This window comes from Sphaerisporangium rufum, from assembly GCF_016863395.1.
Classification (GTDB): Bacteria; Actinomycetota; Actinomycetes; order Streptosporangiales; family Streptosporangiaceae; genus Sphaerisporangium; species Sphaerisporangium rufum.
Window position 1 is genome coordinate 1 of record NZ_BOOU01000033.1, and the last position, 53,550, is coordinate 53,550.

47 protein-coding genes and 1 riboswitch are annotated in these 53,550 nt (G+C 73.3%); of the genes, 24 read left to right on the forward strand and 23 right to left on the reverse strand.

From position 1 onward, the window contains the following. The 3 genes from Sru01_RS11090 to Sru01_RS11100 all read right to left on the reverse strand — a co-directional run. Window positions 1-509, reverse strand: a 509-nt coding sequence (locus tag Sru01_RS11090; RefSeq protein WP_203984038.1) for a DUF2247 family protein, incomplete at its 3' end; no start/stop codon positions are given. 45 nt (window positions 510-554) lie between these two features. Continuing rightward, complete coding sequence (locus Sru01_RS11095; RefSeq protein ID WP_203984039.1) at window positions 555-1,193, reverse strand: hypothetical protein; 639 nt, start codon at window positions 1,191-1,193, stop codon at window positions 555-557. A gap of 12 nt (window positions 1,194-1,205) precedes the next feature. Then, window positions 1,206-2,396 (reverse strand): ROK family transcriptional regulator, encoded by a 1,191-nt coding sequence (locus Sru01_RS11100; RefSeq protein WP_203984040.1) that lies wholly within the window; start codon window positions 2,394-2,396, stop codon window positions 1,206-1,208. A gap of 198 nt (window positions 2,397-2,594) precedes the next feature. On the opposite strand from Sru01_RS11100, the gene edd reads away from it, so the two are divergent. Genes edd through eda form a run of 3 tightly spaced genes read left to right on the forward strand, consistent with a single transcriptional unit; the run spans window position 2,595 to window position 6,105 of the window. Beyond that, on the forward strand, window positions 2,595-4,445 hold the full coding sequence (gene edd, locus Sru01_RS11105; protein WP_239137276.1) for a phosphogluconate dehydratase: 1,851 nt from the start codon (window positions 2,595-2,597) through the stop codon (window positions 4,443-4,445). Then, a complete protein-coding gene (locus Sru01_RS11110) occupies window positions 4,442-5,494 on the forward strand; it encodes a glucokinase (RefSeq protein WP_203984041.1) in 1,053 nt (350 codons plus the stop codon). The genes edd and Sru01_RS11110 overlap by 4 nt, the downstream gene beginning before the upstream one ends. After that, a complete protein-coding gene (eda, locus tag Sru01_RS11115; RefSeq protein WP_203984043.1) occupies window positions 5,491-6,105 on the forward strand; it encodes a bifunctional 4-hydroxy-2-oxoglutarate aldolase/2-dehydro-3-deoxy-phosphogluconate aldolase in 615 nt (204 codons plus the stop codon). The genes Sru01_RS11110 and eda overlap by 4 nt, the downstream gene beginning before the upstream one ends. 332 nt (window positions 6,106-6,437) lie before the next feature. On the opposite strand, the gene Sru01_RS11120 is transcribed toward eda, so the two are convergent. The 3 genes from Sru01_RS11120 to Sru01_RS11130 all read right to left on the reverse strand — a co-directional run bounded on the left by Sru01_RS11120 (window position 6,438) and on the right by Sru01_RS11130 (window position 10,558). After that, window positions 6,438-7,904 carry an MFS transporter gene (locus Sru01_RS11120; RefSeq protein WP_239137278.1) on the reverse strand — a complete coding sequence of 489 codons (1,467 nt, stop codon included), beginning with the start codon at window positions 7,902-7,904 and terminating at the stop codon, window positions 6,438-6,440. Between the two features lie 189 nt (window positions 7,905-8,093). Next, window positions 8,094-9,542 (reverse strand): MFS transporter, encoded by a 1,449-nt coding sequence (locus tag Sru01_RS11125; protein ID WP_373869513.1) that lies wholly within the window; start codon window positions 9,540-9,542, stop codon window positions 8,094-8,096. Window positions 9,543-9,658: 116 nt separating this feature from the next. After that, window positions 9,659-10,558, reverse strand: coding sequence for a carbohydrate kinase family protein (locus tag Sru01_RS11130; RefSeq protein ID WP_203984045.1), 900 nt, complete (start codon window positions 10,556-10,558; stop codon window positions 9,659-9,661). 207 nt (window positions 10,559-10,765) lie between these two features. On the opposite strand from Sru01_RS11130, the gene Sru01_RS11135 reads away from it, so the two are divergent. Further along, window positions 10,766-11,386, forward strand: a complete 621-nt coding sequence (locus tag Sru01_RS11135; protein WP_239137280.1) for a TetR/AcrR family transcriptional regulator — start codon at window positions 10,766-10,768, stop codon at window positions 11,384-11,386. Window positions 11,387-11,408: 22 nt separating this feature from the next. Here the strand turns inward: Sru01_RS11135 and Sru01_RS11140 are convergent, their stop codons facing one another. Together Sru01_RS11140 and Sru01_RS11145 are read right to left on the reverse strand one after the other, a co-directional pair. After that, a complete protein-coding gene (locus Sru01_RS11140; protein ID WP_203984046.1) occupies window positions 11,409-12,035 on the reverse strand; it encodes an FMN-dependent NADH-azoreductase in 627 nt (208 codons plus the stop codon). Window positions 12,036-12,176: 141 nt separating this feature from the next. Further along, the gene (locus Sru01_RS11145; protein ID WP_203984047.1) at window positions 12,177-13,127 is read right to left on the reverse strand and encodes a helix-turn-helix domain-containing protein; all 951 of its coding nucleotides are present in this window, start codon (window positions 13,125-13,127) and stop codon (window positions 12,177-12,179) included. Window positions 13,128-13,197: 70 nt separating this feature from the next. Between Sru01_RS11145 and Sru01_RS11150 the strand changes: the two genes are divergently transcribed. Then, a complete protein-coding gene (locus tag Sru01_RS11150; protein WP_203984048.1) occupies window positions 13,198-13,533 on the forward strand; it encodes a cupin domain-containing protein in 336 nt (111 codons plus the stop codon). Window positions 13,534-13,611: 78 nt separating this feature from the next. Here the strand turns inward: Sru01_RS11150 and Sru01_RS11155 are convergent, their stop codons facing one another. Then, complete coding sequence (locus Sru01_RS11155) at window positions 13,612-14,829, reverse strand: NAD(P)/FAD-dependent oxidoreductase (protein ID WP_239137282.1); 1,218 nt, start codon at window positions 14,827-14,829, stop codon at window positions 13,612-13,614. Window positions 14,830-14,846: 17 nt separating this feature from the next. Continuing rightward, complete coding sequence (gene folE / locus Sru01_RS11160) at window positions 14,847-15,476, reverse strand: GTP cyclohydrolase I FolE (protein WP_203984049.1); 630 nt, start codon at window positions 15,474-15,476, stop codon at window positions 14,847-14,849. Window positions 15,477-15,604: 128 nt separating this feature from the next. Between folE and Sru01_RS11165 the strand changes: the two genes are divergently transcribed. Beyond that, window positions 15,605-16,321, forward strand: a complete 717-nt coding sequence (locus tag Sru01_RS11165; protein ID WP_203984050.1) for a helix-turn-helix transcriptional regulator — start codon at window positions 15,605-15,607, stop codon at window positions 16,319-16,321. Window positions 16,322-16,459: 138 nt separating this feature from the next. Continuing rightward, window positions 16,460-16,906, forward strand: coding sequence for a DUF6223 family protein (locus tag Sru01_RS11170; RefSeq protein ID WP_203984051.1), 447 nt, complete (start codon window positions 16,460-16,462; stop codon window positions 16,904-16,906). 57 nt (window positions 16,907-16,963) lie between these two features. Here the strand turns inward: Sru01_RS11170 and Sru01_RS11175 are convergent, their stop codons facing one another. Further along, window positions 16,964-17,608 (reverse strand): response regulator transcription factor, encoded by a 645-nt coding sequence (locus tag Sru01_RS11175; RefSeq protein ID WP_203984052.1) that lies wholly within the window; start codon window positions 17,606-17,608, stop codon window positions 16,964-16,966. Continuing rightward, entirely contained in the window at window positions 17,608-18,522 is a 915-nt protein-coding gene (locus tag Sru01_RS11180; RefSeq protein WP_203984054.1) for a sensor histidine kinase, read from the reverse strand. The genes Sru01_RS11175 and Sru01_RS11180 overlap by 1 nt, the downstream gene beginning before the upstream one ends. Before the next feature lie 135 nt (window positions 18,523-18,657). On the opposite strand from Sru01_RS11180, the gene Sru01_RS11185 reads away from it, so the two are divergent. Continuing rightward, window positions 18,658-19,077: a DUF6326 family protein gene (locus tag Sru01_RS11185; protein WP_203984056.1), complete on the forward strand. Its 420-nt coding sequence runs from the start codon at window positions 18,658-18,660 to the stop codon at window positions 19,075-19,077. A 15-nt stretch (window positions 19,078-19,092) separates the two neighbouring features. Here Sru01_RS11185 and Sru01_RS11190 read toward each other — a convergent pair whose 3' ends face one another. From Sru01_RS11190 to Sru01_RS11210, 5 genes are read right to left on the reverse strand one after another with little or no spacing between them, the layout of a single operon-like run. Continuing rightward, a complete protein-coding gene (locus tag Sru01_RS11190; RefSeq protein WP_203984058.1) occupies window positions 19,093-20,136 on the reverse strand; it encodes a LacI family DNA-binding transcriptional regulator in 1,044 nt (347 codons plus the stop codon). Further along, entirely contained in the window at window positions 20,129-21,754 is a 1,626-nt protein-coding gene (locus Sru01_RS11195) for a glycoside hydrolase family 13 protein (protein WP_203984059.1), read from the reverse strand. Before Sru01_RS11195 ends, Sru01_RS11190 begins: the two co-directional genes overlap by 8 nt. 46 nt (window positions 21,755-21,800) lie before the next feature. Continuing rightward, a complete protein-coding gene (locus tag Sru01_RS11200) occupies window positions 21,801-22,694 on the reverse strand; it encodes a sugar ABC transporter permease (protein ID WP_239137286.1) in 894 nt (297 codons plus the stop codon). Beyond that, entirely contained in the window at window positions 22,691-23,689 is a 999-nt protein-coding gene (locus Sru01_RS11205; protein WP_203984061.1) for a carbohydrate ABC transporter permease, read from the reverse strand. The genes Sru01_RS11200 and Sru01_RS11205 overlap by 4 nt, the downstream gene beginning before the upstream one ends. Before the next feature lie 3 nt (window positions 23,690-23,692). Next, the gene (locus tag Sru01_RS11210) at window positions 23,693-24,991 is read right to left on the reverse strand and encodes an extracellular solute-binding protein (protein ID WP_203984062.1); all 1,299 of its coding nucleotides are present in this window, start codon (window positions 24,989-24,991) and stop codon (window positions 23,693-23,695) included. Between the two features lie 397 nt (window positions 24,992-25,388). On the opposite strand from Sru01_RS11210, the gene Sru01_RS11215 reads away from it, so the two are divergent. Then, entirely contained in the window at window positions 25,389-26,702 is a 1,314-nt protein-coding gene (locus Sru01_RS11215; protein WP_203984063.1) for an ABC transporter ATP-binding protein, read from the forward strand. Between the two features lie 72 nt (window positions 26,703-26,774). On the opposite strand, the gene Sru01_RS11220 is transcribed toward Sru01_RS11215, so the two are convergent. After that, window positions 26,775-27,404: an ACT domain-containing protein gene (locus tag Sru01_RS11220; protein WP_203984064.1), complete on the reverse strand. Its 630-nt coding sequence runs from the start codon at window positions 27,402-27,404 to the stop codon at window positions 26,775-26,777. Window positions 27,405-27,510: 106 nt separating this feature from the next. Then, entirely contained in the window at window positions 27,511-28,767 is a 1,257-nt protein-coding gene (locus Sru01_RS11225) for a NosD domain-containing protein (protein ID WP_239137287.1), read from the reverse strand. A gap of 347 nt (window positions 28,768-29,114) precedes the next feature. Here Sru01_RS11225 and Sru01_RS11230 point away from each other — a divergent pair, with 347 nt between their 5' ends. From Sru01_RS11230 to Sru01_RS11245, 4 genes are all read left to right on the forward strand, one after another. After that, complete coding sequence (locus Sru01_RS11230) at window positions 29,115-30,479, forward strand: sensor histidine kinase (RefSeq protein ID WP_203984065.1); 1,365 nt, start codon at window positions 29,115-29,117, stop codon at window positions 30,477-30,479. 163 nt (window positions 30,480-30,642) lie between these two features. After that, complete coding sequence (locus Sru01_RS11235) at window positions 30,643-32,703, forward strand: N-acetylneuraminate synthase family protein (RefSeq protein WP_203984067.1); 2,061 nt, start codon at window positions 30,643-30,645, stop codon at window positions 32,701-32,703. Between the two features lie 19 nt (window positions 32,704-32,722). Then, window positions 32,723-33,685 (forward strand): glycosyltransferase family 2 protein, encoded by a 963-nt coding sequence (locus Sru01_RS11240; protein WP_203984069.1) that lies wholly within the window; start codon window positions 32,723-32,725, stop codon window positions 33,683-33,685. After that, complete coding sequence (locus Sru01_RS11245; protein ID WP_203984071.1) at window positions 33,682-35,013, forward strand: polysialyltransferase family glycosyltransferase; 1,332 nt, start codon at window positions 33,682-33,684, stop codon at window positions 35,011-35,013. Before Sru01_RS11240 ends, Sru01_RS11245 begins: the two co-directional genes overlap by 4 nt. A gap of 4 nt (window positions 35,014-35,017) precedes the next feature. On the opposite strand, the gene Sru01_RS11250 is transcribed toward Sru01_RS11245, so the two are convergent. Continuing rightward, the gene (locus Sru01_RS11250; protein ID WP_203984073.1) at window positions 35,018-36,232 is read right to left on the reverse strand and encodes a DUF6716 putative glycosyltransferase; all 1,215 of its coding nucleotides are present in this window, start codon (window positions 36,230-36,232) and stop codon (window positions 35,018-35,020) included. Next, entirely contained in the window at window positions 36,229-37,209 is a 981-nt protein-coding gene (locus Sru01_RS11255) for a hypothetical protein (RefSeq protein WP_203984075.1), read from the reverse strand. The genes Sru01_RS11250 and Sru01_RS11255 overlap by 4 nt, the downstream gene beginning before the upstream one ends. 880 nt (window positions 37,210-38,089) lie before the next feature. Next, window positions 38,090-38,242: riboswitch (cyclic di-AMP (ydaO/yuaA leader) on the forward strand. Window positions 38,243-38,255: 13 nt separating this feature from the next. On the opposite strand from Sru01_RS11255, the gene Sru01_RS11260 reads away from it, so the two are divergent. The 9 genes from Sru01_RS11260 (at window position 38,256) to Sru01_RS11300 (ending at window position 49,376) form a co-directional block, all read left to right on the forward strand. Further along, window positions 38,256-38,951 carry a CHAP domain-containing protein gene (locus Sru01_RS11260; RefSeq protein ID WP_203984076.1) on the forward strand — a complete coding sequence of 232 codons (696 nt, stop codon included), beginning with the start codon at window positions 38,256-38,258 and terminating at the stop codon, window positions 38,949-38,951. A 495-nt stretch (window positions 38,952-39,446) separates the two neighbouring features. Beyond that, window positions 39,447-40,781: an ABC transporter substrate-binding protein gene (locus Sru01_RS11265; protein WP_239137289.1), complete on the forward strand. Its 1,335-nt coding sequence runs from the start codon at window positions 39,447-39,449 to the stop codon at window positions 40,779-40,781. A 359-nt stretch (window positions 40,782-41,140) separates the two neighbouring features. Continuing rightward, complete coding sequence (locus Sru01_RS11270) at window positions 41,141-42,118, forward strand: carbohydrate ABC transporter permease (protein WP_203984078.1); 978 nt, start codon at window positions 41,141-41,143, stop codon at window positions 42,116-42,118. Next, the gene (locus Sru01_RS11275) at window positions 42,115-42,996 is read left to right on the forward strand and encodes a carbohydrate ABC transporter permease (protein ID WP_239137291.1); all 882 of its coding nucleotides are present in this window, start codon (window positions 42,115-42,117) and stop codon (window positions 42,994-42,996) included. Before Sru01_RS11270 ends, Sru01_RS11275 begins: the two co-directional genes overlap by 4 nt. Then, window positions 42,993-44,426 carry a GH1 family beta-glucosidase gene (locus Sru01_RS11280; RefSeq protein ID WP_203984080.1) on the forward strand — a complete coding sequence of 478 codons (1,434 nt, stop codon included), beginning with the start codon at window positions 42,993-42,995 and terminating at the stop codon, window positions 44,424-44,426. Before Sru01_RS11275 ends, Sru01_RS11280 begins: the two co-directional genes overlap by 4 nt. Before the next feature lie 26 nt (window positions 44,427-44,452). Continuing rightward, window positions 44,453-45,472, forward strand: coding sequence for a LacI family DNA-binding transcriptional regulator (locus Sru01_RS11285; RefSeq protein ID WP_203984081.1), 1,020 nt, complete (start codon window positions 44,453-44,455; stop codon window positions 45,470-45,472). Between the two features lie 80 nt (window positions 45,473-45,552). Beyond that, window positions 45,553-46,872: a GH1 family beta-glucosidase gene (locus Sru01_RS11290; RefSeq protein ID WP_203984083.1), complete on the forward strand. Its 1,320-nt coding sequence runs from the start codon at window positions 45,553-45,555 to the stop codon at window positions 46,870-46,872. Between the two features lie 549 nt (window positions 46,873-47,421). Beyond that, window positions 47,422-48,318: an aldose 1-epimerase family protein gene (locus tag Sru01_RS11295; protein ID WP_203984085.1), complete on the forward strand. Its 897-nt coding sequence runs from the start codon at window positions 47,422-47,424 to the stop codon at window positions 48,316-48,318. A gap of 59 nt (window positions 48,319-48,377) precedes the next feature. Continuing rightward, a complete protein-coding gene (locus Sru01_RS11300) occupies window positions 48,378-49,376 on the forward strand; it encodes a phosphotransferase family protein (RefSeq protein WP_203984086.1) in 999 nt (332 codons plus the stop codon). Window positions 49,377-49,505: 129 nt separating this feature from the next. Here Sru01_RS11300 and Sru01_RS11305 read toward each other — a convergent pair whose 3' ends face one another. Then, a complete protein-coding gene (locus Sru01_RS11305) occupies window positions 49,506-50,051 on the reverse strand; it encodes a hypothetical protein (protein ID WP_203984087.1) in 546 nt (181 codons plus the stop codon). 199 nt (window positions 50,052-50,250) lie between these two features. Here Sru01_RS11305 and Sru01_RS11310 point away from each other — a divergent pair, with 199 nt between their 5' ends. Together Sru01_RS11310 and Sru01_RS11315 are read left to right on the forward strand one after the other, a co-directional pair. Then, complete coding sequence (locus Sru01_RS11310) at window positions 50,251-51,504, forward strand: FAD-dependent oxidoreductase (RefSeq protein WP_203984088.1); 1,254 nt, start codon at window positions 50,251-50,253, stop codon at window positions 51,502-51,504. A 130-nt stretch (window positions 51,505-51,634) separates the two neighbouring features. Beyond that, the gene (locus tag Sru01_RS11315) at window positions 51,635-52,975 is read left to right on the forward strand and encodes a class II 3-deoxy-7-phosphoheptulonate synthase (RefSeq protein WP_203984089.1); all 1,341 of its coding nucleotides are present in this window, start codon (window positions 51,635-51,637) and stop codon (window positions 52,973-52,975) included. 66 nt (window positions 52,976-53,041) lie between these two features. Here the strand turns inward: Sru01_RS11315 and trxA are convergent, their stop codons facing one another. Next, the gene (trxA, locus tag Sru01_RS11320; RefSeq protein ID WP_203984090.1) at window positions 53,042-53,440 is read right to left on the reverse strand and encodes a thioredoxin; all 399 of its coding nucleotides are present in this window, start codon (window positions 53,438-53,440) and stop codon (window positions 53,042-53,044) included. Between the last annotated feature and the right edge of the window lie 110 nt (window positions 53,441-53,550).

Below are 53,550 nucleotides of genomic sequence, written 5' to 3' on the forward strand. Positions count from 1 at the left end.
GACGAGTTGCCACGGGTTCGGTACCGGTCCGCCCGCTCTGACAGGTAGGACGCCAGCCGCCGCAGCATGGCCGTCTCGCCGGACTCCTCACCCGGCAGCGGAGGCAGATGGTAGATGAACGGCTCCATCTCCTCCGGGTAGCCGGCGTCAGACCACATCATCTCGATGACGTCCCAGAAACCGGAGATCGTGTTTCGCCGCTCGTACAGCCAGGCGAGGGCCAGGTACCGCCAGACCCGTTCGGTCTCCGGCTCGGCACAGTCCAGATCGTCACGTGCCTGGACGGCCGCCCGCACCTTGTCCTCGGCCTCACTCGGCAGGAGATATGACATCTCCTCCTCGGTCGGCAGACCGGGCAGCAACTCCGATGGCACGCCCCTGGCGAATTCGGCGAGATCCGCTGACGAGAGCCAGCCCGCCCGATATCCGCACACCAGCTCTCCGGCGGTGAGCGCGACTCGCGACGATATGAAGTCAGCGGGGATCGGAAATCTCACGAGGTCACTCATGGCCGGTTTCTCTTTCCTCGATGATTCAACCACCGGTGTGCTTCCTCAGCGATGGAGAACGTCGCCGACGTGGGCGTCGATCGAGGACACCATCGCGTCGAAGGCCTGAGCGTCCAGCTCGACGGGTGATCCGCCGGTCTGCAGGCTGAAGTTCGCTTCGACGAGGTAGCGACCGTAACGGGCGCGGAACGTCCAGCCGGAACATCCTCTGCGCAGTTCGAGCGGCGACCGGAGGCAGGCGAGCTTGAAGGCATCCGCCCGCAGGGGCGGCCCGGCGTACGGCTCGGGCGTCAACCGGCCCATGTCCGGATCACTATAGGTCCGCCCGTATGGCGCCAGATCGTATTCGCGCGCGGCGGCCGCCACCGTGGAGTATCTCAGCGCGATCTGCCCGAAGGCGGGCACTTTCGGGACGCGTCCCCAGGTGCGGAGGGCGAAGTCGTCGGCCCCGAAGAAGTCCGGTCCGGGCGGCACGGTGACGTCCTTGTTCTGCACCGCCGCGTACCCGGTGGACGTCACCGCGGCCGGCAGGTCGCTCCGCCCGGCGAGGAGCGTGGCGGCAGGCAGGTCCGGCCGGCCGGCCGGTCCCGTGCCGTCCGTCCGTGATCGTGCCACCCCGCAGGCCCCCGGCAGTCCGGCGAGCACGGCCACGACCAGTGCCGTCAGCGTGGCGTTCGGCCTCACCTTGGTTCCTGATCAGTGGTGGGCGGGTTCGCGGGCGGGGGTGGCGTCGATGGTGTCGGGGGCGAGGATGTGGTCGGTGACCATCAGGGCGCAGCCGATGATGCCGGCGTCCTCGCCTAGGCGGCTGCGCTCGATGCGCAGGCTGCGGGTGGACAGCGCGGTGGAGCGCCGGTGCACGACCTCGCGCACCCCGGACACCAGCGGCTGGAAGCGTTCGGCGACGTCGCCGCCGAGCACGACCACCGCCGGGTTGAGCAGGTTGACGGCGCTGGCGACCACCTCGCCGAGCAGCCGGCCGGCCCGGCGGACCACGGCCATCGTCTCGGCGTCGCCGGCCCGGACCAGGGTGACCACGTCGGCGAGGGTGGCGACCTGGCGGCCGGCGGCGCGCAGGTCGCGCAGGATGGCGGTGCCGCTGGCGACGGAGTCGACGCAGTCGACGTTGCCGCACCGGCACAGCACGCCGCCGCCGTCGCGGACCGGGATGTGGCCGATCTCGCCGGCCGCGCCGAGCGCGCCGCGCAGCACCTCGCCGCCGGCGACCACGCCGGCGCCGATCCGGGTGGAGACCTTGACGAAGAGCAGGTCGCGCACCTCGCGGGCGTAGGCGGCGCGATGCTCGCCCATGGCGATGACGTTGACGTCGTTGTCCACGAAGACCGGCACCGGGTAGCGGGCGGCGACCAGCGGCGGGATCGCCACGCCGGTCCAGCTGGCCATGACCCGGGCGCTCTCGGTGCGGCCGGCGGCGAACTCGACGGTGGCGGGCACGCCCAGGCCGGCGCCGCGGACGCCGGCGGCGGGCCGGTCGCCGAGCAGGTCCGCCCAGACGTCCATGATCAGCGGCAGGACCACGCCGGGGCCGCGCTCGACGTCGATCTCCAGGTCGGTGCGGGCGAGCTGGGCGCCGGACAGATCGCAGACGGCGATCTGGGTGCGGCTGGCGCCGAGCGAGGCGACCAGGACGGTGCCGCCGGCGGCGTTGAAGGCGAGCCGGACGGGCGGTCGGCCGCCGGTGGACGGGCCGGCGGTGTCCTCGGCGACCAGGCCGCGGTCCATCAGGTCGGCGACCCGCAGCGCGACGGCGGGGCGGGACAGCCCGGTCAGCCGCCCGATGTCGGCCCGGGTGGCCGCCTCGCCGGTGCGGATGAGGTGCAGCACCTCGCCGGTGGTGGCCGGCGCGGAGCCTGATCGTCGGCTCATCCGCCAAGTGAACCACAGCTCTTTTGTAAATCCAACTACCTAAGTTCCTCATCTCAAATTACAGAACTGTGCTTGTTCGCTGCCTAAGTTCGGGCTACTGTCCGATCTGTCGTTGTTCGGGAGATCTGCCGGGCCGCCCGGCCCGCGTCTCCCCCCGCCCGGCCGCCGCGCCGGGCCCTGGCACGAGGAGAACCAGCCGTGCACCGCACCGTCCAGGAGGTCACCGAGCGGGTGGCCGCGCGCAGCGCGCGCAGCCGCGCCGCCTACCTCGACCGGGTGGGCGCCGCGGCCCGCGAGGCGCGCGAGCGCGGCCCGGCCCGCACCGCGCTCGGCTGCGCCAACCTCGCCCACGGCTTCGCCGCCTGCTCCCCGGCCGACAAGCTCGCGCTGCGCGGCGCCGAGCGGCCCGGGGTGGCGATCGTCTCGGCGTACAACGACATGCTGTCGGCGCACCAGCCGTACGAGACCTACCCGGCGATCCTCAAGGACGCGGTACGCGAGGCCGGCGGCGTGGCGCAGTTCGCCGGCGGGGTGCCGGCGATGTGCGACGGCGTCACCCAGGGCCGTCCCGGCATGGAGCTGTCGCTGTACAGCCGCGAGGTCATCGCGATGGCCACCGCGATCGCGCTGTCGCACGACATGTTCGACGGCTCGCTGCTGCTCGGCGTGTGCGACAAGATCGTCCCGGGGCTGCTGATCGGCGCGCTGCACTTCGGGCACCTGCCGGCGCTGTTCGTGCCGGCCGGGCCGATGCCGTCCGGGCTGCCGAACAAGGTCAAGGCACGTACCCGGCAGCTGTTCGCCGAGGGGAAGATCGGCCGCGGCGCGATGCTGGAGGCGGAGGCGAAGTCCTACCACTCCCCCGGCACCTGCACCTTCTACGGCACCGCGAACTCCAACCAGGTGCTGATGGAGGTCATGGGCCTGCACCTGCCCGGCGCCACCTTCGTCAACCCCGGCACCGAGCTGCGCGACGGGCTGACCCGCGCGGCGGCCCGCCGGGTGGTGGAGATCACCGCGCACGGGGACGAATACACCCCGGTCGCCGAGGTGGTGGACGAGAAGGCGCTGGTCAACGCGGCCGTCGCCCTGCTGGCCACCGGCGGGTCCACCAACCACACCATGCACCTGGTCGCCATCGCGGCCGCCGCCGGGTTCGAGCTGCGCTGGGACGACCTGGCCGAGCTGTCGCGGGCGGTCCCCCTCCTCACCCGGATGTACCCCAACGGGCAGGCGGACGTGAACCACTTCCAGGCGGCCGGCGGCATGCAGGTGCTGATCGGCGACCTGCTGTCCGCCGGGCTGCTGCACGAGGACGTGCTGACGGTCGCCGGCCGCGGCCTGTCGCTGTACCGCAGCACGCCCGAGCTGAAGGAGGGCGAGGTGGTGTGGACCGAGCGCGCCGCCGGCAGCGCCGACCTGGACGTGCTGCGCCCGCCCGCCGAGCCGTTCGCGCCGGACGGCGGCATCCAGATGGTCGGCGGCAACCTCGGCCGCGCGGTCGGCAAGGTGTCGGCGATCCGGCCCGAGCACCGGGTGGTCCGGGCACCGGCCCGGGTGTTCGACGACCAGGCCGGCCTGCTGGCCGCGTTCGAGGCCGGCGAGCTGGACGGGCGGGACTTCATCGCCGTCGTCCGCTACCAGGGGCCGTCGGCCAACGGGATGCCCGAGCTGCACAAGCTGACCCCGCCGCTGGCGGTGCTGCAGGACCGCGGGCAGCGCGTCGCGCTGGTCACCGACGGCCGGATGTCGGGGGCGTCGGGCAAGGTCCCGGCGGCCATCCACCTCTCGCCCGAGGCGGCGGACGGCGGCCCGCTGGCACTGGTCCGCGACGGGGACCCGATCCTGCTCGACCTGACCACCGGCACCCTGGAGCTGCTGGTCCCGGCGGGCGAGCTGGCCGGGCGCGAGCCGGACGGCCGGCCGGCCACCGACCAGGAGTGGGTCGGCACCGGCCGCGAGCTGTTCGCCGCCTTCCGCCGGGCCGCCGCGCCGGCCGATCGGGGGGCCGGCGTCTTCGCGATCAGCGGTGCGGAGGGCCGACCGTGACCGCCGTCCCTGCGCCGTCGCCGGACGCGCCGTGGCTGGTGGCCGACATCGGCGGCACCAACGCCCGGTTCGGCCTGGTCACCCGGCCCGGCGGCCGGCCCGAGTCGGTCGCGGTGCTGCCCGGTGCCCGCTACCCGGGGCTGCCGGACGCGGTCGCCGCCTACCTGGACGCCCACGCCGGCGGGGCGCGCGCGTCCGCGGCCTGCCTGGCGGTCGCCGGGCCGGTGCGCGGCGATCGGTACCTGCTGACCAACACCGGCTGGGCCGGCTCGGCCGGCGACCTCGGCATCCCGCACGTGGAGCTGCTGAACGACTTCGAGGCGCTGGCCCTGGCGCTGCCGCACCTGCCCGCCGACGGCCTGGCCGGCCTGGGCGGCCCGGCGCCGGCGCCCGGCATGGTGAAGGCGGTGCTCGGCCCGGGCACCGGGCTGGGCGTGGCCGGGCTGGTCCCGGTCCGCGGCGGCTGGGTGCCGGTGCCCGGCGAGGGCGGCCACGTCTCGGCGCCGGTGGTCACCGACCTGGAGCTGGAGATCGTCCGGGCGCTGCGCGCCGAGGGCATGCCGTTCGTGGACGCCGAGCACCTGCTGTCCGGCCCCGGGCTGGCCCGGCTGCGGCACGGGCTGGCGCTGGTGGAGGGCATCCGGATCGCACCGCTGCCGGCGAGCGAGATCGTCGCCCGGCTGGACGACTCGCTGTGCGCGCGCACCGTGGACGTCTTCTGCGGGCTGCTCGGCGGGTTCGCGGCGAACGTCGCGCTTACACTGGGGGCGCGCGGCGGCGTCTACCTCGGCGGCGGCATCCTGCCGCGGATCGTGGAACGCGCGCGTGCGAGCGACTTCCGGCGCCGCTTCGAGGCCGACCTCGCCCTGCCGGGTTACCTGGCCGGCATCGCCACCACGGTGATCGTGGCCGCGCAGCCCGCGCTGACCGGCGCGGCGGCCTGGCTCGCCCAGCGCGTGTCGGACCTGGAGTACGACCCGCCCCCCGTCCCGGGACCGGCCGGCGCGCCCGCGCCGGCGTCCCCCGCAGCAAGGAGTACCGCACCGTGAGCATCCTGGACCTGGCCCCGGTCGTGCCGGTCGTGGTGATCGACGACGTCGAGACGGCGGTGCCGATCGCCCGCGCGCTGGTGGCGGGCGGGCTGCCCGCCATCGAGGTGACGCTGCGCACCCCGTGCGCGCTGGAGGCGATCACCCGGATCGCGGCCGAGGTCCCCGGCGCCGTGGTCGGCGCGGGCACGGTGCGCACGCCCGCCGACGTGGCCGCCGCGGTCCGGGCGGGCGCGGGCTTCCTGGTCAGCCCGGGCAGCACGCCCGCGCTGGTCGCGGCGATGCTGGAGTCCGGGGTGCCGTTCCTGCCCGGAGCGGCGACCGCCTCGGAGGTGATGGCCCTGGCCGAGCGCGGCCTGACCGAGCTGAAGTTCTTCCCGGCCGAGCCGGCCGGCGGCGTGGCCTACCTGAAGGCGCTGGGCGGGCCGCTGCCGCAGGTGCGGTTCTGCCCGACCGGCGGCATCCGGCCGCAGACCGCGCCCGCCTACCTGGCGCTGCCCAACGTGGGCTGCGTGGGCGGCACCTGGCTGACCCCGGCGGACGCGGTGGCGGCCGGCGACCACGCCCGCATCGAGAAGCTGGCCGCCGAGGCCGCCGCGCTGCGCGGCTGACCGGCCACCGGCCCGGTCCGGCGGGCCACCTTGAGAGTGTCCCCCGCGTCTTCTCCTCCCTCGGCGCGGGCGACCGGCCCTGGCAACCGCCCCGACCGGCGCGGCGGCCATGGGAGTGCAGGCCCGCGGGCGCCCTACCCGGCGCCCGCGGGCCCGCCGGTCATCCGAGGCGGGCCCGGCCCGCCCGCCGACGTGGCCGGTCGTCGTCCGAGGCACGCGATGATCCGGTGTGCTCGAACCGCCATCCGGCACATGCCCGATCCAGCCCGGCCCGCCGCCGTCCGGTCACCCCGATGGCCGGATGTCCGGCATGCTCGTCCCGCCACCCTGGCTCACCGGCCGGCGGGGCCGTCCGGGCCGGGCAGGCCGCGGGCGGACAGCGGGCGGGTGACGTGTTCGAGCGGCCGCCGCTCGGCGGGCACGGCCAGGGCCAGCGCGACCAGCCCGGCGACCACCATGACCCCGGCGGCCAGCAGGTATCCGTGGAACAGTCCGGCCGGGTCGGGGTTGGCGCGGTCGCCGATCAGCGCGCCGAACAGCGACGGGCCGAGCGCGCCGGCGGTCTGGGCCAGCGCGAAGAACAGCGCGATGGCCAGCGCCCGGATCTCCAGCGGGAACAGCTCGCTCACCGTCAGGTACCCGGCCGACGCCGCGGCGGACGCGAAGAAGAAGATCACCGACCAGAGGAGGGTCTGGGTGACCGCGGTCAGCGCCCCGCCGGCGAACAGCGCGCCGGTCACGCCGAGCAGGACGCCGGATACCAGGTAGGTGCTCGATATCATCACCCGCCGGCCGAGCACGTCGAACAGCGGCCCGAGCAGCAGCGGCCCGGCCAGGTTGCCCAGCGCGAACAGGAACAGGTATTTGGAGGCGTCGCGCGGCGCGACCCCGTAGAAGGCGTCCAGCACCAGCACGTAGGTGAAGAAGATCGCGTTGTAGAGGAAGGACTGGCTGACCAGCAGGGTGCCGCCGAGGACGGAGCGCCGCGGGTGCTCGCGCACCAGGACCCGGGCGACCTCCCGGTAGGAGGGGGTGCCGTGCGGGCGCAGCTCGATGGCCTGGCCGGCGTCCACCGGCGGCACCGGGCGGCCGCTGCGCTCCACCGCCGCCTCGATCGCGGAGACCTCGCCGTCGGCCTCGTCGGCCCGGCCGTGCATGAGCAGCCAGCGGGGGCTCTCCGGCAGGCGCCGGCGCAACCCCCAGACGAGCGCGCCGATCAGCGGCCCGATGAGCAGCCCGAGCCGCCAGCCGAGATCCACCGGCAGCAGGCGCGGGTCGAGCAGCACGTAGGTGCTCGCGGTGCCGAGCATGGCGCCGAGCCAGTACGTGCCGCTCACCGCGAGGTCGACCCGGCCGCGGTGGGTGGCCGGCACCAGCTCGTCGACGGCCGAGTGGATGGCGGCGTACTCGCCGCCGATGCCCGCGCCGGCCAGGAAGCGGAAGAACATCAGGAACGCCAGGTTCGGGGAGAACGCGGTGATCCCGTTGGCCACCAGGTAAAGACCGAGGGTGAGGACGAACAGCCGGCGCCGGCCGAAGCGGTCCGACAGCCGGCCGAACACCAGGGCGCCGGCCACCTCGCCGAGCAGGTAGCCGGTCGCGGTGAGCCCGACCTGGAACGAGGTCAGGCCGAGGGTGCGCTGGTCGCGCAGCACCGAGCCGACCGCGCCGGCGATGGTGATCTCCATGCCGTCCAGCACCCAGGCGACGCCGAGCGCCACCACCATGCGGGTGTGGAACCGCGACCACGGCAGCCGGTCCAGCCGCGCGGGCACCAGGCTGCGGACGACCCTCGACACGATCACCCAGCGTAGCCATCACGACCGGCTCCGGTGGCGTTCGGTGACCAGGTGCCGGGCATGTCGTGCCGGCCGGCCCGGCCAGCACCGAGCGGCCCGGGGCCGCCGGGGCCTCGGCCGGAGTCGTCGGGCGGGCAGAAGGGAGGCCGGCGGGCAGGGCCCGCCGGCCTCGGGGTGGTGCCGGGTGGATCAGGCGGAGGTGCGCTCGGCGGCGCGCATGGACAGGGCCGGGGTGAGTTCCTCCAGCGAGCGGCGCTCGGCCTTGACGCCGAAGACCATGGCGACCACCGCGGCGACCAGCATCAGCGCCGACGCCCCCAGGTAGCCGTAGAAGAGCCCGGTCGGATCGGGGTCGTCCTCGCTGCCGATCAGCGCGCCGAAGATCACCGGGCCGAGGGCGCCGACGCCCTGGGCGATGGAGAAGAACAGCGCGATGGCCAGCGCCCGGATCTCCAGCGGGAACAGCTCGCTCACCGTCAGGTAGCCCGAGCTCGCCGCGGCGGAGGCGAAGAAGAAGATCACGCCCCACAGCAACGTCTGGGTGGTGGCGGTGAGCACTCCCTGCTTGAACAGCCAGGCGGTCACCGCGAGCAGCACGCCGGCGATGGCGTAGGTGCCGGCGATCATGGGTTTGCGGCCGATGGTGTCGAACAGCTTGCCCAGCAGCAGCGGCCCGGCCAGGTTGCCCACCGCGAAGATCAGCAGGAACTTCGAGGAGTCGGAGGCGGACACGTCGAAGAAGGTGTTCAGCACCATAACGTAGGTGAAGAAGATCGCGTTGTACATGAACGACTGGCTCACCATGAGCGTCACGCCGAGGATGGTGCGCTTGGGATACTCCCGGAACACCACCCGCAGGATCTCCCGGTAGGTGGGCGCGCCGTGCGGGCGGACCTCGATGGCCTTGTCCTCGTCCACCGGGGGCAGCTCGCCGCCGTGGCCGTGGGTCGCGGCGGCCTCGACCACCTTGACGGCCTCCTCCGCCTCCTCCTGGCGGCCGTGCATGAGCAGCCAGCGCGGGCTCTCCGGCAGGTGCTTGCGCAGGCCCCAGATGAGCAGGCCGAGCAGCGGGCCGATGATCAGGCCGATCCGCCAGCCCAGGTCCACCGGCAGGATGTCCGGGTTGAGCAGCACGTAGGTGCTGGCGGTGCCGAAGATGGCGCCCAGCCAGTAGGTGCCGCTGACCGCCAGGTCGACCCGTCCCCGGTAGCGCGAGGGGATGAGTTCGTCGATCGCCGAGTGGATCGCGGCGTACTCGCCGCCGATGCCCATGCCGGCGAAGAACCGGAAGACCAGCAGGAAGGCCAGGTTCGGGGAGAACGCGGTGATCCCGTTGGCGATCAGGTACAGCGCCAGGGTGAGGATGAAGAGCTTTCGCCTGCCGAGCTTGTCGGATAGGCGTCCGAACACCAGTGCGCCGACCACCTCGCCCGCGAGGTAGACGGTCGCGGTCAGCCCGACCTCGACGGCCGAAAGGCCGAGGGTCTGCTTGTCCTGCAGGACGGTTCCGACCGCGCTGGCGATCGTGATCTCCATCCCGTCGAGCACCCATGCCACTCCGAGCGCGACCACCAGGCGGGTGTGGAAGCTGGACCACTTGAGCCGGTCGAGCCGCGCGGGAATGAGACTACGTACCACGTCTCCCATAGCCGTGGTGAGTCTCCGGAAATATGCCTGTTAATCCGCTTTTACCAGGGGTAGCGGCGTGCTGTTGGTTGTGCGACCACGCCGATGGATCATGGGGCGCGGAGTGCTCAGCCCGCCGCGTACCGGGCCAGCAGGGTGGGCTCGTCGATGGGATCCTCGTGGGTGCCCTCGGCGGTACAGGCGTGCGCGCCGGCGATGGCGCCGAGCCGGGCGCACTTCTCCGGCGGCAGGCCACGCAGCCGGCCCTGCAGGAACCCCGAGACGAACGCGTCGCCGGCCCCGTTGGCGTCCACCACCGGACCGGGCGGGTCGACCGCCGGGACGTGCCGGAGCCGGTCGCCGTCCTGGTCCAGCACGTAGGACCCGGTGGCGCCGGCCGTGCAGACCACGGTCGAGGCCCGGCCGCGGGCAAGCACCTCCCGCATCACCGGCTCGGGGTCGGCGAGCTTGGCCGCCGACAGGAAGACCAGGTCGGCGCCGGTGGCGAAGTCCAGGTGATAGGGATTCACGCCGTCCCAGTCGTGCAGGTCGGTGGAGACCGGCACGCCGAGCGCGTGCAGCTCGGGCAGCAGGTGCCGGGAGAAGTCGGTGATGGACAGGTGCACGTGCCGGGCCGCGCGCACCGCCGGCAGCCACAGCTCGCGGGGCAGCCGCTGCCCGGGGGCGGCGCGCGGGTCGTACAGCGACATGCGGCGCCCGTCCGGGCCGACCAGCAGCACGCTGCGCCGGGTGCCCTCCGGCACCGGCGCCCAGGCGAGCTCCACGCCGCGCCCGGCCAGGTGCGCGCGGATCAGCGCGCCCTGCGGGTCCTCGCCGAGCAGGTCCACCAGCACGGCGCGCAGCCCGAGGGTGTGGCAGCCGAGCGCGACTCCGGCGCCGGTGTTGCCGATCCGGTCCACCACCGGCGGCACGGCGTGGGTGTCGGCGTACGGCAGCGGCAGCTCCGGCACGTACACCGTGGTGTCCACGCCCGCTCCGCCCACCACGACCACGTCGTACTCCGTCACCGTGCCCCGTCTCCCTGTGCTACCGCGCCGTCCGCCGGCCGCGTCTCCCCGACGCTACCCGGGCGGGCAGGTGTCCGCGGCGGCCGGGCCGGCCCGGAGACCGGGGCCGGTGGCCCCGCACCGCCGAGACCTCCTGCCGTGGCATCACCGCACGGGAACGGACGGGCCCGGCTCGCTTCGCCGGAGTAATCGGACTATAGTCCGGCTGTGCATGGGGACGAGGATGACGGGCGGCGGGCCGGGTCGGCCGTCCCGCTGGAGCTGCTGCGCGCCCGGCCGGCCAGGGAACGTGCCGACGCCGCGCGCAACCGGGCCGCCGTGCTGGAGGCGGCCGCCCGGCTGTTCGCCGAGCACGGCGTGGCGGCGGTCTCGATGGACCAGATCGCCGCGGCCGCCGGCGTCGGCAAGGGCACGCTGTTCCGCCGGTTCGGCGACAAGTCCGGCCTGGCCGCCGCGCTGCTGGACGCGCGCGAGCGGGTGCTGCAGGAGTCCATCCTGCACGGGCCGCCGCCGCTCGGCCCCGGGGCGCCGGCGGCCGAACGGCTCGCCGCGTTCATGGACGCCTACCTCGACTACCTGCTGGAGCATCTGGACCTGGTGCGGATGTCGGAGACCGCGACGCCCGGCGCCCGCTACCGGATCGGCGCCTACCGCTTCTGGCACCGGCACCTGGCGATCCTGCTGGCCGGCGGGCCGGACCCCGAGCACGCCGCGCACGCCGTGCTCGCCGCGCTGGCCGCCGAGCACGTGGCCGCGCTGCTCCCCGAACTCGGCGAGCCGCGCCTGCGCGCCGGGCTGCACCGCCTGGCGATTGGCCGCCTGGCCTGACGCGCCCGCCCGGACCGTCGAGTCAGAAGCCTTTGGCGATCTCGCGGGCCCGGGCGTCGGCCTGGCGGCGGGCGTCGTCCCAGTCACCGGTGAGCGTGGGGTGGAAGCGGATCTCACTGATGTCGGTCAGGCCGGTCCAGCGCAGCCAGTCGGTGAAGTAGGTGGACTGGAAGTCGGTGCCGAATTCCGGGCCAAGCCCGGGGCCCCAGACCGCGCTGGTGTAGACGACGGCCACCCGGGTGCCCCGGCCCGCGAGCAGGTGGCTGTAGCCCTTCTCCGGGTCGACGCCGAAGATCCAGCCCGGCTGGCTGACCACGTCGATGAACTGCTTGAGCACATACGGCACCGAGCCGTTCCACATCGGCACCGAGAACAGCACCCGGCCGGCGGAGGTGAACCGCTCGAAGGCCCGCCGGGCGGCGGCCCACGCCTCGGCCTCGGCGCCCCGCGGCTCGCCGCCGCCGAAGACGGTCATCTTGGCCCGCGCGCCGGCGGCGAAGTCCGGCAGCGACCCGTCCCACAGGTCCCAGTGCTCGATCTGGTCGCCTGCGTGGGACTCGGCGTAGGTCTCGGTGAACGTCCGGGCGATGCGCAGCGATTCGGAGTCCTCGCCGCGGGGCGAGGCGGAGATGTGCAGAAGCTTGGACATGGCGTGGCCTCTCAGCTAGTCGGACTACGGTCCGGTTACCTCAAGAAATATACGGACCACAGTCCGCTTTTTCAAGCCGTCGCCGCACCGCCCGAGGCCATCGCAGGTCGAGGTGCATCAGCCGCCGGTTCGGCGGGCAGGTCAGCGGGGTGCCGCCCGGAAGGCGCGACGGTAGGCGCCCGGTGTCGTGCCCAGGCCGTCCAGGAACCGCCGGCGCAGGTTGGTCGCCGAGGACAGGCCCGCCCGCCGGGCCACCGCGTCCAGCGGAAGGTCGGTGGACTCCAGCAGGTCGCGGGCCAGCGCGATCCGCCGGCCGAGCAGCCACCGACCCGGGCTGGTGCCGAGCTGCCCGGCGAACCGGCGGGCCAGCGTGCGGGTGGAGACACCCGCGCGGGCGGCGATGTCCTGCACGGTGACCGGCTCGCCGAGCCGCTCGTCGATCCAATCCAGCAGCGGCGCGAGGGTGCCGTCGATCTGCGCCGGGTGCGGCGGCGCCGCGTACTGCGACTGCCCGCCCTCGCGGTGCGGCGGCATGACCATGGTCCGGGCGACGTGCGCGGCGTACCGGGCACCCTGGTCGGCGCGGACCAGGTGCAGGCACAGGTCGAAGCCCGCCCCGGCGCCGGCGCTGGTCGCCACGTCGCCGTGGTCCACGTACAGCACGTCCGGGTCCACCTCGACGCGGGGGAAGCGGGCGGCGAGTTCGCCGGCCAGCCCCCAGTGCGTGGCCGCCCGCCGCCCGTCCAGCAGGCCGGCGTGCGCCAGCGCGAAGGCGCCGGAGCAGATGCTCACCACCCGCGCGCTCCGGGAGTGCGCGCGGCGCAGCGCGCGGACGACTCCGGGGGACGGCGGCTCGGCGGCGGGCAGCCACCCCGGCACGATCACGGTGTCCGCCCGGTCCAGCGCGTCCAGCCCGCCGGTCACCAGCATGTCGTAGCCGGCGTAGGTGGCGACCGGGCCGGGGTGCTCGGTGCACACCCCGAAGGCGTACCGGGTCGGCAGCCCGGCGCGCTCGACGCCGAACACCTGGGCCGCGCAGCCGAGTTCGAACGTCGACTGCGGTGGGCGGATGAGGGCCATGACTTGATGCATGACCGGAAAGTACTCCCAGACGTCTTTCCAGACACTGGGTGGGGCGGCGGCCGGCCGACAGGCTGGTGCCATGACGACCGAACCGAACACCGCCCCCGCCTACGAGTGGTCCTCCGTCCAGGACGCCCCCGTGCACGAGGTCTTCCCGGGGATCCGGCTGCGCCCGCTGTGGCACGGCGACAACGGGGCGAAGGCCTACGTGCTGGAGATGGACCCGGGCACCCGCTGGCCGAAGGTGGACGTGCACGACCCCGGGCCCGAGGAGGTCTTCGTGGTGTCCGGCGTGTTCAACGACGGCGACCGCGACTACCCGGCCGGCTCGTTCATCCACGCCGCCGCCGGCACCTCGCACGTCCCGCAGACGGCAGAAGGCTGCACCCTCTTCCTCTTCTACCCCGAGGGCTAGCGACGCACCTGCCACCCGGAGGGCCGGTCACGGACCGGCCGCTGGCCGATCCCCACGCGTCCGCACGGACGCGCCTCCTCAGCGGGCGGCGAGGTCCTCCAGCGGCCGGTCGGGATCGGCCAGCGCCTCGGCGCGGACGGCGGCGCCGGAACGGATCAACGCCTTGATCGGCTCGACGACGTCCCAGACGTTGACGTTCATGCCGGCCAGCACGCGGTCGCCGCGCAGCCAGAAGGCGATGAACTCCCGCGCCGCGACGTCGCCCCGGAAGACCACCCGGTCGTAGCCGCCCGGCCCGACGTGGCCGACGTACTCCATGCCGAGGTCGTACTGGTCGGTGTAGAAGTAGGGCAGGTCCTGGTAGAGCGCGTCCCGCCCCAGCATGGTGGCCGCGGCGACCGCGGGCTGGGCGAGGGCGTTGGCCCAGTGCTCGACCCGCACGTGCTCGCCCAGCAGCGGGTGGTAGGCGGCGGCGACGTCCCCGGCGGCGACGATGTGCCGGTCCTCGGTGCGCAGCGCGGCGTCGACCACGATCCCGTCGTCCACCCGCAGCCCGGCGAGCCGGGCGAGCCGCACCTCGGGTTCGGCGCCGACACCGATCAGGACGGCGTCGGCGCCGATCTCGGTGCCGTCGCCCAGCCGGACGCCGGCCGGGGTGATCTCGCCGACGGTGATCCCGAGCCGCAGGTCCACGCCGTGGTCGCGGTGCAGGCCGGCGAAGACCCGGGCGGCCTCGGGCCCGAGCACCCGCAGCAGCGGCAGCGGCGCCGCCTCCAGCACGGTGACCGCGAGACCGGCCTGCCGGGCGGCGGCGGCGACCTCCAGCCCGATCCAGCCGGCGCCGATCACCGCCAGCCGGGATTTGCTCGCCAGGACGTCCCGGAGCGACTCGCAGTCCTCGATCCGGCGCAGGTAGTGCACGTGCGGCGCGCCGGCGCCGGGGATCGGCGGCCGCCGGGGGACGGCTCCGGTGGCCAGCAGCAGCCGGTCGTAGCCGATCATGCCGCCGCCGTCCAGCTCGACGCGGCGCGCGCCACGGTCCAGGCCGGTCGCGGCGACGCCGAGCCGCAATTCGACGTCGTGGCCGGCGTACCAGTCCTCCGGGTGGACGAAGACGCCGGCCCGGCCGGCGGTGCCCGCCAGGTAGCCCTTGGACAGCGGGGGCCGCTCGTAGGGGCGGTGCGGCTCGGCGCCGACCAGGGTGATCCGCCCGTCGAATCCCTGCTCGCGCAGCGCCTCGGCGGCCTTGGCGCCGGCCAGACCGGCTCCGACGATCACGAAGCTCTGTCGTGTCACGGTGATGACCTCCTCGGTCAGCGGTGGGTGCCGGTGCCGGCGAGGAACTCCTGGCGGGACCGGTCGTCGGCCCGCAGCACCCCCAGCAGGGTCGAGGTGACGGTGGTCGAGCCTGCGGCCCGTACGCCCCGCAGGGTCATGCAGGTGTGCTCGGCCTCGATCACGACGCCGACGCCCGCCGGGTGCAGCCGGTCGGCGAGCCAGCCGGCCACCTGCCTGGTCAGCCGTTCCTGCACCTGCGGCCGGCCGGCGAAGTGCTCGACGACCCGGGCCAGCTTGGACAGCCCGACGATGCGGTCGCCGGGCAGGTAGCCGACATGGGCGACGCCGGTGAAGGGCAGCAGGTGGTGCTCGCAGACCGAGCGGACCGGGATCGCCCTGGCCAGCACCAGCTCGTCGTAGCCCTCGTCGTTGGGAAAGGTGGTCAGGTCGAACGGGCGGGGCGCGAACAGCTCGGCGTACGCCTGGGCCATCCGCGCCGGGGTCTCCCGCAGGCCCGCCGAATCGGTCGGCACGCCCAGCGCCCTGAGGAAGTCGCCGGCCGCCCGCTCGGCGGCGGCCAGGTCCGCGCCACCGCGCGACTCGTCGATCACCCGTAGCGCGCCGCCCACCGGTCGTTTCGCCTCGTGCAGTACTCCACCGGCCATCGCCGCCTCCGAATGCATCCCGAGTTACGCCAACGAGTATTGGCGTTATTCGTTCGAGCGGTCAAGAGACCCGGCTAAATCACCTGATGTAGGCTTTCGACCATCGATGTGGGTGTTATCGTGGCCCGGTGACGCCCGATCCCGCGATCAGCGCGGTGGCCGCGCTGGACGACGCGCTGCGCCAGGGCATGTACGCCCACATCCGCCGGGCACGCCGCCCGGTGACCCGGGACGAGGCCGCCGCCGCGGTCGGCATCTCCCGCAAGCTCGCCGCGTTCCACCTGGACAAGCTGGTGGACGCCGGGCTGCTGCGGGCCCGCTACGAGGCGGTGGGCGGCATCCGCAAGGTGGGCCGCACGCCGAAGGTCTACGAGCCGGCCGACATCGACATCCGGGTCACCATCCCGGAACGGCGGCACGAGGTGCTGGCCGGCATCCTGGTGGACGCGGTCCTGGCCGCCGGCGAAGGCGACGACGCTCGCGCGGCGGCGGTCCAGGTGGCCGGGCGGCGCGGCGCGGAGCTCGGCGCCGCGGAACGCGCCCGGGCCCGGCCCGGCCGGCTGGGCGCCGAACGCGCCCTCACGCTGGTCGAGAGCCTGCTGGCCCGGCACGGCTTCGAGCCCGGCCGCGAGTCCCCCACCTGCCTGCGGCTGCGCAACTGCCCGTTCCATCCGCTCGCCGCCCAGGCCCCCGACCTGGTGTGCGGCATCAACCATGCCTTCCTGTCCGGCATGCTCACCGGCCTGGCCGCCACCAGGGTGCGGGCGGTCCTCGCGCCCCGGCCGGGCGAATGCTGCGTTGAACTCTCCTCGGCGGCGGCCAAGCCCTCGGACATACAGACCTGACGGCTACCGCGGCGGCGGTAGATCCACCTTTCCTGCCGCGGCGGCGGCAGGCGAAGAGACCTCCGGTGGCCGGACGACCGGCGGCGGTTCATCGGACATGGTTCTGCTGTCCAGTCGCAGGAAGCAGAGGAGAACCTCATGTCCGTCCTATTGACGCTCGCCACCGACGTGGCCTCGCCGGTCTGCTCGACGCAGGCGGAATGCGCGGGCCAGGGGGTCGGCACCTTCGTCGGGACCCCGCGGCGGGTCTGGGCCAGCATCGCCGCGCTGGCGGGGCTGGCCGGCGTGGTCCTCGGATGGCTGGCCGTGCGCTCCGTCCGGCGCCTCGACGGCGGTGGCCGGCGGGCGGCCATCGTGGCCCTGGTGGTGGCGGCGGCGGCCGGACTCAACGGCGCGGTGAACCTGGCCGTCGCCGACGGTGGTCTCGGCACCGGCAACGGGGTGGCCGGCGGGGCCGCGGCGCTGGCGCTCGGGCTGGCCGGTGCCGTCCTCGGCGGGCTGGCACTCACCCGCTCCCGCCGGAGCGGGCACCCGTCCACCGAGGCGGAGATGCGGCGCGGGCCCAGGGTCCGGCCGCGCGGGTGAACCGCTGGGTCTTCCGAGCCGCCGCGCCGCGCCCATGGCGCGCCGGGCTCGAGCGGCTCATCGGCCCGTCCCCGCCACCACGAACCCCGTCTCGTAGGCGGCGATCACCGCCTGGGTCCGATCCCGCACGCCCAGCTTGAACAGCACCGACGCCACATGCGACTTCACCGTCTGCACCGACAGGAACAGCTCGCCGGCGATCTCGGCGTTGGACCGCCCGCGCGCCAGCGACCGGAGGACGTCCCGTTCGCGTGCCGACAGCTCCGGCAGCGGCCGCCCGGTGCGGACGGCGAAGCGTTCGATGACGCCGCGGGTGGAGGCGGGAAAGACCAATGACTCGCCCGAGGCGACGACGCGGACGGCTTCGATCAGTTCCTTCGGTGGCACCCTTTTCAGCACGAAACCGCTGGCACCCGCTCGAAGCGCGTCGAAGACGTAGGCGTCGACCTCGAACGTGGTCAGCACCAGGACGCGGGGGGCGTCCTGCGCGACGGTGATGCGGCGGGTGGCCTCCAGGCCGTCCATGCCGGGCATGCGGATGTCCATCAGGACGACGTCGGGGGGCGGGGAGCCGCCGGCGAGGGCGAGCGCGGCCCGGCCGTCGCCGGCCTCGGCGCTCACCTGCCAGCCGGGCTCGCTGGACAGCACGGCGCGCAGGCCGATCCGCACCAGCGGGTCGTCGTCGACGATCGCGATCCGCATCAGGACTCCAGCGGCAGGACGGCCCGCACGGTGAACCGGCCGCCCGCGGGGCCGATGGCGACCGTGCCGCCCAGCAGGCTCACCCGGTCGCGGATCGAGGCCAGTCCGTGCCCGTGCCCCGGGAAGGCGGGAGCGTCGAAGGCGTTCGCCACCCGAACCGTCACCGCGCCGGACCCGGTGCCGACCTCCACGGTGACCGGGCGGCCGGGGGCGTGCTTGGCCGCGTTGGTCAGCGCCTCCTGGACGATCCGGTGCACCCCGCGCCCGATCGCGGGCGGCAGGCCGGTCGCCTCGATCGACGCGGTCACCGCCATCCCGGCCTGGCGCGCGCCGTCGATCAGCGCGGTCAGCGCGGCCGGGTCGTCGCCGCCCGGCGGGGGCGCGTGGCCCTGGATGCCGGAGATGATCCGGTCCAGCTCGCCGAGGGCGGCCCGGCCGCGCTGCTCGATCGTGGCGAGCGCCTGCCGGGCGAAGGCGGGGTCGTGGTCGAAGACGTGCGCGCCGGCACCGGCCTGAACGACGATCATCGACAGCATGTGGCCGATACTGTCGTGCAACTCCTGGTCGATGCGGAGCTGCTCCTGCGCGCGGGCCAGCGCCAGCTCGCCCGGCCCGGGCCCCAGCAGGCGCCCGGCCAGCCGCAGATGCCAGCCGGCGAGCGAGGCCAGGACGCGGCGCAGCGGCAGCAGCATCAGCGCCAGGACGACGACACAGACCAGCCCTTCCAGCCAGGAGATCTCGGCGTCCTGGTCGCCGAACGTCCCGGGGAACAGCGTGACGAGCAGCAGGATCAGCACGATGAACGGGCGCAGCGCCCTCACCACGACCAAAACCAGCACGACCGGCGCGGTGGCCACCCGGATGAGCGCCCACAGCAGCACCCGGACGGCACGTACGTCCAGCAGGGAGGTCACCCGCCCATCGTCGCCCCTGACCGCCCCCGCTGTCCTCGCCCAAGAGAGTGAATCGCGATCGGCCCGGTGGAGGGAGTCCGGATCGGCTCCGGAGGGGGAAGCGCCGCCCGGGGACCCGGAATTAGCTTCGGCCCCATGAAGAACACCCTGTCCGCTTTATGGATCTTCGTGATGTTCAACTACCTCTACTGCGACCTCTTCGACCTGATGGATCCCGCCCAGACGAACCCGTTCGAGGTCACCCCGGGCTTCCTGCTGGCGGCGGCGGCCCTGATGGAGATCCCGATCACCGCGACCCTCGTCTCCTTCCTGGCCCCGTACCGCCCGAACCGCTGGACCAACATCGGGGCGGGATCGGTGATGACCCTGGTGCAGATCTGGTCGCTGACCGTGGCACCGCCGACCGGCTACTACCTCGCCTACAGCGTCGTCGAGGCGTCCGCCACCGCACTCATCGCCGTCCTGGCCTGGCGCTGGGCCGCCCCGGCGGCCGCGCCCGCCGAGGCGCCGGCGAACCCGCGGCGGGCGCGCCCACCGGGCCGGCCGTCCAGCTGACGAAGCCGGCCGAGGTCAGCGGTTCACCAGGGGGCCGGAGCCGGTGGAGCCGCGGACGACCAGCTCGCACTGGAAGACGAGTTCCAGGTTCTTCGGCGGGGTGCCGCCGATCTCCTCCAGCAGGGTCTGCACGGCGGCGACGGCCATCGCGCCGATGGGCTTGCGCACCGTGGTGAGCGGCGGGTCGGTGAAGGCGATCAGCGGCGAGTCGTCGAAGCCGACCACCGATACCTCCCCCGGCACCGAAAGACCCCGCTCGCGGGCGGCCCGGATGGCGCCCAGGGCCATCAGGTCGCTGGCGCACACGATGGCGGTGCAGCCCCGTTCGATGAGCGCGCCGGCCGCGGCCTGCCCGCCCTCCACCGAGAACAGCGACTGCTGCACCAGCTCCTCGGCATCGGTGACCCCGAGGAGCTGGTGCATCGCCTGGGCGAAACCCTCGATCTTCCGGATGACCGGGACGAACCGCCGCTGCCCGACGGCCAGGCCGATGCGCTCGTGGCCGAGGTCGACCAGGTGCTGGACGGCGAGCCGGGCGGCCAGCCGGTCGTCCGGCGAGATGAACGGGGCCGCGATGTGCTCGCTGTAGCCGTCGACCAGCACGATGGGCAGGCCGCGGTCGGTGAGCCGGGTGTAGCGGTCCATCCGCGCGGTGGTGTCGGCGTGCAGGCCGGAGACGAAGATGATGCCGCTGACGTCCCGCTCCAGCAGCAGCTCGGTGAACTCGTCCTCCGGGGCGCCGCCCGGGCTCTGCGTGCACAGCACCGGCGTGTAGCCGTGCTGGGTGAGGGACTTCTCGATGGCCTGGGCGAACGCGGGGAAGATGGGGTTGTCCAGCTCCGGGGTGACCAGGCCGACCAGCCCGTGACTGCGCTGGCGCAGCCGCTGCGGGCGCTCGTACCCCATCAGGTCGAGCGCCGTCAGCACCAGCTGGCGGGTGCCCGCCGACACGCCCGGCTTGCCGTTCAGCACGCGGCTGACCGTGGCCTCGCTCACGCCGGCCTGGGCGGCGATGTCGGCGAGCCGGGCGTTTCCGTTCACGGGGGTAACTCTACGCATCCCCGAGGGCCCACCACGCCGCGGAATCCGCCGCGAGCCGGACGTGGCCGGGCCGGCCGTCCACCGGTTCGGGGGGAACGCTGGCCACCAGCAGCCGCCCGGGACGGGGCAGCTCGGCCGGCTCGCCGGTCAGGTTGACGGTGCAGGCGAACGCGCCGTCCCTGGTGAAGGCCAGGGTGCCCGCCGGGGAGTCCTGCCAGGCCAGCTCGCCGTCGCCGAGGGCGGGCAGCTCGCGGCGCAGCCGCAGCGCCTCCCGGTACAGCGACAGGGTGGAGCCGGGGTCGGCCAGCTGCGACTCCACGCTGAGCGGCCCCCAGTGGGCGGGGACCGGCAGCCAGGTCTGGGTGATGCCGGGCGGGCTGAACCCGAACGGCGCCTCGGTGTGCACCCACGGGATGGGGACGCGGCAGCCGTCCCGGCCGTCCTCGGGGGCGCGCAGCCGCTGCGGGTCCTGGCAGACCTCCGGCGGCAGGTCGAGCACCTCGGGCAGGCCGAGCTCCTCGCCCTGGTAGATGTAGGTGGAGCCGGGCAGCGCGAGCATCAGCAGCGCCGCCGCCCGGGCGCGGCACAGGCCGAGCTCGCCGTCGCCGTACCGGGTGACGTGCCGCTTGACGTCGTGGTTGGACAGCACCCAGGTCGTCGGCGCGCCGACCGGGGCGACGGTGGCCAGCGACTCGTCGATGACGCGGCGCATCATCTCCGCGTCCCACGGGGTCTTCAGGAAGTGGAAGTTGAACGCCTGGTGCATCTCGTCCGGGCGGACGTACTGGGCGAGCCGCTCCTGGGAGGGGGCCCAGGCCTCGGCGACGCCGATGCGCTCGCCGCCGTAGGAGTCGAGCACCCGGCGCCAGGCGCGGTGGATCTCGTGCACGCCGTCCTGGTCGAAGTAGGGCAGCACGGCGGTGCCGAGCATCTCCACCTGGCCGGCGGCGCCGATGTCGGGCAGGCCGTCGGCCTTGACCATGCCGTGCGCGACGTCCACCCGGAAGCCGTCCACGCCGAGGTCCAGCCAGAAGCGCAGCACCGCCTCGAACTCGGCGTACACCTCTGGGTTCTCCCAGTTGAGGTCCGGCTGCTGCGGGGCGAACAGGTGCAGGTACCACTCGCCGTCGGGCAGCCGGGTCCAGGCCGGGCCGCCGAAGACCGACTCCCAGTCGTTGGGCGGCAGCTCGCCGCCGGGCCCGCGGCCGGGGCGGAAGATGTAGCGCGCCCGCTCCGGGCTGTTCGGCCCCGCCTGCACGGCGGCGGTGAACCAGGCGTGCCGGTCGGAGGTGTGGTTGGGCACCACGTCGGTGATGACCTTCAGGCCGTGCCGGTGGGCGTCCTCGATGAGGGCCCGGGCGTCGGCCAGCGAGCCGAACAGCGGGTCGACGTCGCGGTAGTCGGCGACGTCGTATCCGAAGTCGGCCATCGGCGACGGATAGAACGGCGTGAGCCAGACGGCGTCCACGCCCAGCCCGGCCAGGTAGCCGAGCCGGCTGCGCACCCCGAGCAGGTCGCCGACGCCGTCGCCGTCGCCGTCGGCGAAGCTGCGCACGTAGACCTGGTAGATGACCGCGTCCCGCCACCAGCGGGTGGCCGCCGGCGCGGGCCGGGCGGCGCGGGCCACTTCGGTCATGGAGATCCCCCGATTCCTCGGAACTTGCGGATGGGTGGCGACGGTTTCAGGACTTGGTGGCGCCGGCGGTGAGGCCGGTGACCAGATGGCGCTGGACGAGCAGGAAGACCACCGCCGCCGGCACCGCGATGAGCACCGAGGACGCGGTGAGCAGGCCCCACTCGGCCTTGTGCTGGCCGACGAACTGGGCCAGGCCGACGGCGAGGGTGTACTTGTCGTCGCCGGTCATGAAGGCGGTCGCGTAGGCGACCTCGGCCCAGGCGGTGATGAAGGAGTAGAACGCGGCCACGGCCAGGCCCGGCTTGGACAGCGGCAGGATGAGCCGCCAGAACGTGCCGAACGGGCTGAGCCCGTCCACCCGGCCCGCCTCGTCGATCTCCTTCGGGACGGTGTCGAAGTAGCCCTTCATCATCCAGGCGCAGAACGGCACCGCCGAGGTGAGGTAGGCGATGACCAGGCCGGGGAACTGGTTGATCAGCCCGAGCCCCGCCATCAGGTTGTAGATGGGCACGATCAGGATCGCGACCGGGAACATCTGGGTGATCAGCAGCATCCACATGACCGACCCGTGGCCGGGGAAGCGGAAGCGGCTGACGGCGTACCCGGTGGAGGCGGCGATGCTGACGCCGAGCACGGTCGTCAGCGCGGCGACCAGCAGCGAGTTGGCCAGCCAGCGCGGGAAGGCGGTGTCGCCGAGCACCTGGGCGTAGTTGGCCAGGCTGGGCTCGACGAACAGCTGCACCGTGCTGGACTGCCAGGCGTTGCGCGGCTTGAGGGAGGTCAGCACCAGCCAGGCGACCGGGAAGACCGCGCACAGGCTGGCCACGATCAGGGTGACGTGCAGCGCCAGCGAGGCGGCCGGGCGGCGCGAGAAGCGTCCCTTCGACGGCTTCGCGGCCCGGCGACCGGCGGCGTGGCCGGTGGTGGTCGCGGCGCTCACCATGCCTCCCCCTGCCGGCTCAGCGCGCGGCGGTAGACGACGGCCATCGCGACGAGCAGCACCAGGATGAGCACTCCCCACGCGGCCGAACCCGAGTAGTTGCGGATGCCCTCGAACGCCTGCCGGTAGGCGTAGGTGACGAGGATCTCGCTGGATCCGCCCGGCCCGCCCTTGGTGACCAGGTAGATGACCGGGAACTGGTTGAAGGTCCAGATGGTGCCGAGCAGCACCACGGTGCTGGAGACCGGGCGCAGCCCGGGCACGGTGATGTGCCGGAACCGCTGCCAGGGGGACGCGCCGTCCACCTCGGCCGCCTCGTACAGCTCCCGGGGAATGGCCTGCAGGCCGCCGAGCAGCGCGAGCATCATGAACGGCACGCCGAGCCACACGTTCACCGTGATGACCGAGACCTTGGCCCACAGCGGCTGGTCCAGCCAGTCGACACCGGGCAGGCCGACGGTGCGCAGCAGCGCGTTGATCACGCCGAACTCGCCGTTGAGCAGGTAGCGCCAGATGAACGCCGAGACGAACGCGGGCACCGCCCAGGGCAGCACCAGCATCATGCGGTACAGCGAGCGGAAGCGCAGCGGCCGGTTCAGCAGCATGGCCAGCCCGAGCCCGAGGCCGTAGTGCAGCGCGACGCAGACGACGGTCCACACGACGGTCCAGCCGAGCCGGGACAGGAACTCGGCGGAGGTGACGATGTCGACGTAGTTGCCCAGGCCCACGAACTCGTACGTCGAGGGGATGACGTTCATCCCGATCGTGCGGCCCATGTTGGCCTCGGTGGCGTCGGTGAGCGACAGGTAGACGCCCCGGACCAGCGGATAGCCGATCAGCACGATCGCGACGATGACCACCGGGGCGCACATCGCCCAGGCGTACCAGTGGCGGGTGAGGAACCGGCCGGCCCGGCCTTGCCGGCGCCGCGGCTGGCGGGCACGGCCGCGGGGATCGGTCCCCGCGGCCGTACCGTCAACGACCTGGGTCGTCATCGGTCACAGGCTCCAGCCCTTGAGGATGCCCTGGTAGGCCTTGGCCACGTCCTGCAGCATCGGCTCGGTGGTGGTGCCGCCGGTGACCAGCTTCTGGTAGCCCTGCAGCAGCGGCTCGTACAGCGAGGCGGCCTCGGGGATCCACGGGCGCTCGACGGCGGACTCCATCGGCTTCTGCCACTGGGCGATCTTGGGGTTGGCCGTCGCCTCGGCGGCGCTGTAGGCGGAGGTGCGGGTGGGCAGCAGGCCCAGCTTGCCGGCGATCTTGGCCTGGCTCTCGGTGGAGGCCATGTAGTTGATGAACAGGTAGGAGGCGTCCAGGTTCTTGGAGCCGGCGTAGACGGTGTAGTCGTGGCCGCCCACCGGGGAGCCGGACTTGGCCGAGCCGGCCGGCACCGGGGCCACCCCGAAGTTGTCCGGGTCGTCCTTGAAGACCTTGCCGCCGAGGTTGTCGGTGTTCGACCAGGGGCCGTTGAAGATCATCGCGACCTTGCCTTCCTTGAAGGCGGTCTCGGCGTTGGTGTAGCTGTCCTGGACGGCCGGCTTGATGGTGGCGCCGGACTTGACCAGGTCCTCGACGATCTTCACGCCCGCGACGGCCTGCGGGGCGGCGATGGCGATCTTCTTGTTGGGCACGTCGACGAAGTCGCCGCCCTCGCCGTAGATGAACGGCAGCAGGAAGTAGGAGTCGACGTTCAGCGCCAGCCCGTCGGCGCCGGCCTTGGACTTGACGTCCAACGCCACCTTCTTCAGGTCGGCCATGGTGGCCGGCGGGGCGTCGTAGCCGGCCTTCTTGAGCAGCTTCTTGTTGTACAGCAGGCCGAGGGTGTCGGTGACCTGCGGCACGCCGTATGTCTTGCCGTTGAACTTGCCGCTCGCGGCCGGCGAGGCCAGGAAGTCCTCGGGCTTGTCCACGGCGGTGGTGCCGTCCAGCGGGGCCAGGTAGCCCAGGGAGGCGAACTCCGCCACCCAGCCGACGTCGGTGCGCAGCACGTCGGGGGCGCCGGCGCCGCTCTGCGCGGCGGTCTTGAACTTGTCGCGCGCGTCGGCGAACGGCACGTTCACGTAGTTGACCTTGATCTTGGGGTACTTCGCCGAGAAGTCCTTGATCAGCTCCTGGAAGACGGGCCCCTCGTTGGTGGCGTCGGAGGTGTCCCACCAGGTCACCGTGCCGGCGACGGACGCGGGGTCGGCGCTCTTGGCCGGTGCCGCCGCGTTGTCAGGGGTGTCGCCGCCGCCACAGGCGGAGACCGCCAGTGCGAGCGCCGCGGCGGTAGCCGCGACCGAGATGCCTCGCCGCATGTTGTGCTCTCCTTGCTCAGCTTCATTGCCCGAGTCGGCGACGGCGCCCGCGGCCCCGAGGGCGGGCGGTCGTCACCGGTGTAGGCGGAACGTAACAGTCACGTGAACGGACATGAAAGACCTTTCAGCAACTTTCTGCAAATTGTGATGCGGTCGACATGACCGCCCGCCCGCCAGGTGGCGCCGCCGCCGCCCGGAGGGAGCGGCGGGCGCCGGCTCGGGGCAGAGGTTGGCAGGTGTCCTGACCATGACGGGAGGTCGTCGGTCAAGTGGCCACCAGCTGAGCGATTTCTCACGTCATGTATGGACATAGCGGGTGACGACGCGATGTACTACCTCAGCGATTCACAATGGCGGCTGGGATCCGGGCGATGATGCCCGGGAGGAACGAGTGACGATGAGTACCGTCGTTCTCGACAGCGTGACAAAGGTGTACCCCGGGGGACATCTCGCGGTCGATCGATTGAGCCTGCGCGCGGAGGAGGGCGAGCTACTGGTCCTGCTCGGCCCGTCCGGGTGCGGCAAGTCCACCCTGCTCCGCATGATCGCGGGGCTGGAGGAGATCACCTCGGGGGATTTGTACCTGAACGGGCACTTCGCCAACGACCTGGCCCCACGCGACCGGGACGTCGCCATGGTCTTCCAGAGCGGCGCGCTCTACCCGCACCGCTCGGTACGCGGCAACCTGTCGTTCCCCCTGGAGATCGCCAAGGCCGACCCCAACCTCACCCGCGAGCGGGTGGTCGAGCTGTCCAAGGCACTGCACATCGACGAGACGCTGGACCGCCGGCCTGGAACGCTCTCAGGCGGCCAGCGCCAGCGGGTCGCGATGGGCCGGGCGATCGTCCGCCAGCCGTCCATCTTCCTGATGGACGAGCCGCTGTCCAACCTGGACGCGGGCATGCGCACCGAGCTGCGCATGGAGATCTCCTCGCTGGTGCGGGCGCTCGGCGTCACCACGATCTACGTGACGCACGACCAGGTCGAGGCGCTCACGCTGGCCGACCGGATCGCCATCATCAACCGCGGGGTGCTGCAGGACGTGGGCACGCCCTCGCAGATCTACAACGACCCGGCGACGGCGTTCGTCGCGGCGTTCCTCAGCTCGCAGCAGATCAACCTGCTGTCGGCCGCGGTGCGGACCCCGCAGAACCAGTACATCATGCTGGACTTCGGCCTGCACCAGATCATCATGCCCTGGAGCGACCCGCGCGCCTACGCGCTGTCCCAGCACACCGGCAGCCAGATCATCGTGGGCATCCGCCCGGACGGCCTGGCCCCGCTGCCGGACGGAGCCGACGCGCCGCACTTCGCCGGCCGGGTCCGCACGCTGGAGTACCACGGCCACGAGTGGCTGGCCTACCTGGAGGTCGGCATCCCGGCGGTCAGCGCCCCGGAGCCGGCCCCGCGCGCCAACCTCAACGGTCACGCCAACGGCCACGCCAACGGCAACGGGCACGGCGGCGTAGGCGGGCGGATGCGGGCGATGATGCGCCGCTTCATGCCCGGGGCCACCGAGGAGGAGCCGCTCCCGGTGGAGGAGGCCGCCGCGCCCGGCATCAGCGGGCACCACCGGCGCTCCGACCTGGTCGTCCGGCTCGGCTCGCGGCCGGTGTGGCGGGCGGGGGATCATGGCCGGGTCGGGGTGGACCTGAGCCGCATCATGCTGTTCACCATGGAAGGGAACCGGATCGACCCGCCGCGGCGTTGACGCCGGCCGCGGCCCGAGAAGACGGCCGGATCCCACCCGATCGCCCTCCATGATCGACATGACGGCCCGGCATCAGGCGACCGTGCGGCCGGCCGGTGGCGCGGCCAGCAGCGAGACGATCTCCACCAGGCGCGCCGCCCGGTCCAGCTCGACCTGGTGAAAGGCCGGGCCGTCCGTCCGGGCCACCACCAGGTGCAGGCCGGCCGCCGCCACCGGCAGGCTGAGCAGGTGCAGCGCGCCCTCGCTGAACGCCGACGGCCGCAGCGGCGTCAGATCGGGCATCTCCGCGATGTCCGGCGCCTGCCAGCTCCCGTGCACCACGTCCCCGGTGCGGGAGTCGACGGCCAGCGCCCACTCGGCGCTCACCAGGCCGGGCGCCGCGTCCACCAGGGTGCGGAACGCCCGGGCGCCGTCGGTGGCCACCTGGCCGAGCAGGTCGTAGTCGGGGCTGCTGCCGGGCACCTCCCGGGTGGGCCACGCCCCCTCCACCCGCACCCCCGGCACGACCGACAGCCGGTCGCGCAGCTCCCCGGCCGCCAGTCCGGCCGGCCAGGAGAGGGTGAAGTCGTCCACCGCCCGGCCGGCCTGGCGTTCCAGCACCGTGACCTGGTGGATGTCCGCGCCGAGGACGCCGAAGGCGCGGGCCACCTGCCCGAGCACCCCCGGACGGTCCGGCAGGGACACCCGCACTCTCAGCACCATCGTCACCACCCCCGCGCCCGCCGGCCGGCCGTTCCGGTCCGGCACACCGCCCAGCCTGCTCGACCGAGATTTCCGGATCGTTCCAGCAGGATGTCGGCGATGAGTCCTATCTGTGCTGATACGCACCGGCATCCGGATGGCCGAACCGCGGGATCGCCCGCCCGGTGAGGTCATAGGCGAGCCCGAGACCGCCGTACCACGCCGGGCCGAGCCGCACCCCCCCGCCGATCGCCGGCGAGCCGGCGCGCACCCGCAGGTCCAGCGGCCCGACGAAGCGGGGGTCGCGGCGCACCGAGCGGTGGCCGAGCCGGAACCGGCCGATCCGCCCCGCGTAGACGCCGCCCGCGTCGTCGATCCCCCGGCCGTCCTCGTAGGCCGCCACCCCGCCGACCTTGATGACGTTGTTGCGCATCACCAGGATCCGGCGCGAGCAGCCATCGGAGCAGGCCACGCCGATGGTGCGGCGGGCCGGCAGGTACACCGAGTTGTTCACCACGACCGTGCCGAGCACCGGCCCGACCTGGTGCCCGGGCCCCCGGGTCACCAGGAACGAGCCGCGCCGCCGCCCGGAGGTGACCACGTTGCCGGCGAACAGGTTGCCGGTGGCGGTGTCACCGCGGCGGTGCCCGAGCTCGGTGAAGGTCTCGTTGTCGCGCGCGATGTTGTGCGCGATGACGTTGCGGTCCCCGCCGTAGATCTCCACCGCGGCGCCGTCGGCGACATAGTCGCGGCTCGGCGCGTAGCTGCCGGCGATCAGGTTGCCGATCACCCGGTTGTCGTCCCCGTTGAGCAGCACGCCGAACGCGCCGGAGTCGTTGTCCGGCCGGCCGTCGTTCACGCTCATCCGGTCGTTGCCGACGATGCGGCTGTCCCGGACCGAGTTGTGGCGGCCGCGCGGCGTCACCCACACGCCCGCGACGTTGCGGTCGGCGTACACGTCCGCCAGGTCGTTGTGGCGGCCCTGGACGCGAAAGCCGCTCCACCCGCAGTCGCTGGCGCGCAGGCCGCGCACCCGCCAGTGCGAGCCCGACACCACCACGCAGTCGCCGCGCCGCCCGGTGACGGTCGGCCGCGGCCCGTGCCCGTAGGCGCCCGCGGTGAGCGGGCGGGCGCGCGTGCCGTCGGCGCGCAGCCGAAGCGTGCCCTTCCAGCGGCCGCCGCGGCGCAGCAGCACGGTGTCCCCCGGGCGCAGCCGGGCCGCGTTGGCGCGCTCCAGGGTGCGCCAGGCCGCGCCTGGCGAGGTGCCCGGGGCGTCGTCGTCGCCCTCGCGGGCGTCAAGGTAGAAGACCCGGCCGGACCCGGTACGGGCCGGCGCGGGCAACCGGACGGATGCCGCGGCCCGGTCGAGCGGCGCCGCGGCCACGACCGGTAAGGCGGTGCCCCCCGGTGGGAGTGCCGGTACCGCGGCCGGGACGGCCATCAGTACCAGGACCGGCGGTAAGAGCCGGCCGGGTCGCCAGAGGTTCGGCGTCATCACACCACTGCCCCGGATCGGAAAGATCGGTGCCGCTCACCGTAGTGCCCGCGGTCCGCCGGCGGGAGGCCCGATGAGAGGGCACGCGGCCGGGTCCCGTTCGATCCCGGCACGCCGGACGATAAGCCGCGCCGGGCCGCCGTCGCCCGGCGCGCCGGGCGCCCTTTGCCGACCCTTGGACGGGTCTTGCCCGCGTAGCGGATCTTGACCGGTGGCCCCGTCGATAGCCTTTGCCAATGCCCCGCACATCGGCCGCGGCGTGGCCCCGATCGATCCGGGGGCGGGTCACCCTCCTCGCGCTCGCGCTGGCCGCCCTCCTGCTGGCGCCGCTCGGCGTGGCGGTCGACCTGGTCGTCCGGGACGCGGTCGCCGGCGCCCTGCTGCGGGACACCCGGGAGGCCGCCGCCCGGGTCGCCGCCGCCTACCACGAGGGAACGCTCCGCAACCCGGTCACGCCCGGTCCCGGCGGGGTGGACGTGATCCAGATCGTCGGTCCGGGCGACCATCTGCTGGCCGCCACCACGGCGGCCGAGCGGCTGCCCGTGCTGGGCACCGCCCGCCCGGCGCGGCCGGGCCGCTTCCTGGACTTCGTGGCCTGCCCGCCGCCGGCGGGCGCCTGCCTGCACGCGACCGCCGCGCAGATCGGCCCGCCGCCCGCCGGTCCGGTCGTGTACGCCGCCGCCCGGATGCCGGTGCCGCTCAGCGGGCGCGCGCTGGACGCGCTGGTCGGCCTGCACGTCGCCGCGCTGACCGCGCTGGCCGGGTGGGCGGCCTGGAAGGGCGCCGACCGGGGGCTGCGGACCGTGGACGACGTCCGGGCGCAGCTGGCCCGGATCATGGTGGGCGACCTGTCCCGGCGGGTCCGCGAGCCGCCGGGCGAGGACGAGATCTCCACGCTGGCCCGCACGGTCAACCGCACGCTGGCCCGGCTGGAACACTCGGTCGAGCAGCAGCGCCGGTTCGCCGCGGACGCCTCCCACGAGCTGCGCACCCCGATCGCCGGGCTGCGCGCCCACCTGGAGGAGGCGCGGATGTACCCCGAGCAGGCCGACCTGCCGACCCTGGTGAACGGCGCGCTGCGCGACACCGACCGGGTGGAGGCCATCGTCACCGACCTGCTGTTCCTGGCCCGGCTGGGGTCGGGCGGTCCCGCCGCGCAGGAGCCGGTGGACCTGGGCGGGCTGGCCGCCGAGGAGATCGCCCGCCGGCCGGGGCGGGTCCCGGTCAAGGCGGAGCTGGCCGACGGGGTGACCGTGCGCGGCGTGCGCCCCCACCTGCTGCGGCTGGCGGGCAACCTGCTGGACAACGCGCAGCGGCACGCCGCCACGATGGTCCGGGTGGAGGTGTTCCGCGCCCGGAGCACCGCCGTGCTGGCCGTCACCAACGACGGCGACCGCATCGCCGCGCGGGACCGCGAGCGCGTCTTCCAGCGCTTCACCCGCCTGGACGAGTCCCGCAGCCGCGACCGGGGCGGCACCGGACTGGGCCTGGCCATCGCCCGCGACGTCGCCATCGCGCACGGCGGCACGCTGCACGTCGAGGACACCCCGGAAGGCACCCGGTTCGTCCTCGTGCTGCCCGCGGCCGGTGCCGGCCCCTGAGGCGGTGCGTGGCGGGACGGGCGGGCCGGTCGGGAATGTTCATGGCGGCGACGCCGGACGTTCAGCCCGCACTCTCCTGGGCGGTCCTGGTCGGCGGTTAGCGTGCCTGGCATCCACGGACCCGCCGCCGCGCGGGCCCGCCGCCGCATATCAAGGAGCCGTCTTGCGCGTCCTGGCCGTCGTCCCCGCCCGCGGTGGTTCCGTGGGCGTCCCGTTGAAGAACCTCGCGACGGTGGGCGGCACGCCCCTGGTGGCGCGGGCGGTCGCCTCCTGCGCGGCGGCCCGGCTGGTGGACCGGGTGGTGGTGAGCACCGACCACCCGGACATCGCCGCGGCCGCCGCGGCGGCCGGCGCGCGGATCGTCCACCGCCCCGCCGAGCTGAGCGGCGGCGCCGCCTCCAGCGAGTCGGCGGTGCTGCACGCGCTCGAGCAGGCCGGCGGCGACCCCGAGGTGGTCGTCCTGGTGCAGTGCACCAGCGCCTTCATCGACCCGGCCGATCTGGACGCCGCGGTCGCCCGGGTGCTCGACGGCGGCGCCGACGTGGTGTTCTCCGGCCTGCCCATTCACGAGTTCGTCTGGGCCGCCGGCGGCGAGGGGGTGCGCGGGGTGAACCACGATCCGGCCGGCCGGCCGCGCCGGCAGGACCGCGACCCCGAGTACCGCGAGACCGGCGCCTTCTACGCCATGCGCACCGCCGGGCTGCGCGAGCACGGCCACCGGTTCTTCGGCACGGTCGCGGTGCAGCCGGTGCCCGCCCGGCACGCCGTCGAGGTGGACACCCACGAGGACCTGGAGATCGCCCGGGCGCTGGCCCCGTTCGCCGACCGGCCCGGCCCGCTGGACGTGGACGCCGTGGTCACCGACTTCGACGGCGTGCACACCGACGACCTTGTCTACGTGGACTCCGACGGCCGCGAGATGGTCGCGGTGAGCCGGTCGGACGGGCTCGGCGTCGCCATGCTGAGGCGGTCCGGCATCAAGATCCTGGTGCTGTCCACCGAGCGCAACCCCGTGGTGGCCGCCCGGGCGCGCAAGCTCGGCGTCCCGGTGCTGCAGGGGCTGTCGGCCAAGGTGACCGCGCTGCGCGACTGGCTCGGCATCGAAGGGCTGGACCCGGCCCGGGTGGCCTACGTGGGCAACGACCTCAACGACCTCGGGTGCATGGAGATGGTCGGCTGGCCGGTCGCCGTTCCCGACGCGCATCCGCGCGTCCGGGCCGCCGCCCGGGTGGTGCTCTCCCACCGGGGCGGCGCGGGCGCCGTCCGCGAGCTGTGCGACCGGGTGCTGGCCGCCCGCCCGGCCGGCGCCGAGCCGCCGGTGGCCGGCCCGCGGACCGCGCTGCGGGTCAAGGACGCCCCGGTCGAGATCGGGCGGCACCTGGTCGGGCCCGGCGAGCCGGTGTACGTGATCGGCGAGATCGGCATCAACCACAACGGCGACCTGGACATCGCCCGCCGGCTGATCGACGTGGCGGCCGACGCCGGCTGCCAGGCGGTGAAGTTCCAGAAGCGCACGCCGGACATCGCGGTGCCCGCCCACCAGCGCGACCAGATCCGGCAGACGCCGTGGGGCGAGATGACCTACCTGGAGTACAAGCACCGGGTGGAGTTCGGCGCCGACGAGTACCGGCAGATCGCCAAGTACTGCGCGGAGCGCGGCCTGGACTGGTTCGCCTCGCCGTGGGACGTCCCGTCGGTGGACTTCCTGGAGGAGATGGACGTCGTGGCGCACAAGGTGGCCTCGGCGAGCGTGACCGACCGCGAGCTGCTGCGCCGCCTGGCCGCCACCGGCAAGCCGATCATCCTGTCCACCGGCATGTCGACCCTGGAGGAGATCGACGAGGCGGTGGACGTCCTCGGCACCCGCAACCTGGTGATCATGCACGCCACCTCCACCTACCCGCTGCCGCCGGAGGAGGCCAACCTCCGCACGATCACCACCCTGCGGGACCGCTACGGCGTCCCGGTCGGCTACTCCGGTCACGAGCGCGGCCTGCAGATCTCGCTGGCCGCCGTCACGCTCGGCGCGGTCACCGTCGAGCGGCACATCACCCTGGACCGCACGATGTGGGGGTCCGACCACGCCGCGTCGCTGGAGCCGAGCGGCCTCGCGCACCTGGTCCGGGACATCCGCGTCATCGAGTCCGCCCTCGGCGACGGCGTCAAGCGGGTGTTCCCCGGCGAAGAGGCGCCCAAGGCCCGGCTGCGCCGGGTCACCGTCTGACCGGCCGGCAAAGGTGACAGTGATCACGCTGTCGGTCGTCGTGCCGGTGCGCGACGCCGGCCCCTACATCGGTGACGCGCTGGCGTCGCTGCGCCGCAACGCCCGGCCGGACTTCGAGTTCGTCGTGGTGGACGACGGCTCGGCGGACGACACCCCGCAGGTCATCGAGGACTTCCGCGACCTGCTGCCCGGGCTCACCGTGCTGCGCAACGGCGCCCCGGCCGGGCTGGCCGACGCCCGCAACCTGGGGCTGTCGCTGGCGTCCGGGCGGTACGTGACGTTCCTGGACGGGGACGACTGGCTGGCCCCGGGCTACCTGGACGATCTGGTGGCCGCGATCGACGGGCTCGGTGTCGACTTCGTCCGGGTGGACCACGTGCAGGTGGAGGGCCGCAAACGGGTCGTGCACCGCGCGCCGGAGGCCCGCCGCGGCGCGGTGCTGAAGCCGCGGGACGGCATCCTGCCCGCCGGCTCGCGCACCATGGTCGACTATCCCTACGCCTGGGCCGGCATCTACCGGCGCGAGCTCGGCGAGCTGCTGGCCTTCCCCGGGCACCTGCACACCGCCGAGGACCGCCCGTGGATCTGGCGGCTGCACCGGGAGGCGGCCTCGTTCGCCGTCGTCTCGCTGGCCGGCGTCTTCTACCGGCGGCTGGTGCCCTCGTCGCTGACCCAGATCGGCGACGAGCGGCAGCTGCACTTCTTCGACGCGTTCGACCTGGTCTTCGCGCAGCTGGACAACGAGCGCGACCTGCTGCCCAAGGCGGTCCGCACGTTCTGCGCGCTGCTGGCCCACCATCTGGAGCTCGGCGACCGTCTCGCGCCGGAGCTGCGGGATCGGTTCGCCGCGCGCGGGCGGGCGATGCTCGCCGGGCTGCCGGCCGCCCTGGTGGCCGAGTCCGGCCTTGACCCCGAGCGGGCGGCGGCGCTGCGCCCGCTGCTCCCCCGCCATCTCGTCCCGCCTACGGAGCCCGCCCGGTGACCCAGATCTTCTACGGCTCGACCCTGTTCGGGGCGATGACCCTGGCCGCCGCGATCGACGCGGGCGCGTTCGGGCCGCGGACCGGCCGGCGCGTCCTGCTGGTGTCGAACAACGCCGCCATCCCGGAGATCACCCCCGCGCTGGACGAGGCTCCCGGCTTCGCGGCGCTGCGCGACCGCTTCGACGAGGTGCGGTCGTGGAACGACCTCGTCGCGCCGCTGCATCCGTCGGACTGGAAGGCGCGCATCGTCGAGGTGCCGATGCTGTCGCGGCTGCTGCGCACCTGGCTGGCGCTGGAGGAGGACCCGGCCGAGCTGGTCCTGGAGTCGGTCGCGGTGCCACCGGCCCGGACGATCGGCGCGCTGGTCCGCGACTGCCCGATCACCGTGTACTCCGACGGGCTGATGAGTTACGGGCCCACCCGAGATCCGCTTCCGCTGGAGATAGCCGGGCGGATCACCCGGTTGCTGCATCTGGACCTGGTGCCCGGGCTGGCGCCGCTGCTGCTGCGCGAGGCCGGGGTCGCGCACGAGGTGGTGCCGCGGGAGGCGTTCCGCCGCCTGGCCGCCGCCCTTCCGGTGCCCGGCGGGCCGCGGACGCCGGCCGGAGCGGCCCTCAGGCCCGCCGGTGACGCCGGTGACGCCGGTGACGCCGGTGACGCCGGTGACGCCATGATCCTCGGCCAGTACCTGTCCGCGCTGGAGATCCTCTCCGCCGAGGAGGAGGCGCGGCTGCACGAGGACATGCTCCAGGCCCTGGCCGCGCGCGGGCACACCCGCGTGGTGTTCAAGCCGCATCCGGCCGCCGGCCGCCGGCACGCCCGCGAGCTGCGGGCCGCCGCCGCCCGGCTCGGCGTGCAGCTGGCCGTCGCCGGGGAGACGGTGCCCGCGGAGGCCTGCTTCCAGGCGCTGCGTCCCTCGCTGGTCGTCGGGTGCTTCTCCACGGCGCTCGCCACCGCGCGCCGCTTCTACGGGATCCCGGTGGCCACCATGGGCTGCCCGGCGGTGCTCGACCGGCTGTCCCCCTACGAGAACGGCAACCGGATCCCGGCGACCATCGTGGCGGCCACCGTGCCCCGGCTGGGCACCGACGGCTCGATCACCGATCCGCCGCCGGTGGATCTGGCGGCCCTGGTCACCGCGGTGGCGTACTGCATGCAGCCCAAGGCGCACCCGGACCTGAAGGAGGCGGCCGCGGCCTACCTGGCCGGGCCCGGCGCCGACCCGCGCTACTTCCGCAACCGGCGCCTGGCCGCGGCCGGCCTGGCCGCCGAGCCCCGGCCGGCCGGGCGGCTCATCGGCCGGCTGCGCCGCACGCTGGCCCGCTGAACGCTCAGCGCAGCCGGTCCAGGTAGCGGCGGGCCCGGCGCCTGGCCCGCCGGCCGGCCCGCAGCACCGAGGGCGGCACCTCCAGCCGCAGCCGGGCGCGGCGGCGGGCGGCGGCGTGCTCGGGCCCGTCCAGCAGCGACCGCGCCACCGCGGGCTCGCCGGCGGCGGCCGCGTCCACCAGGGCGACCAGCCGGCGGGCCCAGTCGCTGCCGGCGGGGTCGTGGAAGTAGTTGGCCGCGCACCACTCGGGCACCGGATGCCGGAAGTCGCCGCGCGCCAGGTCCTCCAGCGTGCCCAGGCAGCCGCTGCCCTCGAACACCAGGTTGATCATCTCCGCGCTGACACCGAAGTCGGCGAGCACCAGCAGCGGGACCCCCGCGGTGATGGCCTCCAGCGCGGCGGTCGAGCTGACGGTGACGAACGCCGCGGCGTGCGCCAGGTGGTCGCGCATCGCCCCGCCGGCGAACCGGACCGCGTCCGGCCGCACCAGGCCGGCCTCGGCCAGCGAGCGCCACAGCCGCGCGTAGTGGTGGCGTTCGGTGTGGGTCTGCCGCTCGTGTTCCAGGGCGCGGACCTTGACCACGACGTCCAGGTCGGGCCGGGCGCCGGCCAGCCGGGCCAGCGCGAGCAGTACCGCCTCGCGCTCCTCGCGCCGGCGCGGCACCTTGGCCTGGGTGGCGAACACCACCCGGCGCCGCTCCCCCGCCGCCGGCGCGGGCGCCGGGTCGAGGAACGGCAGCCGGGCGAGCGCGGTGGCCGCGGTCACCCCGAGCTCGGCGCCCAGCCGGGAGAACTCGGCGACCTCGCGCCCGCTGTGCACCACCAGCAGGTCGCAGCCGCTGCGGTACAGCCACGCCTTCTCGGTGGCCGGCACCGAGATGCCGGGCAGGCCGGACAGCAGGACCGGCCGGGGCCGCAGCCGGCCGAAGACCTCCGCCGCCAGCACGTCCACCACCGGCCCGGTACAGGCCAGCAGCACCGCCCGCGGCGCGGTGCGCGCGGCCAGCCGGCGCAGCTCGCGCACCGGCAGCACCGGCGGCGGCGCGCCGGCCGCGGCGCCGGTCCCGGCGACGGCGGCGGATATCTGGCCGGCCGACGGAGTGATCGGGGTGCGCACGACCGCGAGGGTGGCGGTCCAGCCGGCGGGCAGCCGGTCGACGAGGCCGGCCGCCCATTTCAGGTAGGAGTCGGAGTCCGCCACCGCGAGGACACGGGTCAAGGAGAGGGCCTTTCGAGTGCGAATATCTGCAGATGCGAGCGGAGGGAGCCGGGCGCCGACGCCGTCCACCAGTCGTCGGGCACCTCCACCGCCTGGACGGGCACCCCGCGCCCGGCCAGCAGCACGCGCAGCGAGGTGACGGCGGTGGAGGGCAGGCTGAGCACGCGCTGCCCGGGGCCGAGACCGCGCAGGGTCATCTCGACCGGCGCGCGGCCGTCGTAGACGGTGACCCCCGGATGCGCGCGCACCTTCTCCAGATCGCGAGGATCTTCGCGCCGGTGCGGGTAGTAGGCGAGCGGGACGCCCAGCGCGAACAGCCACGACAGGTAGCGGTCGCGGTGGATGAGCCCGTCGCGGACCAGCGAGGTGCCGAGGACCACCGTGCTCTCCGCGGGACGCGGGTGCCCGGCGGCCGGCCGCCCGCGCAGCCAGGGGAAGTCGTGCCGCACCAGCTCGGCGCCGGTCGCGCGGACCGCGGCGGCGAGCGGTGCGGGCACGGGAAGCGCGGTGAAGAAGGTCAGCCGGCCGGCGCGGGCGGCGGCGCGCAGGCGCAGCCCGGCGGCGGCGCCGAGCATCCGCCGGGGCCGGGACGGGACGGCGCGGGCGCGCACCAGCGGGGTGCCGGGCCGCGAGGTGAGCAGTTCCAGCAGCCGGACGGTGGCGAGCCCGTCGTCGACCACCACCGTGCGGGCGGGCGCGGCCACCAGCGCGGCGAGCTGCGCCCGGCCGGAGAAGGCGTCGCCGAGCACCCAGGTCGCCCGGCGAGGCGGCCGCAGCGCGCCGGCGGTCTCGATGGTGAGGCCGGCGGGCAGGCCGAGCGCCGCCAGCTCGGCGCCGGTGGTGTTCAGCGCGGGCAGCCCGGCGCGGGCCAGCACCCGCACGCCGGGGCCGAGCAGCCCGGCGTGCCGCGCCTCGACGGCGCAGAGCAGCTGGAGCGGCGACTCCACCCAGGCGACGGCCGATCCTTGCTCCCGCACCCGGCCTCGACCGTTCCTCTCCGCGCTGCTCGGGCTGCCCGGGCAACCGACACTTCCACGACCCGAGCACCGTAGCGACGGGACCCGACGCGTCGGGTAACGGCCGGTGAACACCCGGCGACGCCACCCGCCCGGCCGGTGAACGGCGCCGGGCGGGCCCAGGTGTGCGCGGCGGAGGCACTACGCCTGCCGCCGGGCGGGCGGCCGGCCGGGGCCCGGCCGCGTGCGGCGGGCGGCGGGCGGCGGGCGGCGGGCGGAGGCACGACGCCTGCCGCGCCGGACGCCGCACTAAAGGCGGCGATTTCCATCGGCGGCGGCGGAATCGGCCGCGGTGCCCGGCGTGTGCGGCGGCGGAATGACCAGCCGGGCGGCGCCCGGTAACCGGCAATGTAAAGGAGTCCTGCGGTAGATCGAATATGACCGGTGAAATGTCCGGGCGCGGCGGGGAAATCGGCGCCGGCCGGCCCCCGTCCGCCGCCGGCCGGCCGGCGCAACAAGCCCGGCCGGGCCGGGCCCACGACCCGGTGAGGTCAGGCCGGAACGGCACTTGTGGCCATTTGACAACACCCGTAACACTGGCCACGAATAATCACTTGAGAGGTGGTCCGTAACTGGGCACGGATCCGGGTAGCCGGAAGGCGACGCTCGGCCCTTACCCTGGTCAAGGCGGGTAAACCCGCAGGTGCACACGCAACCGCACCCCTGGCGGGCCTCCGGTCCGAAAACCCCGGCGTTATAGGCGTTTTGTCGTGTTTGCATCCGTTTGTCCGATGTATTACTCTGACTGGACTCCCAGCACGGGACGCGCCCATTGCCGACTCCCCCGTGCACCAGGAGCACGCGCGGCCGGTCCGCTGCGGAGGGGTCCCTCTCCCGCCGAGCCGTGCGACCGCCGAGTCCGCGCGTCACGCGCGAAGCCGGGGACCCAACTCCTCTGGGGTGAATCAGGAGCGCCGTTCCCACGGGCGCCCCTGTAGGGCGACTTCCAGGCCCGAACCCGTCAGCTAACCCGGTAGGCGGATTGGAAGAAGGAGTCCCCTTTGTCAATGTTCATTCATCGACTTCTGGACGCCCCGAAGAAGCATCTGAAGGCCTGCGCCTTCGGCGGTCTGCTCGTCGCCCAGATCGTCGCGGGCACCACGCTGGCCGCCCGCGCCGACACCGCCGCCGACGACCCGCTGACCAGGATCGCGGGCGCCGAGGCGAGCCAGGCCAAGGACTTCGCCCGCTCCCACACCTCCGCGGGCAAGGTGTCGGCCAACACCCTGCTCGCGCTCGCGCGCAGCCAGGTGGGCATCGCCGAGAACGCCGCCGGCGGCGGCACCAAGTTCCACAGCTGGTACATGAGCCACCCCCGGGCCGTCCAGACGGTGGCCAGGGACGGCGGCTCGGTCGCCGGGTTCGCCAACGCGGCCTGGTGCGACATGTTCGTCTCCTGGGTCGGCACCCAGCTCGGCCTGCAGGACACCGTGGGCGTCGACGCCTACACGGTCGAACACGCCAAGTGGTTCGCGGCGCAGGGCCGCTGGGGCACCGCGGCCCGCCCCGGCGCGGTGGTCTTCTTCGGCTGGAACGGCGGCAAGGGCTTCTACGACATCGACCACGTCGGGTTCGTGCTGCGCGACAACGGCGACGGCACCATCCAGACCGTCGAGGGCAACACCGACAACGGCCGGGTCGAGATCCGCGAGCGCGAGGTCGCCAAGGTCGTCGGCTACGGCTACCCCGCCTACGCCGCCTGACGGGCTTCGGCCGGGTGCTCACCGCCCGGCCGGCGGCCGGCCGGCAGCCGGCCGCCCCACCCATTCGTGCCGTACGGCCGGCCCCACACCCCCGGCCGTACGGCACCCCTTTGCCCACTGATCACCCGGTTTCGGATGGTCCGCTACGCCGTGCTGACGCCCACAGTGATGCGTGCTCAGATGATTTGCGCCCTCTGCGGCCAAGCTGTGGGAGCGCTCCCAATGGCCAGGTAGCTGGATTTTCGGGCGTTACGTCCCATTCGTTGCTTCTAACCACCCCAGGAGTAACAGTTAGGTTTCGGCGTATTGACGCAGCACTCACAGATCGGGGACTCTTCGTGGGAGCGCTCCCAAATCTGATCGCGAGGCTCTACCCTCGCTGGATCCAGAATGCGGGATCCAGCACATCGCGGGGCCCGACTGTCGGGGCCGGCCCTCGATGCACCTCCCAACGATCGGGCAACCACCTGAGAGGGGTCCGGAATGATGAACAAAATGCGCCGCGGCAGGATGCTCGCGGTCGCATCGGTGATGACCGCCGCGCTCGGCGTCTCCGCGGCGTGCGGCAGCGACGAGCCGGCGAACAACGCCGGCGGCTCGTCCTCCGCGCCGGCGGAGAAGATCACCCTTACGCTGCAGACCTTCGGCGGCGGCACCAACTTCGGCTACAAGTCGGCCGTGGAGAAGTGGAACGCCGATCACCCGAATATCCAGGTCAAGTACAACAACCTGACCGACAGCTTCGAGAACGTGTACTGGCCGCAGATGCTGCAGTGGCTGCAGTCGGGCACCGGCGCCGGTGACGTCGTCGGCATCGACGAGGGCGGCATGGGCCTGGCCAAGGCCCGCCCGCAGTTCTTCACCGACCTCGGCGAGTACGGTCTCGACAGCCGCAAGGCCGACTTCCCGCAGTGGAAGTGGGAGAACGGCATCAACAGCGACGGCAAGCTGTTCGCGCTCGGCACCGACGTCGGCGGCATGAGCATCTGCTACCGCACCGACCTGTTCAAGAAGGCCGGCCTGCCGACCGACCGCGAGGAAGTCTCCAAGCTGTGGGCCAGCGGCGGCTGGGAGGACTTCATCAAGACCGCCAAGGACTTCCAGGGCAAGGTCAAGGACGCGAAGTTCGTCGACAGCGTCAACACCATCTACAACGTGGTGCTGGCGCAGGAGGCCGCCAAGAACGGCAACGTGACCTACTTCGACAAGGAGCAGCAGCTCATCGTCGACAAGAACCCGGCCGTCAAGACCGCGTTCGACTTCGCCCAGCGGGTGAGCAAGGAGGGCCTCACGGCTAAGCTGCAGAACTTCACCGACCCGTGGAACACCGGCTTCGTGAAGTCGCAGTTCGCCACCCTGGGCTGCCCGGGCTGGATGCTCGGTGTCGTCTCCGGCACCGCCGGTGACAAGTTCAAGGGCAAGTGGGACGTCGCCACCGTGCCCGGCGGCGGCGGCAACTGGGGCGGCTCCTGGCTCGCGGTGCCCAAGCAGAGCAAGCACCCGAAGGAGGCCGCGGAGCTGGCCAGCTTCCTGACCAGCCCCGAGGCGCAGCTCATGGCGTTCAAGGAGGGCAACAACCTGCCCAGCACCCTGCCCGCGCAGGAGAACCCCGAGCTGCTGAGCGTGAAGAACGAGTACTTCAACGACGCGCCGATCGGCGAGATCTTCGGCCCCTCCATCAAGGCGCTCCAGCCGATCTTCCTCGGTGAGAAGCACGCCCAGGTGAAGGCCGCGGTCGAGCAGGTCGTCATCGGCATGGACCAGGGCGCCGTCCCCTACGGCGAGGCGTGGACCAAGTTCGTCGAGGCGGGTCAGAAGGCGGCGGGCTGACCGTCCCCATGATCTCACCGGCCCGTCGAGGCGATCCCACGGCGGGCCGGTGACCCCAACCGGTGATCGGCGGCAGCGACGCGCTGCCGCCTTCACGACCGAATACCGAAAGGTAGACCGTTGACCCTCTCCCCGCGCTCCCCGCGGAGACGACCGGGGCGCCCCGCTCCGGCAGGGCCGGAGGCTCGCGGTTCCCACCACCGGCCGGCGGCCCACCGGCCGCCGGCGACGCCTCGGCGCCGATGCCCGGCGGCGCCGCAGCCGCCCGGTGGACCGACCCCGCAGCGCAACCAACGAAAGAAGGAGAGTGGGGCGCCCGGCCCGCGGCCCCCGGCCGCCGGCTCCGCCCCGGACTTCCGATGAGCGTCAACGTCCGCGCCCACCGTGCGGATCCCGCGCCTCCCCCGCCTCGGCCGGGGCGCCACCATTCGGGATCCTCACGTCGCTACTGGTCCCAGCTCGACCTGAAAGCCACTCCTTACTTCCTCATCTCGCCCTACTTCATCCTCTTCGCGATCTTCGGCCTCTTCCCGCTCGTCTTCACCCTGTGGGTGTCGATGCACGACTACGAGCTCGCCGGCGGGGACGCGAAGTTCACCGGGCTGGAGAACTACACCAACCTGCTGGCCGACGGTGACTTCTGGAACGCCGTCATCAACACGGTCGGGATGTTCGTCCTGGCGACGCTTCCGCAGCTCGTCATCGCCCTCATGCTGGCCAACGCCCTCAACAAGAGGCTGCGCGGCCGGCTGTTCTTCCGTCTGGGGGTCCTGCTCCCGCTGGTCACCTCGGTCGTGGCGGTCGCGGTGGTCTTCACCCAGCTCTACGGCCGCGACTTCGGTCTGATCAACTGGGTGCTCGGCTTCTTCGGCGTCGAGAACATCAACTGGCAGAACGCCAAGTGGTCGTCCTGGGTCGCCATCGCCAGCATGGTCGACTGGCGCTGGACCGGCTACAACGCGATCATCTATCTGGCCGGCATGCAGACGATCCCGCGCGACCTGTACGAGGCCGCCTCGATCGACGGCGCCACCCCGCGCAAGCAGTTCTGGAGCATCACCCTGCCGATGATCCGGCCCACGATCATCTTCACCGTGTTCGTCTCCACCATCGGCGGCCTGACGCTGTTCGCCGAGCCGGTCATGTTCGGCAACGGCCGGATGGACGGCGGCAGCACCGGCCAGTTCCAGACCATCGCCATGTACATCGTCAAGCAAGGCTTCCGGGACTTCGACTACGGCTACGCCGCCGCGGCGGCATGGCTGCTGTTCATCCTGATCCTGATCGGTGTCGCGATCAACTATTCGTTCGTCCGCCGGATCGGGGGCAGCAAGTGAGCGCCGCAACCTACGCGCAGCACCGGGCGCCGGCCCGCAAGGGGAGGCGGGATCCCTTCCGGGCCACCCCGCTGACCAAGGCCGCGCTGATCATCACGGTGATCGCGTCGATCTTCCCGCTGTACTGGATGATCATCATCGCGTCGCGGACCAACACCGACGCGGTCGAGGTGCCGCCGCCGCTTCTTCCCGGCGGCAACCTCGGCGAGAACGTCCAGCGGGTGCTCAACACCGAGGACGCGCACTTCCTCGCCGGTCTGGTGAACTCGCTGATCGTCACCAGCACGGTGACGCTGTCGGTCGTGATCATCTCGACCTTCGCCGGGTTCGCCTTCGCCCGGCTGCGCTTCCGCGGGCGCAACCTGCTGCTCGGCTCCATCCTCATCACCATGATGGTGCCGCTGCAGCAGATGGGCATCGTCCCGCTCTATCAGCTCATGGTGAGCCTCGGCTGGGTCGGCACGCTGAAGGCCGTCATCCTGCCGTACCTGCTCAACGGGTTCGGCGTCTTCATGATGACGCAGTACACCGACCAGGCGGTGCCCGAGGAACTGGTGGAGGCCGCCCGGGTGGACGGCGCGTCCACGCTGCGCATCTGGTGGAACGTGATCCTGCCGGCCGTCCGGCCCGGCATGGCGGTGCTGGCGCTGCAGACGTTCATGCTGAACTGGAACGAGTTCATGTGGCCGCTGATCGTCCTGACCCCGGAGAACCCCACGGTGCAGGTGTCGATCAGCTTCCTCACCGCGGCGCACACCACCGACTACGTGCTCATCTTCACCGGCACGGCTCTCTCGGTACTACCGCTCATTGTCGTTTTCGTCGCGTTCGGCCGGCAGATCGTCGGCGGACTCATGGAAGGTGCGGTCAAAGCGTGACAACGCAGCAGACTCAACCCGAGACCCAAGTCCCCACCCTGCCCTTTCCCAGCGGGTTCGTCTGGGGCGCCGCCACCTCGGCGTACCAGATCGAAGGCGCCACCGGGGTGGACGGGCGCGGCACCTCGATCTGGGACACCTTCGTCCGGCAGCCCGGGCGGGTGCTGAACGGGGAGAACGCCGACGTCGCGATCGACCACTACAACCGGTACCGGGACGACGTGGCGGTCATGGCGCGGCTCGGGCTGACCGCCTACCGCTTCTCGGTCTCCTGGCCGCGGATCATGCCGGACGGCGCCGGGCGGGTCAACCAGGCCGGCCTGGACTTCTACCGCCGGCTGGTCGACGAGCTGCTCGAGAACGGCATCGACCCCTGGCTCACGCTGTACCACTGGGACCTGCCGCAGGCGCTGGAGGAGGCCGGCGGGTGGCCCGAGCGGGACACCGCCCACCGGTTCGCCGACTTCGCCGCCACCGTGCACGAGGCGCTCGCCGACCGGGTGACCAACTTCAGCACCGTCAACGAGCCCTGGTGCGCGGCCTTCCTCGGGTACGCCTCCGGCGAGCACGCCCCGGGCCGGCGGGAGCCGGCGGCCGCCGTCCGCGCCGCCCACCACCTCAACCTGGCGCACGGCCTGGCGGTCCGGGCGCTGCGCGCCCAGAACGCGGCCACCAGGATCGGCGGCTCGGTCAACCTGTACGCGGTGAGCCCGGCGACCGAGGACCCGGCGGACCTGGAGGCCGCCCGGCGCATCGACGGCCTGCAGAACCGCTTCTTCCTGGACGCCCTGCTCAAGGGCGCCTACCCGGAGGACGTGCTGGACGACCTGAGCCAGATCACGTCGTTCGACTTCATCCGGGACGGCGACATGGACGTGGTCGCCAGCCCGTTCGACATCCTGCTGGTCAACTACTACAGCCGCTTCACCGTCTCGGGTAAGCCGGGTGGCGCCGCCTCCGCCGCCGCGGCGCCCACCGGGGCCGGTTCCCCGTGGCCGGGCAGCGAGCACATCTCGTTCGTGAACGGCGGGCGGCCGGTCACCTCCATGGGCTGGGAGATCGACGACAGCGGCCTGTACGAGGTGCTGGAGCGCGTCGCGCGCGACTACCCGAGCATCCCGCTGGTCATCTCCGAGAACGGCGCCGCGTTCGAGGACGTGGTGGCCGACGGCGCGGTCGACGACCAGGAGCGCCTGGCCTTCATCGAGGCCCACCTGCGGGTCTGCCATGCCGCGATCGAGGCCGGTATCCCGCTGAAGGGATATTTCGCCTGGTCGCTTATGGACAACTTCGAGTGGGCGTGGGGTTATGGCAAGAGGTTCGGACTGGTCCACGTGGACTACCAGACCCAGCGCCGGACGCCCAAGGCCAGTGCCTTCTGGTACGCCGACACGATCCGGCGGGGCGGCTTGAACGGTCCGGCAGAATAAGGTCGGACGTCAGGAGGGGGCACCACATGATCGGGGACCGCCGTTCGGGAGCGCGACCGACCCTTGAGGCCGTCGCCGCTCGCGCCGGGGTCGGCCGGGGCACCGTCTCGCGTGTCATCAACGGCTCGCCGAAGGTGAGCGACAAGGCCCGCGAGGCCGTGCAGCAGGCGATCGACGAGCTCGGCTACGTGCCGAACCGGGCGGCGCGCACCCTGGTGACCAAACGCACCGACACCATAGCGCTGGTGGTGTCGGAGTCGGAGCAGCGCATCTTCGACGAGCCGTTCTTCGCGGGCATCATCCGCGGCATCGGCCTGTCGCTGTCGGAGACCGGGCTGCAGCTCATCCTGACGATGGCCCAGTCGCGCACCGAGCACGACCGTCTGGAGCACTACCTGACCGGGCAGCACGTCGACGGCGTACTGCTCATCTCCCTGCATGGTGCCGATCCGCTGCCCGGCCGGCTGGAGGACATGGGCGTACCCACCGTCCTCGGTGGCCGGCCCGTCGGTTTCACCCCCTACAGCTACGTCGACGTCGACAACCGGGCCGGTGCCCGGCAGGCCGTGAAGTACCTGCTCGCCAAGGGCCGGCGGCGGATCGCCACCATCGCCGGCCCGCAGGACATGGGCGTGGGTGTCGACCGGCTGGCCGGGTACCGCGACGCGCTGCTGGCCACCGGGCTCCCCGAGATCGTGGAGTACGGCGACTTCAGCGAGGGCAGCGCGGTGGAGGCGATGGAACGGCTGCTGGCCGGCCATCCCGACCTGGACGCGGTGTTCGCCGCGTCCGACGCGATGGCCTGCGGCGTGCTGCGAGTGCTGAAGGACCATGGCAAGAACGTCCCCGGCGAGATCGCGGTGATCGGGTTCGAGGACTCGGCGATCGCCCCCCAGACGGTGCCGCCGCTGACCAGCGTGCACCAGCCCACCGAGGACATGGGCCGCCAGATGGTCCAGCTGCTGGTGGCCCGGATCAACGGCGAGCGGCTGCAGCAGCCGGTCGTCATATTGGACACCCATCTGGTCGAGCGCGGCTCGGCCTGATCCGGCCGGCGACCCGGGCGCCCCGTGCGGGCACCCGGGTCGCCGCGTGCCCGGCCCATCCCACCTCCAAGGAGGAGACCGTGCCAGACCAGTCCTTCCCGGACGATTTCCTGTGGGGAGCGGCCACCTCGGCCTACCAGATCGAGGGCGCCGCCGACGAGGACGGGCGGAGGCCGTCCGTCTGGGACACCTTCGCCGCCGTCCCCGGCAACGTCCGCGACGGTGACACCGGCGCCGTCGCCGCCGACCACTACCACCGGGCGGCCGAGGACCTGGACCTGATGGCCTCCCTCGGGCTGCGCGGCTACCGGTTCTCCATCGCCTGGCCGCGCGTGCAGCCGCACGGCGGCGGCCGGCCGGACCAGCGAGGGCTCGACTTCTACCGGCGCCTGGTGGACGGGCTGGCCGAGCGGGGCATCCGGCCGATGGCGACCCTGTTCCACTGGGACCTCCCCCAGGCGCTGCAGGACGCGGGCGGCTGGGAGAACCGGGACACCGCCGCGCGGTTCGCCGACTACGCCGAGATCGTCTTCGACGCGCTGGAGATCCGCGACTGGCTCACGATCAACGAGCCCAAGACCGTGGTGGACTGCGGGTACCGCCTGGGGATCCACGCGCCCGGCGTGCGCGACGACGCCCGGGCGTTCGTCGCGCTGCACCACCTGCTGCTCGCGCACGGGCAGGCGTCACGGGTGCTGCACGAGCGCCACCCCGGCCGCCGGATCGGCCCGGCGCTCAACCTGCACCCGACCTACCCGGCCGAGGACACCCCGGAGGCGGCCGAGGCCGCCCGTCAGCGGGACGGGCTGGAGAACCGGCTCTACCTCGATCCCATCCTCACCGGCGCATACCCCGAGGACACGCTGGCCTGGATCGCCGAGCGCAGCCCGATGCCCGGCCACATCCGGGACGGCGACCTCGCCGTCATCTCCGAGCCGATCGACCTCATAGGCGTGCAGTACTACAACCCGATCTTCGTGGACGCCAAGGGCGAACGGGTGCACCTGCATCCGACCGCGCAGCTCGACTGGCTGGAGATCTACCCCCGCGGCCTGTACGACGTGCTGACCCGGCTGGCGGCCGACTACCCGCCGGTGCCCCTGGTCATCACCGAGAACGGCATGGCGGCGCCGGACGAGCGCGGCCCGGACGGCCGGGTGGACGACCCCGAGCGCGTCGCCTACCTGCGTGACCACATCGCCGCGGTGCGGGACGCGATGGCGGAGGGCGTGCCGGTGGAGGGCTACCACGTGTGGTCGCTGCTGGACAACTTCGAGTGGGCCGAGGGGTACTCGGCCCGATTCGGCATCGTGCACGTCGACTTCGCCACCCAGACGCGCACCCCCAAGACCAGCGCCCTGTGGTACCGAGATCTGATCGCGAGCGGCCGCCTGTCCTGACCGCGCTGTCCTGACCGCGCTGTCCTGACCGCGCTGTCCTGACCGCGCTGTCCTGACCGCGCTGTCCTGACCGGGCCACCGCGGCCGCTCGCCGTCGGCACCGGCGTGCCCTGCCTGGAAGCGCTCCCACCTGAGCCGCGTAGGCATCTTCCCAGGTGAGAGCGCTTCTCGGCTTGCGCTAGCGCAAGCATGCCCGCTCGTCAACCCGGCGCGGCGCCCGGGGCCGGCCCGCACCACGACGGCCGGCCGCGCGCCGGGCGGCCGTCGTGCCTTCGCGCGGCGGTCCGGGTCCGGGCCGCCGGGCGAGGTGCGGTTTCGGGCCGGGGACGCCCCGGAGCCAGGCGTCCGTACCCGATCTTTCCGACCCGCCGATTGACGCGCCCGGCCGGCAGGCTCTAGCTTGTGGCGCTATGGGAGCGCTCCCACCTGCTGCTCACGCCTCGGCCAAATTTTGATCACCGGGCGGTCACGGTGGATGATGGAGCGCCGTCAGCCGGATGTGAGCACCGCATCCGCCGAATTCACCCCGTTGATCGAGAGGATGCCCCCGTGCCTCAGTTCGTGCTCCGTGGTGGCGGGTACCACGCCGAGATAACCGAAGCAGGCGCCGCGCTGCGGGTGCTGAGGCACGGTTCGCGCGATCTGGTGGCCGACTGGCCGGAGGGCGGGCCCGTCCCCCACTACAGCGGCACGCTGCTCGCTCCCTGGCCCAACCGGGTGGCCCGTGGGCGGTACACCTTCGCCGGCGAGCCGCTGGAGGTGCCGGTGAACGAGCCCGAGCGCGGTCACGCCCTGCACGGGCTGGTGGCCTTCGCCCCGTGGGAACTCGTGGAGGTGCCGGCCGGCGACGGCGACCGCGCGTTCGTCCGGCTCGCGCACACCATCGAGCCGACCCCCGGCTACCCGTTCCGGCTGGCGCTGCAGGTCCGCTACGCGGTCGGGCCGGACGGCCTGACCACCACCCTCACCGCCGAGAACGTCGGTGACGGGCCCGCTCCCTACGGCTGCGGCCCGCACCCCTGGCTGATCGCCGACGCCGGCCAGGAGGCCACCTGGCGGCTCGGCCTGCCCGCCGAGCGGGTGCTGCGCACCGACGAGGTCCTCATCCCCACCACCCTGGAGCCGGTGGCCGGTACCACCTACGACTTCCGCACCCCCCGCCCGCTCGGCGACACCTCGCTGGACGAGGCGTTCACCGGTCTGGCCGCCGACGCCGACGGCCTGGCGCGGGTGGCGGTGACCGGCCCGGCCGGCGGCGTGGAGATCTCCTGGGATCCGCAGGTCCTGCCGTGGGTCCAGGTGTGCACGGGCAGCGGGTTCGGCCAGCGGGGCCTGGCGGTCGAGCCGATGACCTGCCCACCGGACGCCTTCAACTCCGGAACCGACGTCATCGTGCTCGCACCCGGCGACAAGCATGAGGCGGCCTGGACCATCACCGCCCGCTGAGCCATGGCGCCGCGGCCCGGCGCGCCGGCCCGCCCCCACCCAGAAAGACTTTCATAACGATGGAGAGCAAGACCAAGCGCCGGCTGACCACGGCGCAACTGGAGGAGCTGATCCTCGAGGCGACGGGCACGGGGGTGACCTCGACAGAAGAGCTCACCGACGGGTTCGCCAACGCGGTGTGGCGGATCGCCCTGGCCGACGGCCGCCAGGTCGTGCTGAAGGCCGCCCCGCCGCCGGATCTGCCGCAGCTCCGCTACGAGCGCGAGCTGCTGCGCACCGAGGCCATGGTGTACCACCTGGCCACCCCGGCCGGGGTGCCGCTGGCCCGGCTGCTGCACTCGGCGTTCGACCACCCCCGGCTGGGCGGCGACTTCCTGGTGCTGTCCGCGCTGGACGGGGTGCCCTGGAACCAGGCCACCGGCCTGTCCGACGCCGACCAGGCCGCGCTGCGCCACGAGCTGGGCGCCCACCTGGCCCGCCTGCACACCATCCCGGGCGAGGGCGTCTTCGGCTATCCCTACGCCGGGCTCACCGGGCCCACCTGGCGCGACGCGTTCCTGGTCATGACCGGCGCCCTGCTGGACGACGCCGTGCGGTACGAGACCACGCTGCCCTGCTCGCTGCTGGACATCGCCGCGGCCGTCCACGGCGACGCGCACCTGCTGGAGGAGGTGACGGCCCCGGTGCTGGTGCACGCCGACGTCTGGCCGGGCAACGTGTTCCTCACCCCGCCGTCGGCCGGGCGGCCGCGCATCCAGGCGATCATCGACCTGGAGCGCGCCTTCTGGGGGGATCCGCTGGCCGACTTCGTCACTCCGACGATCTTCGGCGAGCTGCGGGAGGACGATCCGATCGTCGCGGGCTACCGGCAGGCGGGCGGCGTGCTCGAGTTCACCCCGCAGGCCAGGCGGCGGGAGGCCATGTACCGCGTCTACCTCTACCTGCTGATGCTCATCGAAGAGACGCCGCGGGGGTACCCCGAGGAGTCCTACCGGCGGATCCGCGACCTGTCCACCGAGGGCCTGACGCAGAGCCTGGCGTATCTCAGGCAGCGCTGAACCCTCCCCGGCCGCCGCGGCCGTCCCGCGCGCACGCAGCGGTGGCCGAGCGGCCGGGACAGCCGGCGACGCGCGGGGAGCGCCGCCCAGGGACCGGGTCCCCGGACGGCGCGAGTCGCGGCCCGCACGTCAGGCCCGGTTCTGGTGGTTGTGGCCGCCGGCCACCAGCCGGTCGGACTCCCGCTGCCCCGGCACCGCCGGGTGCGGCTGCGTGCTCGTCCCGGCGGGCTCGGCATCGCGACGCTCGGCGTCCCGGCTCAGGACGTCGCGGCGCTCGGCACGGTCGTCCACACCGTCACCGTCCCGGTCGTGCGCCGGCCCGGCGGGAGCCGTCGCGACCGGCGCGGACTTCTCGGTCCGCTCGTCGGCCAGCCGCTGCTCCAGGCGGCGCTTCTCCTCCTCCAGGCGCGCGACGCGGTCCCGGGTCTCCATCCGGGCCTCGCGCAGCTTGCGGCGCTTGGCGCCCGAGCGGCGCATGCCCGCGGCCAGCGCCATGAGGCCGATCAGGAAGACGGCCGCGGTCGCCGCCCCGGCCAGGAAGAGCTCCAGCCGGCTCAGCTCCAGCGTCCGGTCCAGTACCGTGACCGTCGACACGGCACCGGCGGCGCCGTCGTTGGCCACCGCCACGACCGCCGCGCCGGCGAGCACGATCAACAGCAGGCCCAGCACGATCATGTGACCTCCCAGGTCGCCTCCATACGCCCCTCCGCGGGGCCCGACACCCGACTGCCCCCGGCGGCGCGGGGTATTCCTCCGCGGGGCCGCCGGTGCCGGGATTCCGGGTCCGCGCGCCCGCCCGCCGCCGCGCGGATCGTACGGTGGTCGTAGCAGGCGCGCCCGCGAGCCGGGGCGCCGATCATGACGGGTGGTGACGATGCCGATCACGCCTACCGCCGGCGACCGGCCGGCCACCTGCGTCATCGCCGGCGGCGGCCCGGCCGGTGCGATGCTGGCGCTGCTGCTGGCCCGGGCCGGGGTGCCGGTCACCCTGCTGGAGAAGCACGCCGACTTCCTGCGCGACTTCCGCGGCGACACGATCCACCCCTCGACGCTGGAGATTCTGGACGAGCTGGGGCTGGGCCCGGCGTTCGACCGGCTGGCGCCGCGCCGGGTCGAGACCCTGTCGATCCGGCTGGACGACGGGGTGGTCCGGGTGGCCTCGCTGCGCCGCCTGCGGTCCCGCCACCCCTACATCGCCTTCGTCCCACAGTGGGACTTCTTGACCATGCTCACCGAGGCGGCCCGGCGCCATCCCACCTTCCGGCTGATCATGGAGGCGGAGGTCACCGGCCTCATCCGCGAGGGCGGCGCGGTGCGCGGCGTGCGCTACCGCGACCGCGACGGCGAGCACGAGCTGCGGGCGGCGCTCACGGTGGGGGCCGACGGGCGCCACTCGGCGGTGCGCCGGGCCGCCGGGCTCGCGCCGGTGGAGTTCGGCGCGCCGATGGACGTGGTGTGGTTCCGGCTGCCCCGCGAGGAAAGCGACCCCGACGAGGCCTTCCTGCGGCTGTCGGCGGGGCGGTTGATGGTCGCCATCGACCGCGGATCCTACTGGCAGCTCGCCTACGTCATCCCCAAGGGCGGCTTCGGCGCGCTGCGGGACCGCGGTGTCCAGGCGCTGCGGGCGTCGGTGGGCGAGCTCCTTCCCTTCCTCGCCGGGCGCACCGGCGCGCTGGCCGGGTTCGAGGAGGTGGGAATGCTGCGGGTCCGGCTGAACCGGGTGCATCGCTGGCACCGGCCGGGACTGCTGCTGATCGGCGACGCCGCCCACGCGATGTCCCCGGTGTTCGGCATCGGGATCAACCTGGCCGTGCAGGACGCGGTGGCCGCCGCCAACCTGCTCGCCGGGCCGCTGCTGGCCGGCCGGGTCCCCGAGTCGGCGCTGCGGGCGGTGCGACGCCGCCGCGCCGCGCCGACGGCGATCACCCAGTTCGTCCAGCAGGTGGTGCAGGACCGGCTGATCAGACCGGCGCTGGACGCCGCGGCCCGGCCGCCGCGGCTGCCGCGCGACCTGGCCGGCCTCCCGGTCGCCGGCGCCCTCATCCGCCGGTTCATCGGCCTCGGCGTCCAGCCCGAGCACGTCCGCTCACCGCGGGCCCGGCAGGCCGGCACTCCCCCGCGATGCTGATCGCGGCCCGCCCGGGAACCCCGGCGGGACCGGGATCGGACCGGAAAGCGGCTACCGCGCACCGGGAAAGCTTTCTCAGCCTGTGGACACGGTCTCGGTGGCACCGGCATCGGTGCAATAACCTTGGTCCGTGAGCGCCGAACCCATAGATCTCGATTCGTGGCGGGACCTTGCCGCCGCCCAGCAACCGGACTGGCCGGACCGCTCCGCGCTCGAGGCCGTCGTCTCCGAGCTGCAGGGCCTGCCGCCGCTGGTCTTCGCCGGCGAGTGCGACGAGCTGAAGGACCGGATGGCGGCCGTCGCCCGCGGCGAGGCCTTCGTCCTGCAGGGCGGAGACTGCGCCGAGACCTTCGCGGGCGCCACGGCGGACAACGTCCGCAACAAGCTGAAGACCCTGCTGCAGATGGCCATCGTGCTCACCTACGCGGGCCGGGTGCCGGTGGTGAAGATCGGCCGGCTGGCCGGGCAGTTCGCCAAGCCCCGGTCCAAGCCGACCGAGATCCGCGGCGGCGTCGAGCTGCCCGCCTACCGCGGCGACATGGTGAACGGCTTCGACTTCACCCCCGAGTCCCGCCGCCCCGACCCGGCCCGGCTGCTGCGCGCCTACCACTCCTCGGCGGTGACCCTCAACCTCACCCGGGCCTTCACCAAGGGCGGGTACGCCGACCTGCACCAGGTGCACGCCTGGAACCAGGACTTCGTGGCCGAGTCGCCGGCCGGCCGGCGCTACGAGCAGCTGGCCCGCGAGATCGACCAGGCGCTGGCGTTCATGCACGCCTGCGGGGCCGACCCCGACGAGTTCCACACCGTGGAGTTCTACTCCTCCCACGAGGCGCTGATCCTGGACTACGACCGGGCGCTGACCCGGATCGACTCGCGTACCGGGCTGCCCTACGACGTGTCGGCGCACATGGTGTGGATCGGCGAGCGCACCCGGCAGCTCGACGGCGCCCACGTGGACTTCTTCAGCCGCATCCGCAACCCGATCGGGGTCAAGCTCGGGCCGACCACCAGCCCCGAAGAGGCGCTCACCCTGATCGAGCGGCTGAACCCGGCCAACGAGCCGGGCCGGCTCACCTTCATCTCCCGGATGGGGGCCTCGCGGGTGCGTGACGCGCTGCCTCCGCTGGTGGAGAAGATCCGGGCCAGCGGCGCCCAGGTGGCCTGGATCTGCGACCCCATGCACGGCAACACCTTCGAGGCGCCGAGCGGGCACAAGACCCGGCGGCTGGACGACGTGCTGGACGAGGTGGCCGGCTTCTTCGAGGTGCACCGCGCCCTCGGCACCCACCCCGGCGGCATCCACATCGAGTTCACCGGCGACGACGTCACCGAGTGCGTGGGCGGCGGGCACCCGATCGTCGAGGAGGACCTGGCGCTGCGGTACGAGACCGCCTGCGACCCGCGGCTGAACCGCGGCCAGTCGCTGGACCTGGCCTTCCGGGTGGCCGAGCTCTACCGCTCCGCCTGACCGGCCGGGCCGGCGGCGCGGGCCCTTCAGGCGGGGCCCCCGCGTCGCCGGTCACCGCCAACGGCGTCAGGGACGCCGGCCGTCCTCCGGGCCCTCGGCCCGGCCGGAGTCGATGTCGGCCGCGATCTCCTTGCGGATCGACTCCATGTCCAGCGCGCGCACCTGGCCGATCAGGTCCTCCAGCGCGGCCGGGGGCAGCGCGCCGGGCTGGGCGAAGACCACGATGCCGTCCCGGATCGCCATGATGGTCGGGATCGAGCTGATCTCGAAGCCCTCGGCCAGGCCGCGCTCGGCGTCGGTGTCGATCTTGCCGAACTTGATGTCCTCGTGCTTCTCGGACGCCTTTTCGAAGACCGGCGCGAAGGTGCGGCACGGCCCGCACCAGGAGGCCCAGAAGTCGAGCAGGACGATCCCCTCGTCGGCGATCTCGTTGAAGTTGCTCTCTGTCACCGCGATGGTCGCCACTGGTGGTCCCCTCGTCTCGTCGCTTGTCTCGTCGATCGAGACAACCACCTTCCCACGCCGCGCATTCCTGGGCTGTGTCTATTGGCGCGCGCTCCGCGCGCTGCGTTCGG

Bases quoted from the DNA above. Each gene is read 5' to 3' on its own strand.
- Sru01_RS11100 (WP_203984040.1), bottom strand. From the start codon at position 2,396: ATGAGCCGACGATCAGGCTCCGCGCCGGCCACCACCGGCGAGGTGCTG.
- Sru01_RS11140 (WP_203984046.1), bottom strand. From the start codon at position 12,035: ATGTCCAAGCTTCTGCACATCTCCGCCTCGCCCCGCGGCGAGGACTCC.
- Sru01_RS11145 (WP_203984047.1), bottom strand. From the start codon at position 13,127: ATGCATCAAGTCATGGCCCTCATCCGCCCACCGCAGTCGACGTTCGAA.
- Sru01_RS11150 (WP_203984048.1), top strand. From the start codon at position 13,198: ATGACGACCGAACCGAACACCGCCCCCGCCTACGAGTGGTCCTCCGTC.
- folE (WP_203984049.1), bottom strand. From the start codon at position 15,476: ATGGCCGGTGGAGTACTGCACGAGGCGAAACGACCGGTGGGCGGCGCG.
- Sru01_RS11170 (WP_203984051.1), top strand. From the start codon at position 16,460: ATGTCCGTCCTATTGACGCTCGCCACCGACGTGGCCTCGCCGGTCTGC.
- Sru01_RS11175 (WP_203984052.1), bottom strand. From the start codon at position 17,608: ATGCGGATCGCGATCGTCGACGACGACCCGCTGGTGCGGATCGGCCTG.
- Sru01_RS11185 (WP_203984056.1), top strand. From the start codon at position 18,658: ATGAAGAACACCCTGTCCGCTTTATGGATCTTCGTGATGTTCAACTAC.
- Sru01_RS11190 (WP_203984058.1), bottom strand. From the start codon at position 20,136: ATGCGTAGAGTTACCCCCGTGAACGGAAACGCCCGGCTCGCCGACATC.
- Sru01_RS11195 (WP_203984059.1), bottom strand. From the start codon at position 21,754: ATGACCGAAGTGGCCCGCGCCGCCCGGCCCGCGCCGGCGGCCACCCGC.
- Sru01_RS11205 (WP_203984061.1), bottom strand. From the start codon at position 23,689: ATGACGACCCAGGTCGTTGACGGTACGGCCGCGGGGACCGATCCCCGC.
- Sru01_RS11210 (WP_203984062.1), bottom strand. From the start codon at position 24,991: ATGCGGCGAGGCATCTCGGTCGCGGCTACCGCCGCGGCGCTCGCACTG.
- Sru01_RS11215 (WP_203984063.1), top strand. From the start codon at position 25,389: ATGAGTACCGTCGTTCTCGACAGCGTGACAAAGGTGTACCCCGGGGGA.
- Sru01_RS11220 (WP_203984064.1), bottom strand. From the start codon at position 27,404: ATGGTGCTGAGAGTGCGGGTGTCCCTGCCGGACCGTCCGGGGGTGCTC.
- Sru01_RS11230 (WP_203984065.1), top strand. From the start codon at position 29,115: ATGCCCCGCACATCGGCCGCGGCGTGGCCCCGATCGATCCGGGGGCGG.
- Sru01_RS11260 (WP_203984076.1), top strand. From the start codon at position 38,256: ATGTTCATTCATCGACTTCTGGACGCCCCGAAGAAGCATCTGAAGGCC.
- Sru01_RS11265 (WP_239137289.1), top strand. From the start codon at position 39,447: ATGCGCCGCGGCAGGATGCTCGCGGTCGCATCGGTGATGACCGCCGCG.
- Sru01_RS11270 (WP_203984078.1), top strand. From the start codon at position 41,141: ATGAGCGTCAACGTCCGCGCCCACCGTGCGGATCCCGCGCCTCCCCCG.
- Sru01_RS11285 (WP_203984081.1), top strand. From the start codon at position 44,453: ATGATCGGGGACCGCCGTTCGGGAGCGCGACCGACCCTTGAGGCCGTC.
- Sru01_RS11300 (WP_203984086.1), top strand. From the start codon at position 48,378: ATGGAGAGCAAGACCAAGCGCCGGCTGACCACGGCGCAACTGGAGGAG.
- Sru01_RS11305 (WP_203984087.1), bottom strand. From the start codon at position 50,051: ATGATCGTGCTGGGCCTGCTGTTGATCGTGCTCGCCGGCGCGGCGGTC.
- Sru01_RS11310 (WP_203984088.1), top strand. From the start codon at position 50,251: ATGCCGATCACGCCTACCGCCGGCGACCGGCCGGCCACCTGCGTCATC.